At 41.2% G+C, this 57,671-nt stretch carries 59 protein-coding genes and 4 pseudogenes (1 of these 63 running past the window's edge); 57 read left to right on the forward strand and 6 right to left on the reverse strand.

Going from position 1 to position 57,671, the window contains the following annotated elements; all coding sequences use genetic code 11:
* The first annotated feature begins 158 nt into the window (after positions 1 to 158).
* From ACFORE_RS01185 to ACFORE_RS01280, 20 genes and pseudogenes are all read left to right on the forward strand, one after another.
* Entirely contained in the window at positions 159 to 350 is a 192-nt protein-coding gene (locus ACFORE_RS01185; RefSeq protein ID WP_264879475.1) for a helix-turn-helix domain-containing protein, read from the forward strand.
* 8 nt (positions 351 to 358) lie between these two features.
* Positions 359 to 1,747: a DHA2 family efflux MFS transporter permease subunit gene (locus ACFORE_RS01190; protein ID WP_264879477.1), complete on the forward strand. Its 1,389-nt coding sequence runs from the start codon at positions 359 to 361 to the stop codon at positions 1,745 to 1,747.
* A gap of 263 nt (positions 1,748 to 2,010) precedes the next feature.
* Positions 2,011 to 2,631, forward strand: a complete 621-nt coding sequence (locus ACFORE_RS01195) for a DUF4230 domain-containing protein (RefSeq protein ID WP_293789738.1) — start codon at positions 2,011 to 2,013, stop codon at positions 2,629 to 2,631.
* A 103-nt stretch (positions 2,632 to 2,734) separates the two neighbouring features.
* Entirely contained in the window at positions 2,735 to 3,262 is a 528-nt protein-coding gene (locus ACFORE_RS01200; RefSeq protein WP_380434906.1) for a YqeG family HAD IIIA-type phosphatase, read from the forward strand.
* On the forward strand, positions 3,262 to 4,380 hold the full coding sequence (gene yqeH, locus ACFORE_RS01205; protein WP_235281123.1) for a ribosome biogenesis GTPase YqeH: 1,119 nt from the start codon (positions 3,262 to 3,264) through the stop codon (positions 4,378 to 4,380). Before ACFORE_RS01200 ends, yqeH begins: the two co-directional genes overlap by 1 nt.
* A gap of 17 nt (positions 4,381 to 4,397) precedes the next feature.
* Positions 4,398 to 4,712 carry a ribosome assembly RNA-binding protein YhbY gene (gene yhbY, locus ACFORE_RS01210; protein ID WP_380434907.1) on the forward strand — a complete coding sequence of 105 codons (315 nt, stop codon included), beginning with the start codon at positions 4,398 to 4,400 and terminating at the stop codon, positions 4,710 to 4,712.
* A gap of 41 nt (positions 4,713 to 4,753) precedes the next feature.
* Complete coding sequence (locus tag ACFORE_RS01215) at positions 4,754 to 5,392, forward strand: nicotinate-nucleotide adenylyltransferase (RefSeq protein ID WP_154454788.1); 639 nt, start codon at positions 4,754 to 4,756, stop codon at positions 5,390 to 5,392.
* Entirely contained in the window at positions 5,382 to 5,978 is a 597-nt protein-coding gene (gene yqeK, locus ACFORE_RS01220) for a bis(5'-nucleosyl)-tetraphosphatase (symmetrical) YqeK (RefSeq protein ID WP_380434908.1), read from the forward strand. Before ACFORE_RS01215 ends, yqeK begins: the two co-directional genes overlap by 11 nt.
* Positions 5,975 to 6,487: a cysteine hydrolase family protein gene (locus ACFORE_RS01225; RefSeq protein WP_168260391.1), complete on the forward strand. Its 513-nt coding sequence runs from the start codon at positions 5,975 to 5,977 to the stop codon at positions 6,485 to 6,487. Before yqeK ends, ACFORE_RS01225 begins: the two co-directional genes overlap by 4 nt.
* Positions 6,488 to 6,841, forward strand: a complete 354-nt coding sequence (rsfS, locus tag ACFORE_RS01230) for a ribosome silencing factor (RefSeq protein WP_168260392.1) — start codon at positions 6,488 to 6,490, stop codon at positions 6,839 to 6,841.
* Between the two features lie 106 nt (positions 6,842 to 6,947).
* Complete coding sequence (locus ACFORE_RS01235) at positions 6,948 to 7,685, forward strand: class I SAM-dependent DNA methyltransferase (RefSeq protein ID WP_308526029.1); 738 nt, start codon at positions 6,948 to 6,950, stop codon at positions 7,683 to 7,685.
* 30 nt (positions 7,686 to 7,715) lie between these two features.
* Positions 7,716 to 8,813: a nucleotidyltransferase gene (locus ACFORE_RS01240; protein WP_154454784.1), complete on the forward strand. Its 1,098-nt coding sequence runs from the start codon at positions 7,716 to 7,718 to the stop codon at positions 8,811 to 8,813.
* 179 nt (positions 8,814 to 8,992) lie between these two features.
* Positions 8,993 to 9,778, forward strand: a pseudogene (locus ACFORE_RS01245) (SDR family oxidoreductase).
* A 173-nt stretch (positions 9,779 to 9,951) separates the two neighbouring features.
* On the forward strand, positions 9,952 to 10,668 hold the full coding sequence (locus tag ACFORE_RS01250; RefSeq protein WP_154454783.1) for a YebC/PmpR family DNA-binding transcriptional regulator: 717 nt from the start codon (positions 9,952 to 9,954) through the stop codon (positions 10,666 to 10,668).
* Between the two features lie 184 nt (positions 10,669 to 10,852).
* Positions 10,853 to 11,539 carry a gamma-glutamyl-gamma-aminobutyrate hydrolase family protein gene (locus ACFORE_RS01255; RefSeq protein WP_235280842.1) on the forward strand — a complete coding sequence of 229 codons (687 nt, stop codon included), beginning with the start codon at positions 10,853 to 10,855 and terminating at the stop codon, positions 11,537 to 11,539.
* A gap of 116 nt (positions 11,540 to 11,655) precedes the next feature.
* Positions 11,656 to 12,495 (forward strand): amino acid ABC transporter substrate-binding protein, encoded by an 840-nt coding sequence (locus tag ACFORE_RS01260; protein WP_204984316.1) that lies wholly within the window; start codon positions 11,656 to 11,658, stop codon positions 12,493 to 12,495.
* Between the two features lie 109 nt (positions 12,496 to 12,604).
* Positions 12,605 to 13,510, forward strand: coding sequence for a MetQ/NlpA family ABC transporter substrate-binding protein (locus ACFORE_RS01265; RefSeq protein ID WP_154454780.1), 906 nt, complete (start codon positions 12,605 to 12,607; stop codon positions 13,508 to 13,510).
* A 95-nt stretch (positions 13,511 to 13,605) separates the two neighbouring features.
* A complete protein-coding gene (locus tag ACFORE_RS01270; protein ID WP_154454779.1) occupies positions 13,606 to 14,988 on the forward strand; it encodes a M20/M25/M40 family metallo-hydrolase in 1,383 nt (460 codons plus the stop codon).
* Entirely contained in the window at positions 14,969 to 16,033 is a 1,065-nt protein-coding gene (locus ACFORE_RS01275) for a methionine ABC transporter ATP-binding protein (protein ID WP_204984228.1), read from the forward strand. The genes ACFORE_RS01270 and ACFORE_RS01275 overlap by 20 nt, the downstream gene beginning before the upstream one ends.
* Positions 16,034 to 16,726: a methionine ABC transporter permease gene (locus ACFORE_RS01280; protein WP_168260398.1), complete on the forward strand. Its 693-nt coding sequence runs from the start codon at positions 16,034 to 16,036 to the stop codon at positions 16,724 to 16,726.
* 75 nt (positions 16,727 to 16,801) lie between these two features.
* Here the strand turns inward: ACFORE_RS01280 and brnQ are convergent, their stop codons facing one another.
* The gene (gene brnQ / locus ACFORE_RS01285) at positions 16,802 to 18,175 is read right to left on the reverse strand and encodes a branched-chain amino acid transport system II carrier protein (RefSeq protein ID WP_294426338.1); all 1,374 of its coding nucleotides are present in this window, start codon (positions 18,173 to 18,175) and stop codon (positions 16,802 to 16,804) included.
* A 207-nt stretch (positions 18,176 to 18,382) separates the two neighbouring features.
* On the opposite strand from brnQ, the gene sstT reads away from it, so the two are divergent.
* The 7 genes and pseudogenes from sstT (at position 18,383) to ACFORE_RS01310 (ending at position 23,761) form a co-directional block, all read left to right on the forward strand.
* Positions 18,383 to 19,603, forward strand: a complete 1,221-nt coding sequence (sstT, locus tag ACFORE_RS01290; protein ID WP_154454775.1) for a serine/threonine transporter SstT — start codon at positions 18,383 to 18,385, stop codon at positions 19,601 to 19,603.
* Between the two features lie 153 nt (positions 19,604 to 19,756).
* Positions 19,757 to 20,605, forward strand: a complete 849-nt coding sequence (locus ACFORE_RS01295; protein ID WP_380434909.1) for an SAM hydrolase/SAM-dependent halogenase family protein — start codon at positions 19,757 to 19,759, stop codon at positions 20,603 to 20,605.
* 3 nt (positions 20,606 to 20,608) lie between these two features.
* A complete protein-coding gene (locus ACFORE_RS01300; protein WP_154454773.1) occupies positions 20,609 to 21,157 on the forward strand; it encodes an ECF-type riboflavin transporter substrate-binding protein in 549 nt (182 codons plus the stop codon).
* Between the two features lie 100 nt (positions 21,158 to 21,257).
* Positions 21,258 to 22,038 (forward strand): annotated as a pseudogene (locus tag ACFORE_RS08665) (ABC transporter ATP-binding protein); the annotation flags it as partial.
* Positions 22,023 to 22,103, forward strand: a pseudogene (locus ACFORE_RS08670) (hypothetical protein); the annotation flags it as partial. The pseudogenes ACFORE_RS08665 and ACFORE_RS08670, both read left to right, overlap by 16 nt.
* A 33-nt stretch (positions 22,104 to 22,136) precedes the next feature.
* Positions 22,137 to 22,934, forward strand: a pseudogene (locus tag ACFORE_RS08675) (energy-coupling factor ABC transporter ATP-binding protein); the annotation flags it as partial.
* Positions 22,931 to 23,761: an energy-coupling factor transporter transmembrane component T family protein gene (locus ACFORE_RS01310; RefSeq protein ID WP_154454771.1), complete on the forward strand. Its 831-nt coding sequence runs from the start codon at positions 22,931 to 22,933 to the stop codon at positions 23,759 to 23,761. The pseudogene ACFORE_RS08675 and the gene ACFORE_RS01310, both read left to right, overlap by 4 nt.
* A 49-nt stretch (positions 23,762 to 23,810) precedes the next feature.
* Here the strand turns inward: ACFORE_RS01310 and ktrA are convergent, their stop codons facing one another.
* From ktrA to rsmG, 3 genes are read right to left on the reverse strand one after another with little or no spacing between them, the layout of a single operon-like run.
* A complete protein-coding gene (gene ktrA, locus ACFORE_RS01315; RefSeq protein WP_380434910.1) occupies positions 23,811 to 24,482 on the reverse strand; it encodes a potassium uptake transporter gating subunit KtrA in 672 nt (223 codons plus the stop codon).
* Between the two features lie 11 nt (positions 24,483 to 24,493).
* Positions 24,494 to 25,870, reverse strand: coding sequence for a TrkH family potassium uptake protein (locus ACFORE_RS01320; protein WP_235280844.1), 1,377 nt, complete (start codon positions 25,868 to 25,870; stop codon positions 24,494 to 24,496).
* 11 nt (positions 25,871 to 25,881) lie between these two features.
* Complete coding sequence (rsmG, locus tag ACFORE_RS01325) at positions 25,882 to 26,595, reverse strand: 16S rRNA (guanine(527)-N(7))-methyltransferase RsmG (protein WP_154454768.1); 714 nt, start codon at positions 26,593 to 26,595, stop codon at positions 25,882 to 25,884.
* Positions 26,596 to 26,845: 250 nt separating this feature from the next.
* Between rsmG and ACFORE_RS01330 the strand changes: the two genes are divergently transcribed.
* The 14 genes from ACFORE_RS01330 (at position 26,846) to greA (ending at position 43,214) form a co-directional block, all read left to right on the forward strand.
* Positions 26,846 to 27,397, forward strand: a complete 552-nt coding sequence (locus tag ACFORE_RS01330; RefSeq protein ID WP_294917522.1) for a LemA family protein — start codon at positions 26,846 to 26,848, stop codon at positions 27,395 to 27,397.
* 58 nt (positions 27,398 to 27,455) lie between these two features.
* Positions 27,456 to 28,349, forward strand: a complete 894-nt coding sequence (gene htpX, locus ACFORE_RS01335) for a zinc metalloprotease HtpX (RefSeq protein WP_154454766.1) — start codon at positions 27,456 to 27,458, stop codon at positions 28,347 to 28,349.
* An 83-nt stretch (positions 28,350 to 28,432) separates the two neighbouring features.
* Positions 28,433 to 28,969 carry a YceD family protein gene (locus tag ACFORE_RS01340; RefSeq protein ID WP_380434911.1) on the forward strand — a complete coding sequence of 179 codons (537 nt, stop codon included), beginning with the start codon at positions 28,433 to 28,435 and terminating at the stop codon, positions 28,967 to 28,969.
* Between the two features lie 236 nt (positions 28,970 to 29,205).
* The gene (locus tag ACFORE_RS01345; protein ID WP_302852372.1) at positions 29,206 to 29,901 is read left to right on the forward strand and encodes a response regulator transcription factor; all 696 of its coding nucleotides are present in this window, start codon (positions 29,206 to 29,208) and stop codon (positions 29,899 to 29,901) included.
* Positions 29,902 to 29,969: 68 nt separating this feature from the next.
* Complete coding sequence (locus ACFORE_RS01350) at positions 29,970 to 31,355, forward strand: sensor histidine kinase (protein WP_268828047.1); 1,386 nt, start codon at positions 29,970 to 29,972, stop codon at positions 31,353 to 31,355.
* Between the two features lie 138 nt (positions 31,356 to 31,493).
* Positions 31,494 to 31,991 carry a transcriptional regulator NrdR gene (gene nrdR, locus ACFORE_RS01355; RefSeq protein WP_380434912.1) on the forward strand — a complete coding sequence of 166 codons (498 nt, stop codon included), beginning with the start codon at positions 31,494 to 31,496 and terminating at the stop codon, positions 31,989 to 31,991.
* Entirely contained in the window at positions 31,978 to 33,126 is a 1,149-nt protein-coding gene (locus ACFORE_RS01360) for a replication initiation and membrane attachment family protein (RefSeq protein ID WP_154454761.1), read from the forward strand. The genes nrdR and ACFORE_RS01360 overlap by 14 nt, the downstream gene beginning before the upstream one ends.
* Before the next feature lie 16 nt (positions 33,127 to 33,142).
* Positions 33,143 to 34,045: a primosomal protein DnaI gene (gene dnaI, locus ACFORE_RS01365; protein WP_380434913.1), complete on the forward strand. Its 903-nt coding sequence runs from the start codon at positions 33,143 to 33,145 to the stop codon at positions 34,043 to 34,045.
* A gap of 97 nt (positions 34,046 to 34,142) precedes the next feature.
* Entirely contained in the window at positions 34,143 to 35,453 is a 1,311-nt protein-coding gene (der, locus tag ACFORE_RS01370) for a ribosome biogenesis GTPase Der (protein ID WP_154454759.1), read from the forward strand.
* 128 nt (positions 35,454 to 35,581) lie between these two features.
* A complete protein-coding gene (locus tag ACFORE_RS01375) occupies positions 35,582 to 38,677 on the forward strand; it encodes a pilus expression-regulating Snf2 family helicase (protein ID WP_294422304.1) in 3,096 nt (1,031 codons plus the stop codon).
* A gap of 180 nt (positions 38,678 to 38,857) precedes the next feature.
* A complete protein-coding gene (gene zapJ, locus ACFORE_RS01380) occupies positions 38,858 to 39,451 on the forward strand; it encodes a divisome accessory protein ZapJ (protein WP_167829274.1) in 594 nt (197 codons plus the stop codon).
* Between the two features lie 29 nt (positions 39,452 to 39,480).
* Positions 39,481 to 40,812 carry a UDP-N-acetylmuramate--L-alanine ligase gene (gene murC, locus ACFORE_RS01385; protein ID WP_154454758.1) on the forward strand — a complete coding sequence of 444 codons (1,332 nt, stop codon included), beginning with the start codon at positions 39,481 to 39,483 and terminating at the stop codon, positions 40,810 to 40,812.
* A gap of 160 nt (positions 40,813 to 40,972) precedes the next feature.
* Entirely contained in the window at positions 40,973 to 42,652 is a 1,680-nt protein-coding gene (gene mltG / locus ACFORE_RS01390) for an endolytic transglycosylase MltG (RefSeq protein WP_154454757.1), read from the forward strand.
* Positions 42,653 to 42,731: 79 nt separating this feature from the next.
* Entirely contained in the window at positions 42,732 to 43,214 is a 483-nt protein-coding gene (gene greA / locus ACFORE_RS01395; RefSeq protein ID WP_154454756.1) for a transcription elongation factor GreA, read from the forward strand.
* Between the two features lie 81 nt (positions 43,215 to 43,295).
* Here greA and yidC read toward each other — a convergent pair whose 3' ends face one another.
* Positions 43,296 to 44,225 (reverse strand): membrane protein insertase YidC, encoded by a 930-nt coding sequence (yidC, locus tag ACFORE_RS01400; protein WP_154454755.1) that lies wholly within the window; start codon positions 44,223 to 44,225, stop codon positions 43,296 to 43,298.
* A 103-nt stretch (positions 44,226 to 44,328) separates the two neighbouring features.
* Positions 44,329 to 44,607: an acylphosphatase gene (locus ACFORE_RS01405; protein ID WP_154454754.1), complete on the reverse strand. Its 279-nt coding sequence runs from the start codon at positions 44,605 to 44,607 to the stop codon at positions 44,329 to 44,331.
* Positions 44,608 to 44,698: 91 nt separating this feature from the next.
* Here ACFORE_RS01405 and ACFORE_RS01410 point away from each other — a divergent pair, with 91 nt between their 5' ends.
* From ACFORE_RS01410 to ACFORE_RS01485, 16 genes are all read left to right on the forward strand, one after another.
* On the forward strand, positions 44,699 to 45,697 hold the full coding sequence (locus tag ACFORE_RS01410) for a LacI family DNA-binding transcriptional regulator (protein ID WP_293651145.1): 999 nt from the start codon (positions 44,699 to 44,701) through the stop codon (positions 45,695 to 45,697).
* A 215-nt stretch (positions 45,698 to 45,912) separates the two neighbouring features.
* Positions 45,913 to 47,289, forward strand: coding sequence for a glycoside hydrolase family 32 protein (locus tag ACFORE_RS01415; RefSeq protein ID WP_235280773.1), 1,377 nt, complete (start codon positions 45,913 to 45,915; stop codon positions 47,287 to 47,289).
* A 17-nt stretch (positions 47,290 to 47,306) separates the two neighbouring features.
* On the forward strand, positions 47,307 to 48,581 hold the full coding sequence (locus ACFORE_RS01420; RefSeq protein WP_293651144.1) for an oligosaccharide MFS transporter: 1,275 nt from the start codon (positions 47,307 to 47,309) through the stop codon (positions 48,579 to 48,581).
* 49 nt (positions 48,582 to 48,630) lie between these two features.
* Complete coding sequence (locus ACFORE_RS01425; protein ID WP_154454521.1) at positions 48,631 to 49,374, forward strand: TrmH family RNA methyltransferase; 744 nt, start codon at positions 48,631 to 48,633, stop codon at positions 49,372 to 49,374.
* 107 nt (positions 49,375 to 49,481) lie between these two features.
* Positions 49,482 to 49,955 (forward strand): HD domain-containing protein, encoded by a 474-nt coding sequence (locus ACFORE_RS01430; RefSeq protein ID WP_235280771.1) that lies wholly within the window; start codon positions 49,482 to 49,484, stop codon positions 49,953 to 49,955.
* Positions 49,956 to 49,997: 42 nt separating this feature from the next.
* The gene (locus ACFORE_RS01435; protein WP_154454523.1) at positions 49,998 to 50,687 is read left to right on the forward strand and encodes a Bax inhibitor-1/YccA family protein; all 690 of its coding nucleotides are present in this window, start codon (positions 49,998 to 50,000) and stop codon (positions 50,685 to 50,687) included.
* Positions 50,688 to 50,802: 115 nt separating this feature from the next.
* Complete coding sequence (locus ACFORE_RS01440) at positions 50,803 to 52,044, forward strand: diaminopimelate decarboxylase (protein WP_167510357.1); 1,242 nt, start codon at positions 50,803 to 50,805, stop codon at positions 52,042 to 52,044.
* Between the two features lie 137 nt (positions 52,045 to 52,181).
* Positions 52,182 to 52,424, forward strand: a complete 243-nt coding sequence (locus ACFORE_RS01445) for a YneF family protein (protein WP_154454525.1) — start codon at positions 52,182 to 52,184, stop codon at positions 52,422 to 52,424.
* Positions 52,425 to 52,571: 147 nt separating this feature from the next.
* Positions 52,572 to 53,405: a glutamate racemase gene (gene racE / locus ACFORE_RS01450; protein WP_235280770.1), complete on the forward strand. Its 834-nt coding sequence runs from the start codon at positions 52,572 to 52,574 to the stop codon at positions 53,403 to 53,405.
* The gene (locus tag ACFORE_RS01455) at positions 53,395 to 54,417 is read left to right on the forward strand and encodes a nucleoside-triphosphate diphosphatase (protein WP_380434914.1); all 1,023 of its coding nucleotides are present in this window, start codon (positions 53,395 to 53,397) and stop codon (positions 54,415 to 54,417) included. Before racE ends, ACFORE_RS01455 begins: the two co-directional genes overlap by 11 nt.
* On the forward strand, positions 54,396 to 54,920 hold the full coding sequence (locus ACFORE_RS01460; RefSeq protein WP_154454528.1) for a metallophosphoesterase: 525 nt from the start codon (positions 54,396 to 54,398) through the stop codon (positions 54,918 to 54,920). The genes ACFORE_RS01455 and ACFORE_RS01460 overlap by 22 nt, the downstream gene beginning before the upstream one ends.
* Positions 54,917 to 55,390: a cyclic-di-AMP-binding protein CbpB gene (gene cbpB, locus ACFORE_RS01465; protein ID WP_154454529.1), complete on the forward strand. Its 474-nt coding sequence runs from the start codon at positions 54,917 to 54,919 to the stop codon at positions 55,388 to 55,390. The genes ACFORE_RS01460 and cbpB overlap by 4 nt, the downstream gene beginning before the upstream one ends.
* A complete protein-coding gene (gene xerD / locus ACFORE_RS01470) occupies positions 55,380 to 56,120 on the forward strand; it encodes a site-specific tyrosine recombinase XerD (RefSeq protein ID WP_154454585.1) in 741 nt (246 codons plus the stop codon). Before cbpB ends, xerD begins: the two co-directional genes overlap by 11 nt.
* The gene (locus ACFORE_RS01475) at positions 56,120 to 56,854 is read left to right on the forward strand and encodes a segregation/condensation protein A (protein ID WP_168260425.1); all 735 of its coding nucleotides are present in this window, start codon (positions 56,120 to 56,122) and stop codon (positions 56,852 to 56,854) included. Before xerD ends, ACFORE_RS01475 begins: the two co-directional genes overlap by 1 nt.
* 11 nt (positions 56,855 to 56,865) lie before the next feature.
* Complete coding sequence (gene scpB / locus ACFORE_RS01480) at positions 56,866 to 57,432, forward strand: SMC-Scp complex subunit ScpB (RefSeq protein WP_154454531.1); 567 nt, start codon at positions 56,866 to 56,868, stop codon at positions 57,430 to 57,432.
* Positions 57,433 to 57,465: 33 nt separating this feature from the next.
* A protein-coding gene (locus ACFORE_RS01485) for a pseudouridine synthase (protein WP_293956775.1) crosses the window boundary here: on the forward strand, positions 57,466 to 57,671 show its 5' portion. It continues 520 nt past the right edge of the window; the window shows 206 of its 726 coding nt (coding positions 1-206); the start codon lies at positions 57,466 to 57,468; its stop codon lies beyond the right edge, outside the window.

The following is a 57,671-nucleotide window of genomic DNA, read 5'->3' on the forward strand; positions in this document are numbered from 1 at the left end:
TTGTGATAAGATTTAGTTGTTCCATATGAACCCTTTCTAATGTGAGTTTCGTCGCTTTTCATTATAGGTCATAAGGGACTTTTTTTCTACACTAAAAAAGGCTCCATAATCTCTACAGTGGATTTACCCACTACAGAAATTATAGAGCCAAAAAAGAGTTGATTTACCGCCAAGTTTCGCAAAAAGATGCCCGCCAAAAATCGGTGCATCTGACTCAAAAAGCGCAAGATTTAGTAGCAGAATGTCGTTCGTATTTTCAACTCCAAGAAAAAGAGTTGGAAGAACGCTTTTCAGAAGACGAAATTGCCATTTTTGAGAAGATTTTAGATTATTATGTTAAGAAGAAGTAGGAGGAACCATGTCAGAAGAAAAAATTTCACCTAAAGTGATTCGAGCAGTTATTGCTGCTGGAATGTTATCCTTTTGTGGGGTGGTCGTTGAAACAGCGATGAACATCACCTTTCCAACTCTTATGAAAGAGTTTGGAATCACCACCTCAACTGTTCAATGGATGACGACAATCTACCTTTTGGTAGTGGCGTCAGTAGTGCCTTTATCAGCGTATTTGAAGCGTTCATTTAAGACAAAATCAGTCTTTTTGACAGCTAACTTACTGTTTATTTTGGGCGTGTTAATTGATAGCATTGCGCCAAGTTTTGCTTTGCTTTTGGTCGGGCGTGTCATTCAAGGGATTGGAGTCGGAATTGCGCTTCCTTTGATGTTTAATATTATTTTGGACCAAGTTCCAATGAGTAAAATCGGTACGATGATGGGTGTTGGAACTTTGATTACCGCTGTTGCTCCAGCGGTTGGACCAACATTTGGTGGATTTGTTTCATCACATTTTGGATGGCGTTTTATCTTTGTCTTGCTTACCCCGCTTTTGTTAATCTCTTTAATTTTAGGGGTAATATCTATTGAACAAAAAAATAAAGTGGCGCGTGAAAGTTTGGATTTAATTAGCGTTATAGCTATTCTTTGCTTATTTGTTGGGTTGATTTTAGGAATTAATAATTTGGCTGAATATGATTTCTTTAGTGTGCCTGTTTTAGGAGGATTGGCAGTTGGAATTGCTGGTCTTCTTGTCTTGGTAAAACGTTCTTCACATCTAGAACAGCCAATTGTTAACTTATCTATTCTTAAAAATGGTAAATTTGCTGGACATGTTATTGCTTTCTTCCTGTTTCAAATTGTCAATCTAGGAATGTCTTTTATTATCCCGAATTATATTCAGTTAGTAAATCATTCAAGTTCAACTGTCGCAGGTCTTTTAGTCTTTCCAGGAGCAATTATTGGTGCCTGCTTTGCACCATTTAGCGGCAGAATTTTAGATCGTTTAGGTGCTAAAAAGCCAATTATTTTTGGAGTTAGTCTGCTTGCCTTTGCTCTTTGTCTCTTTAGCATTTTGGCTTTGCATTTACCGAATACTTGGTTAACTGTTATCTATATTCTATCAATGGCAGGTACTGGAATTGCCTTTGGTAATATCATGACAAATGGTCAAAAACTAGTAACTTCAGACAAACGAGCAGATGCCAATGCTATCTTTAATACTTTGCAACAATTTGCTGGCGCAGTTGGAACGACCGTTGCATCCTTGGTTGTTGCGCTCAGTCAATCAAACACAAGTATCAGCTATGCAGAAGCAACGGCTAGAGGGTCACGAAATGCTTTTATCATTTTGCTTGTCTTAGCTGTTATTGAATTGATTATCCTATTTAGAGTTGTTGATGGTAAAGAAAATTAATTTTTTAGAGTGCTTTGTCACTCTTTTTTTGATGGATTTTCAAAAAATGTACAGAAGCGATTGACAAGCAAAAGACTTGAATATATACTATTTTAAGATAAAATTACATTCTATATTACAATAGTAAAAGTAGGTAGGATATGAAAAAGTTAGTAACTTCTTTGGCTGTTATTGTCGCTATAGTATTATTATTGCTAAATCCTTATTTAGCAATACTTGTTGTGGCGTTGCTTATTTGGTATTTGAAGAAATAGGAGAATAAGATGAAGATTTTGAAAAAGATATTTGGTTTCAAATTCACCGTTTATGTATGGGCAATAGCAATTGCTATTCTTGTTTTTATTGGAGCTTACTTCCTTGGAGTTTCAAATAGTAATTCTAAAGGAAATCAAACCACAGAATCATATTCAATGGTAAAATACATTGAAAAGGTGAATCAGGTTGTATTTTTGAATGTAGGAATTCAAAAAATAGATACTATTTCAAACGTCAAAAAAGTGTTTGGTTGGGAAATTCCATATTCTGAGAAAAAAGCAATCATTATTTTAAACTATTCAGCAAAGTTGGGAATTAAGCAACCTGTTTCAATTCAAGAAAATGGTGAGAATAGTTTCACAATTCATATACCAAAATTCGAAGTTATAGGAGTAGAATTAGACCCTGAAAATCCATATACACCATATGATAAAAATGGTGAATTTTTAAGTGCTTCTACAGAAGATGTAGATACAGGAGAAGCTGTTGCTAAAGGATTATCAAGTGATGAGCAAGAAGAATATTTAAAACAATATAAAGAAACAATTCAAGAATCTGCTGAAAATTACTATAATAATTTATTTCAATCAGTATATCCGGATTGCACACTTGAATTTGTTTATGATTAATTACAAATGAGCTCTGCTATTTCATAGTAAGAGCTTTTTCAATTCGCTATATTTTGTCAAATATGGTAGAATGAATAGTAGAATATATTTGTTGGAGAAGAATTTGAGTATAGACGATTATAGGCCAACCTTCGTAGTTGAGGCAGTTTATGATTTAAGAGCAGATGATTTGTTGCGACATGGGATTCATGCCGTTTTAGTGGATTTAGATAATACTTTAATTGCATGGAATAACCCTGATGGTACGCCTGAGGTGCGGGCATGGTTGGATGAGATGACGATGGCTGATATTGCTGTTGTGGTCGTGTCAAACAACAAACATTCCCGTGTCAATCGTGCCGTTTCTCGTTTTGGCGTGGACTTTGTGAGCCGTGCCATGAAACCATTCACACGTGGCATTAATAAAGCCATCAAGCGTTACGGTTTTGATCGTGATGAGGTGATTATGGTAGGGGACCAATTGATGACAGATATTCGTGCGGCTCACCGTGCTGATATTCAGTCTGTTTTGGTAAGACCTTTGGTTAAATCTGATGCTTGGAATACTAGAATTAATCGCTGGCGTGAACGCCGTGTTTGGGCCAAACTTGAAGAAAAATACGGAAAAATCCAATATCAAAAAGGAATTTAATGGAAGAATTAGTATGTATTGGCTGCGGAGCCAAAATTCAAACAGAAGATAAAGACAAAGCAGGCTACACCCCAAAAGCTGCCTTGGAAAAAGGGCTTGAAACAGGTGAATTGTATTGCCAAAGGTGTTTTAGACTGCGTCATTACAATGAAATCACAGATGTGCACATGACCGATGATGAGTTCTTGCAATTGTTGCACGAAGTGGGAGATAGTGATGCCCTTGTGGTCAATGTAGTGGACATTTTTGACTTCAATGGATCAGTTATCCCAGGTTTGCCACGCTTTGTTTCTGGCAATGACGTTTTGTTGGTTGGAAATAAAAAAGACATTTTACCTAAGTCTGTTAAAGACAGCAAGGTAACACAATGGTTGACAGAGCGTGCCCATGAAGAGGGCTTGCGTCCAGTAGATGTTATCTTGACTAGTGCTCAAAATCACCAAGCAATCAAAGACTTGATTGAGAAGATTGAAAGCTTGCGTCATGGGCGTGATGTCTATGTGGTGGGTGTGACCAATGTTGGTAAATCAACCTTGATCAATGCGATTATCAAAGAAGTCACAGGTGAAAAAGATATTATCACGACTTCACGTTTCCCAGGGACAACGCTTGATAAGATTGAAATTCCTTTGGACGATGGGAGCTATATCTTTGATACGCCAGGTATTATCCACCGTCATCAGATGGCGCATTACCTCAGTGATAAGAATTTGAAGTACATCAGCCCTAAAAAAGAAATAAAGCCAAAAACCTATCAGCTCAACCCTGAACAAACCTTGTTTTTAGCAGGTTTGGGACGTTTTGACTTCATTTCTGGGGACAAACAAGGATTTACCGCTTATTTTGACAATAATTTGAAATTGCATCGCACCAAATTAGCTGGAGCAGATGCCTTATACGATAAACACGTTGGTAGTCTTTTAACACCGCCAACAGACAAGGAATTAGCTGATTTTCCGCCATTAGTTCGTCACGAATTTACCATTAAAGATAAGATGGATATCGTGTATTCAGGGCTTGGTTGGATTCGTGTGAAAGCGTCAGCACAAAAGCCTGTGACCGTTGCAGCTTGGGCACCTGAAGGGGTTGCTGTCTTGCTCCGTAAGGCATTGATTTAACAAAAGAAAGGACCGTCATGCTAACATCAAAACAACGTGCTTTTTTGAAATCAGAAGCACATAGCTTGAAACCGATTGTACAAATTGGGAAAAATGGTCTAAATGACCAAATCAAGACCAGTGTTCGACAAGCTTTAGACGCTCGTGAATTGATTAAAGTAACCTTGCTTCAAAATACGGACGAAGATATTCATGAGGTTGCAGAAATTTTAGAAGAAGAAATTGGTTGCGATACGGTTTTGAAAATTGGGCGTATCTTGATTCTTTACAAGGAATCGTCTAAAAAACAAAATCGCAAACTATCACCAAAAGTAAAAGAGCTAAACAAATAAGCTCGTCGTTTAGGAAGTCGCCTGACTTGGAGGTCGTCACTATGGCAATAGAATTGCTAACACCCTTTACCAAAGTTGAGTTAGAAAAGAAAGAAAAAGACACAAATCGAAAACAAATTGGTATTTTAGGAGGAAATTTCAACCCTGTTCACAATGCCCATTTGGTTATTGCAGACCAAGTTCGCCAGCAATTAGGCTTGGACGAGGTTTTTCTCATGCCCGAATACCTACCGCCACACGTTGACCAGAAAGACACGATCGATGAAAAGCATCGTTTGAAAATGCTGGAATTAGCAATTGAGGGTATTGACGGTTTAGGCATTGAAACCATTGAATTGGAGCGTAAAGGGGTCAGCTATACCTATGAAACCATGAAACTGTTGACGGAAAAAAATCCTGATGTGGATTATTATTTCATCATCGGTGCAGATATGGTGGATTATTTGCCAAAATGGCACAAAATTGATGAACTTATCAAAATGGTGCAATTCGTCGGTGTGCAACGTCCAAAATACAAGGCAGGGACGTCTTATCCTGTGATTTGGGTGGATGTGCCTATGATGGATATCTCATCAAGTTTGATTCGTCACCAGTTTGAAAAAGGTTTGAAACCAAACTTTTTACTCCCTAAACCTGTGATTGATTATATTGAGAAAGAAGAGCTGTATCGTGACTTATGAGCAGTACACAGGGACGAGCCGTGAGGACTTGCTTTCCAAAATCAAGGCTGTCATGAGCGACAAGCGATTTAATCACGTTCTTGGGGTTGAACAGACAGCTATTGAATTGGCAGAGCGTTATGGCTACGATAAGGAAAAAGCAGGGCTCGCAGGTTTATTGCATGATTATGCCAAAGAGATTTCAGACCAAGAATTTTTAGACTTGATTGACAAGTATAATCTTGACCCAGAACTCAAAAAATGGGGCAACAATGTCTGGCATGGTATGGTCGGTATTTACAAGATTCAGGAAGATTTGGGCGTGACAGATAAGGATATCTTGCACAGCATTGAAACGCATACAGTTGGCTCAAGTCAGATGTCTTTGCTAGATAAGATTGTTTATGTGGCAGATTATATTGAGCCTGGTCGTCGTTTTCCTTTGGTGGAAGAAGCGCGTGCGATTGCCAAAGAATCATTAGATAAGGCAGTGGCTTATGAAACGCTTCATACCGTTGAGCACCTTGCACACCAAGCCTTTCCAATCTTCCCACAAACCATTGAAACTTATAATGCGTATGTTGGGTTTATGAAAGATGACAAATGAAAACAGCTCTGTTAGTGATTGATATTCAAACAGCCTTGATAGAGGCTAAACCGTATGCAGTTGATAACTGCTTGTCTGTCTGGCAAAAAGCAATCGCCACTTGTCGTGAGAAAAACATTGAGGTGATTTACGTCCGCCACAATGACGACGAACTACTAACAGGAAGTCATGGCTGGGAAATTTACGAAGCTATTGCTCCAGAAGTTGACGAGAAAATTTTTGATAAGCATTATAATAGTGCTTTTAAAAAAACTCATTTACAGACTTATCTGGATAGCCAATCTATTGATCAGCTGATTATCATTGGCATGGCAACGAATTATTGCATTGATACGACTGTTAAGGTGGCGTTTGAGTTTGGCTATGATTTGGTAGTTATTAAAAATGGCACGACTACCTTTGCTGAAAGAGAAATTACAGCAGAACAATTAATACAGCATTATGAAAGCACTTGGAATGGACGTTTTGCCCAAGTGGCTGATTTAGAAGAAATTTTAAAAGAGGATTAAATGGATAAAAAAGAATTACTAGAATTGGTTGTGAAAGCAGCTGATGAGAAACGTGCAGAAGATATGGTCGTTTTGGACCTTTACGGGTTGACTAGTGTGACTGATTATTTTGTAGTCGTGAGCGCTATGAACACTCGTCAATTGGATGCTATTGCTGAAAATATTCGTGAAAAAGTGAAAGAAGTCGCTGGTATAGCCAGCCATGCAGAAGGTGATAGTCGTACAGGTTGGGTACTTCTTGACCTTAATGATGTTGTTGTCCATATTTTCTCAGAAGACGAACGTGAACACTACAACATTGAAAAACTTTGGCACGAAGCTCCAATGGTGGATGTGTCAGAATACTTAGCTTAAAGAGAACCTTGCCGCTTGGCAGGGTTTTTGAAAACAAGAAGAAAGGAAAGATAGGCGAGCTAGCTCACAGCTTGTACCCGCATGACGGAACTATCAAAAGAGAAAAATGAACAAAAACTATCAAAAATTTGCTGAGGTTTATGATGCCATCATGGACGATTCCCTTTATGATAAATGGACTGATTTTTCGCTCCGCCATTTTCCCAAAAACAAGAAAAAACTCTTGGAATTGGCCTGCGGGACAGGTATCCAATCGGTGCGTTTCTCACAAGCGGGCTTTGATGTGACAGGGCTTGATTTGAGTGAAGAAATGTTGGACGTGGCTCGTCAGCGTGCTAAGGAAGCAGGCGAGGCTATTAATTTCAAACAGGGCAATATGTTGGATTTGTCGCAAGCTGGTCAATATGATTTGGTGACTTGCTATTCAGACTCGATTTGTTACATGGCTGACGAGGTTGAAGTTGGTGATGTCTTTAAACAAGTTTACGACTGTTTGAATGAGGACGGAGTATTCATCTTTGACGTGCACTCAACTTACCAAACTGATACCGTTTTTCCTGGTTATTCTTACCATGAAAATGCAGAAGAATTTGCCATGGTTTGGGACACTTATGCCGATGAAGCACCGCATTCTGTTGTCCATGAACTGACTTTCTTCTTGCAAGACGAGGATGGGCGTTTCACTCGCTATGACGAAGTTCACGAAGAACGCACCTATGAAATCCTGACCTATGACATTCTCTTGGAGCAAGCAGGTTTCAAATCATTAGAACTCTACGCTGATTTCGAGGACAGCAAACCTCAAGAAACCTCACAACGCTGGTTCTTTGTGTGTCAGAAGTGAGCAAACAAGTAAAGAATAAAAGGAGTTTCCATGACGGTTACTGGTATTATTGCGGAATTTAATCCCTTTCATAATGGGCATGGTTATCTGTTGTCGCAAGCTAAGGGCTTGAAGATTGTGGCTATGTCGGGCAATTTTGTCCAACGTGGCGAGCCTGCGATTGTGGATAAGTGGACGCGAGCTGAGATGGCACTGAAAAATGGCGCGGATTTGGTGGTGGAATTGCCGTTTTTAGTGGCTGTTCAAGCGGCAGATTATTTTGCGCAAGGGGCAGTTGACATGTTAGCCAGTCTTGGTGTGGATAACTTAACTTTTGGTACGGAAGAAATGTTGGATTATCAACACTTTTCACACATTTATGCCCAACATCACCAAGAAATGCAGGATTTTCTAAAACAATTGCCTGACGAGTTGTCTTATCCACAGAAAACGCAAAAAATGTGGGAAACCTTTGCTGGGGTTGATTTTACTGGTGATACGCCCAATCATATCTTGGGCTTGGCTTATGCCAAAGCGTGTGCAGGTAAAGCGATTAGGCTCAATCCTATTCAGCGTCAAGGAGCGGGTTATCATTCCTTGGAAACCGAGGTGGCTTTTGCGTCGGCGACCAATTTGCGTGTCCACAGACAAGACAAGGCCTTTGTGGATAAATTCATGCCCGATGCTGATTTGTTGCTGGATTCGCCACAAGCTAGTTGGGAAGATTATTTTGATTTTTTGGCCTACCAAATTACGACAAATCCCGATTTGACAAGGATTTTTCAGGTTAATGAGGAATTAGCCAACCGCATTCGCTCAGCTATTCGAACAGTGACGTCTGTGGAAGAATTGGTAGATAAGGTGGCCACTAAGCGTTACACAAAGGCTCGTGTGAGCCGTATTTTGGCTTATATTTTGGTTGGAGCTGTGGAAAAACCACTTCCCAAGGCCATTCATGTGCTTGGTTTTACTCTAAAAGGGCAAGAACACCTCAAAAAAGTTAAAAAATCAGTACCTATCGTGACGCGAATTGGCGCTAAACCTTGGGACGAGGTGACGCAACAAGCTGACCAAGTCTATCAGCTAGGTAACCCACAGTTGCCAGAGCAAACCTGGGGAAGAGTCCCTGTCAGAGTGGATAGAGAGTGATTTTAATAAACAAAGAAGTCAAGTGCTAGGCCACTTGACTTTTTTAAAACCAAATGTCAGCGATTTTTACCCTACCATGTTACAATGAGGGCATTAAGATTAATGGAGGATAGAAAAAGATGACGAGGATTGCAATTACAGGTGTGACGGGGCATTTAGGCGGTTTTGTGGCATAAGCCTTGTCTGATGCAGGAATTCCCGCACGGCACTTGGCACGCTCGCCAGAACGGGCACCAAAACTAGCAAAAGCTGAGGTGAAACAATGCCGTTATGAATACTCACCTCAAGCACTTGAGGCCCTTTCTGGCATTGAGGTTTTGTTCATGGTTTCGGATAAAGAGGCACCAAACCGCTTGCAAGAGCATTTGGATTTTATAGATGCTGCCAAGGAGGCTGGGGTTAAGCACATTATTTACACGTCTTTTTACAATGCTAGCCCAAAGGCGACTTTTACCTTGGCTCGTGACCATGCGGCAACCGAGCAATATATCAAAGAAAAAGGTCTGACTTATACCTTTTTGCGGGATAATTTCTACATGGATTTCTTTGTGGCATTGGCACAAGAATACGGTGAAATCAAAGGACCTGCTGGAAATGGCAAGGTATCTGCTGTTGTGCGTTCGGATGTTGCCAAAGTAGCGGTAGCTATTCTCAAAGACTCTGATAAATGGGCAAATCAAACCCTAGATATGACAGGACCTGAGGCATTAACTTTGTCAGAAATGGCAGAGCAGTTAAGCCATTTGCTAGGCAAAACAATCAGCTATGTTGAGGAAACCGTTGAAGAAGCTTACGCTTCACGCAAGGCTTGGCCAGCAGAAGATTAGGAATACGATGCTTGGGTGTCAACCTACACCGCCATTGCTAAGGACGAACAGGCAGGCTTATCAAATGCCGTAGAAAAAGTCTTAGGCACAAAAGCCACCTCACTAGCCCAATATGTCCAATCTATGCCAAAAGGATAGCCTAATCACGTTTTTTTAGGCCATCAGTATTTTACACCAGCCCGCCAAAGTGCTATAATAATAGGGATTACGAATTTAGCTGTGCTAGTTCAGTAGTTCAAGGATTGAGCGTTTGACGTCGTTCAACTCCATTTATTAAGCTAACAAAAAAATCTTTACAAAGGAGACTACCCATGGGACGTAAGTGGGCCAATATTGTTGCCAAAAAAACTGCCAAAGATGGTGCTAACTCTAAAGTTTATGCTAAATTTGGTGTTGAAATCTATGTAGCTGCTAAAAAGGGTGAACCAGACCCAGAATCAAACTCAGCCCTTAAATTTGTACTTGAGCGTGCAAAACAAGCCCAAGTGCCAAAACACGTTATCGACCGCGCCATTGATAAAGCAAAAGGTAATACAGACGAAACCTTCGTTGAAGGACGTTACGAAGGCTTTGGACCAAATGGTTCAATGATTATCGTGGACACTTTGACAAGTAACGTTAACCGTACAGCTGCTAACCTCCGTTCAGCATTTGGTAAAAACGGTGGTAACATGGGAGCAGCAGGTTCTGTATCATACCTTTTTGACAAAAAAGGGGTTATCGTGTTTGACGGTGACGATGCCGATGCTGTTTTTGAACAATTGCTTGAAGCAGACGTTGACGTTGAGGATGTTGAAGCAGAGGATGGTGTGGTAACAGTTTACACAGCACCAACTGACCTTCACAAAGGTATCGAAGCTTTGCGTGCCAACGGTATTGACGAATTCAAAGTGACTGAGCTTGAAATGATTCCACAATCAGAAGTCACTCTTGATGGTGAAGACCTTGAAGTCTTTGAAAAACTAATTGACGTTCTTGAAGATGACGAGGACGTGCAAAAAGTTTACCACAACGTTGCTGATTTTTAATCTATACACCACAAATACCACAAAAGATAGTCAGTTCTTATTACTGACTGTCTTTTTCGTTTTGAGTGATAGCTTTCTTTTATCTGAGTGATAATAAAAATCTATTGGAAAAGCGTGGCGTTTTGGTCTAAAATAGGGTTATTGTAATGAGCGAATCTCAAATAAAGGAAGGAGAGGATGTTAAATGAAGCAAGTCATTGTTGGGATTACAGGAAATGAAAAAGAAATACCAGAGATGTCAGGCATTCGTTTTGATACGGTGTCGCGTCATTTATCTGAAGGCGTTACCGCTGCTGGTGGCGTTCCTGTTATCATTCCAGTTGGGAGCCCAGCTCTTGCTAAAGCTTACATTGATATGATTGATAAGCTGATTTTATCTGGCGGTCAAAATGTGACACCAGCATTTTACGGTGAAGAAAAGACTATCGACAGTGACGATTACTTTTTGGAACGTGATGAATTTGAATTGGCTTTGATTAAAGAAGCCTTGCGTCAAAGAAAACCTATTTTTGCGGTTTGCCGAGGCATGCAGCTGCTAAATGTAGCATTAGGCGGTACCTTGAATCAAAACATAGACAATCATTGGCAAGAAGACGTTGAAGGTACCTCACATGAAGTGTCAGTTGTTCCCAACAGTCGTGTGAGCCATTTGGTCAAATCAGGTGCTTGGATTAATTCCTTTCATCGCCAAAGCGTTAAAGAGTTGGCACCTGACTTGGTTGCGACGGCGCGTGATACACGTGATGGCACGATTGAAGCTTATGAAAGCAAGAAAGGAGCTCCCATTTTAGGCATTCAGTGGCATCCTGAGTTGTTGCTAGACAGAACGGAGAGCCGCAACTTATTTCATTATTTGGTTCAAACATTATAAGTACAAAGCTGATGAAGGCGGCTTTTTCTTATTTTTCTTGCAATCAAATCAATTGTTATCTAGCGAGAGTGGTGTTAAGATAAAAGCGTCTTAAAAAAGGAAAGGAAGTTATGGATATGACATTTTGGAAAAAAGCATTAGGTGTGACAAGTGTGGTTTTGGCCTCAAGCCTTGTTTTAGCGGCTTGCTCGTCACAATCATCCTCTAAAAAATCAAGCGGTAAAGAAGAAGTGGTCTTTGCGACTGTCGGAACAACGGCCCCATTCTCATATGAAGACAACGGAGAATTGACAGGATACGATATCGAAGTTGCCAAAGCGGTCTTTAAGGATTCTGACAAATACAAGGTCACTTTCAAGAAAACCGAGTGGGCATCTATTTTTACAGGGATTGACTCAGGCAAATACCAAATGGCTGGTAACAATATCAGCTACACTAAAGAACGTGCCAATAAGTACCTCTTCTCTTACCCTATCGGCTCAACCCCATCTGTTTTAGTTGTGCCAAATGATAGTAAAATCACCTCTTACGATGATATTGGTGGTCACTCAACCCAAGTGGTTCAAGGGACAACAACTGCTGCACAATTGGAAAAATACAACCAAGAACACAGTAACGACACCGTTGACATCAATTATACTAACGAAAACATTACTCAAATGTTGACTAACTTGAACGATGGCAAGTATGACTTCAAGATTTTTGACGCCCCAACAGTTAATACAGTTATCAAAAACCAACAATTAACAAACTTGAAGACCATTGATTTGAAATCAGATGACCAACCTTACATCTACTTCATTTTCGGTGATGACCAAAAAGACTTGCAAACTTACGTCAACAAACGTCTTAAAACCTTACAAGAAAATGGTACCTTGTCTAAATTGGCAGAACAATACCTTGGTGGCGACTACACTCCAAGTGCAGATGATTTGAAATTGCCAACCTCTCATTAAAATGTGGTTATAGTTTTAAACTATAAATAATACTTGTTAATAACAATTTGAAACCTATATCCAAATAGGATACAATAAAATCACTTAGTAAATGAAAGAGGATATAGATATGAAATTGAAAAAGATATTTGGATTAGCAGGTGTGATTGCAGCATCAACAGTTTTATTGGCAGCTTGCGGAGGCAACTCAAAATCAGCATCAGATGACTCAACACTTAAAGTTGGAATCATGACATTGGATGATAGCACAGAACCTGTTTGGGATGAAATCACAGAATTGGCTGAAAAGAAAGGTGTTAAAATCAAATTGGTTGAGTTTACAGATTACAACCAACCAAACGAAGCCCTTCAAAATGGGGAAATTGATGTCAACGCCTTCCAACACAAATATTTCTTGAGTAACTGGAACAAAGAAAATGACGGCACTATCGTTGAGGTAGCTGATACCTTTCTTAGCCCAATCCGTTTGTTCTCAGGAACAAAAAATAACGGTGATGCTAAGTACACAGATGTTGTAGATATTCCAGATAAAGCGACTATCTCAGTGCCAAACGATGCGTCAAACGAAAGCCGTGCCCTTTACTTGCTTCAATCAGCTGGTTTGATTAAATTGGATGTTTCAGGTAATGAGTTGGCAACTATCAAAAACATTTCATCAAATCCAAAGAATTTGGATATCAAAGAAGTGGATGCTGCACAAACAGCTTCAACACTTAACTCAGTAGATGCGGCAGTTATCAACAACTCTTATGCCCAATCTGCAAATGTTAACTATGATACAACTCTTTACACAGAACCAATCGATGATAATTCAGACCAATGGATTAACGTGATTGCAGCCCAAAAAGATTGGAAGAAATCAGACAAGGCTGACGCCATTGAAACTTTGGTATCTGTTTATCAAACAGATGAAGTTGGTAAGGAAATCGAAAAAGCATCAAACGGTATCGATATTCCTGCTTGGAAAGGTGCTAAAACATCATCAACTTCTGAATCGTCATCATCAAATGAATGAGCCAAAAGATAAGAATCAGGTGTGTTCTTAACACACCGATTTTCTTTGTAGGCGGTATTTCTGAGTAAAATGTGAGCGTTGTGAAAGGTAGCAAAATGGTCGTAAACGAAAATGAGCAATTAGAAAAATTTTATCAAGATGAACTCACACAGTATTATTTTGAAGCGCTGGGGCGTTTGATTGCCAAAAAATCCATCTTCGCTCAACAGATTGGTTTGGCTGAGGTTGCGGGTGAGTTGGGGCAGTTGTTTACAGAAGCTGGTGCTGAGGTGACAATTGACGATATCTGTACGGCACCGCTGGTTTTGGCTCGATTTAAGAGTAGTCATCCTGAAGCTAAAACCATCATTTTTTACAATCATTATGATACGGTGCCTGCTGATGATGACCAACCGTGGACATCCAATCCATTTGAATTGACGGTTCGTGATGGGTATATGTACGGTCGCGGTGTGGATGATGACAAAGGACACATTACCGCGCGTTTGACTGCCGTTCAAAAGTACCGTCGTCAGCACGGTGATTTACCTGTCAATGTGATTTTTCTCATGGAAGGGGCAGAAGAATCGGCTTCTGTTGGTTTAGAAACCTACCTGGAAAAATATGCTGATGAATTGCGTGGTGCGGATTTGTTGGTTTGGGAACAAGGCATTTCAAATGCTAAAGGACAAATCGAGATTTCAGGTGGAACCAAGGGCATTGTGACCTTTGATATGGTCGTGGATTCAGCGAAAATTGATATTCATTCGAAATTTGGTGCGGTGATTGATACAGCAACGTGGTACTTGCTCAAGGCGATTACATCCTTACGAGATGATGAGGGACGCTTGCTAGTGGATGGCATTTACGACCAGGTGACACCGCCAAATGAACGAGAGTGGCAATTGGCTTTGGAGCACGCTAATTTAGACCCTGAGCGTTTGCAGGACTTGTATGGATTGACCTTGCCGCTATTGACCAAAGATACAGAATCATTAGTGAAAACCGTCTTTTTTGAGCCTGCTATTACCATTGAAGGCATAACGTCAGGCTATCAAGGGCAAGGGGTTAAAACGATTTTACCATCAAAAGCAAGATCTAAGATGGAAGTTCGCTTGGTACCTGGCTTGGATCCAAAAGAAACCCTTGCTCACATTAGAAAGCATTTGGACAAACACGGTTTTGAACAAGTGGAATTGATTTACACCTTGGGTGAAAAGGCTTATCGTAGCGATATGTCAGACCCTGCTATTTTAAATGTCATCGAGATTGCCAAGGCATTTTCACCAAATGGAGTATCTGTCTTGCCAACCACTGCGGGAACAGGCCCAATGCACCAAATCTTTGAAGCCTTGGAAGTTCCAATTGCGGCATTTGGAATTGGTAATCCAAATAGTAGCGACCATGCTGGCGATGAAAATGTAAAATTAGCTGATTACTACACCCACATTGAGATGATTGAGGAGTTAATTAAGAGTTATGACAAAACCCATTATTAAACTAGAAAATATTGACATTACCTTTTATCAGAAAAGACGCACCATTGAAGCGGTGAAAGACGTTTCTATCACGATTAACAAGGGCAATATCTATGGTATCGTTGGGTATTCAGGTGCAGGAAAATCGACTTTAGTGCGTACGATTAACCTGCTACAACCACCAACGTCTGGTACAATTACCATTGGAGATGATGTGACCTTTTCAGATGGTCAGGTGCAGTTAAAAGGAGCTAAATTACGCCAAAAACGCCAAAAAATTGGAATGATTTTCCAACATTTCAATTTGATGGCTCAAAAAACGGCGCGTCAAAATGTGGCTTTTGCCCTTAGACATTCATCTTTGTCTAAAGAAGAAAAAGACAAAAAAGTGTCGGAATTGTTGGAGTTGGTCGGCTTGTCAGAGCGTGCGGAGAATTACCCGTCACAATTATCGGGTGGTCAAAAACAGCGTGTGGCGATTGCGCGTGCCTTGGCAAATGACCCTGAAATCTTGATTTCAGACGAATCAACCTCGGCCTTAGACCCTAAAACCACCAAGCAAATTTTGACCTTGTTGCAAGATTTGAACCAAAAATTGGGCTTGACGGTTGTGATGATTACGCACGAAATGCAAATTGTGAAAGACATTTGCCACCGTGTTGCCGTGATGCAAAATGGGCATTTGATTGAAGAGGGTTCTGTTTTGGACATTTTTACTAGTCCAAAAGAAGCTTTGACCCAAGAATTTATCAAAACGGCTACGGGCATTGATGAAGCTTTGGTGAAAATCGAAAAACAAGACTTCATCCAAACCTTGCCAAAAAATGATTTATTGGTGCAATTAAAATACTCAGGAAGGTCAACTGATGAGCCTATCCTTAATCAAATTTACAAAGAGTTTGAAGTAACGGCAAATATCCTTTATGGGAATATCGAAATCTTGGCGGATACTCCAGTGGGTGAGATGATTGTGGTCTTATCAGGTGAGCCTGATGCCCTTATGGGAGCCCAAAAAGCGATTGTAAAAGCTGGAATTGATTTGACTGTTTTGAAACGAGGTGCTTAAATGACAGAATGGATTGAAACCTATTTACCAAATGTTTACCGCATTGGCTGGGAGGGAACGAATTCTTGGCCAGACGCGATTTACGCGACCCTTTACATGACAAGTATTTCTTTTGTCGTGGGTGGGCTTTTAGGATTGATTGTTGGCTTGTTTTTGGTGTTAACAGGACCCAATGGGGTCATCGAAAACAAGGTGGCATTTCAAATTCTAGATAAAATCACATCTGTTTTCCGTGCCATTCCGTTCATTATTTTGCTAGCGATTATTGCCCCAGTAACTTACTGGATTGTAGGGACAAACCTTGGTATGACAGCTGCTTTAGTACCTCTATCAGCAGCGACCTTTCCTTTCTTTGCTCGTCAGGTACAGGTGGTCTTGGCTGAACTTGACCAAGGGGTGATTGAAGCTGCTCAGGCCTCAGGAGCAACTCTTTGGGATATTATTAAGGTTTACCTAAGCGAAGGGTTGCCAGACCTTATTCGCGTGTCAACAGTGACCTTGATTTCACTTGTCGGAGAAACGGCTATGGCTGGTGCTATCGGTGCTGGAGGACTTGGTTACATTGCCATTTACTATGGTTACAACCGTTCAAATACCGATGTGACCTTGGTGGCAACCTTACTCATTCTCATTTTGATTTTCTTGATTCAATTTATCGGAGATTTCCTGACCAATAAATTAAGCCACAAATAAAAAGAAGGTGCTTGGCATCTTCTTTTTTGATGCACACAAAAACACCCAAGCGCCTTTAGCTTGGGTGTTAGCAGGTTAATTTTTTTGAACTCTTTGAACGATGACGCCAAGGATAAATCCAACGACGGCAAAGCTAATCCAACCCATTGAGAATTGACCAAGTGGGACAACGCTGGTAAAGAAGTATACCACTCCGTTTGGTAGGTTAAACAAACCAGTCATGGCTGAAAGGGTAGATAAAGCATCGTAAAGAGCAGGAATCATGGTGAATGCGATTGTCAAGCGATAGACAATCGGGCTATTTTGGAAGAATTTAGAGCAAAGCACCAAGAGAACGATAGCGATTGTTAATGGGTAAAGAAGGTAAAGCACAGGGAGTGACCATTTGATGAGTTCAGATAAGCCACCGAAGTAAAAGACTAAAGCAATCAAGGTAAAGATGGTTGCCCAGCTAACGTGCGATACTTTTGGTTGCAATTTATGGAAGTACTCCGCACAAGCTGTGATAAGTCCTGTTGCTGTTGTCAAACAAGCTAGGAAAATAGCCAAGGCTAATACCACTTGTCCGATATTACCAAGGTAAAAATGCGCTGACTGACTAAGAACATTTCCACCGTCAACAGGGGCACCGTTAAGCATGAATTGACCATCAGTAAAGCTAAAAAGGTTTTGTGATGTTGCCCCGATGCGTGCCACAAAGATGTAGATAAGTGCCAAAAGAACAGTAGCAATGATACCTGATTTGAAGGTTAGTCCAGCGACTTCAGATTGAGTCTTAGCACCGTGTTGCTTGCTGGCATCAATAACGATAATGGCAAAGGCTAGTGAAGCAAGGGCGTCCATGGTACCGTAACCTTGGATAAGTCCAGCGACAAATGGCACATCTTTGAAAGCATTGCTGATGTCATTAGCTGCATTGTGAGCTACTCCAATATCACCAGCTGGTTTGATAAAGGAAGCCACCACCAAAACAGCAATGATAATCAAAAGAGCAGGCGTCAAATATTTCCCAATACGGTCTGCGATTTTGCTTGGTCTGATCGCCAAGAGGTAAGATAAACCAAAGAAGAGCAAACCATAAACGATTTTGGCAATGAGATTGTCACCAAAGATGGGTTGGATACCAACTGAGAATGATGTTGCCCCCGTTCTTGGAATAGCAAAGAAGGGACCAATTGAAAGGTAAAGGGCAATTGAAAAGAGCAGGGCATAGCGTTTTGAAACAGGTCGAACGAAGTCCTCCACGTCACTCGCCCCAGAGCGTGCAACAGCCACCACACCCAACAATGGCAAAGTAACTCCAGTCAAGCAAAAGCCGATAATGGCAAGCGCCAAATTGCTTCCAGAGTAAATCCCTAAAAAGGCTGGGTAAATCAAGTTAGCTGCCCCAAAAAACAGAGCAAATAACATAAATCCTATGATGACATAGATATTTTTAAAGGTTTTCATAATCTCCTCCTCGTTAAGAGATATATTAAAGTTGAGACAATTATAATTTAAAGAAATGTCTGACAATTATTATATCGAACGGATTCTTAACCGTCAATAGTCGTGAATTGGCAATTGCAAAATGGGGTATGAGGGGCAAGCATCGTTTGACGAAGCCCTTGTTTTATATTATGATAAGAAAGTTATTTCGTTATGAAGGGAGTTTCTATGAGACATTTTATCAGTGTTTGGAATAGGACCAGTTTAATCAAACGCATTGTCATCGGGGTGGTGCTTGGTTTGCTTTTGGGAATGCTGATTCCTAAGGTGAGTGTCATCGGTCTGTTGGGAGATTTATTTGTTGGTGGTTTGAAAGCTATTGCGCCTTTGCTTGTTTTTGCTTTGGTGGCAAATGCCTTGTCACAACACGAAAGAGGTAAGCGAACCAATATGTCCACCGTTATCGGACTTTATCTGATTGGGACCTTGGCGGCAGCCCTTGTGGCCGTTATGGTCAACTACCTTTTCCCGCTAACTTTGACTTTAGACGGCGTGAGTGATAGCAATTTATCGGCACCAGAAGGGATTGCACAGGTCTTTAAGGACTTGTTGCTCAAGATTGTGGATAACCCTGTGAATGCCGTGGCTTCTGCCAATTACATCGGGGTCTTGGCTTGGGCGGTCATTTTTGGTCTAGCCTTGCGAAATGTCAGCCCACAAACCAAAGAATTGCTTCAAACAACGGCAGAAGTGACGTCACAAGTGGTGCGTTGGATTATCAATTTAGCGCCGCTTGGTATTCTAGGTTTGGTGTTTAAAACCGTTTCTGACAATGGGGTTGGGATTTTGGCCAATTATGGGATGTTGATTGTGACCTTAGTTGGTACCATGCTTTTTGTTGCCTTGGTGGTCAATCCGCTCATCGCCTTTATCATGATTCGTGAAAATCCTTATCCGCTGGTCTTTCGTTGCCTGCGTGAATCGGGCTTGACTGCCTTTTTCACGAGAAGTTCAGCTGCCAACATTCCTGTCAATATGAAACTGTGTGAGGACTTGGGCTTGGATGAGGACACTTATTCGGTTTCTATTCCGCTGGGAGCAACGATTAACATGGCTGGTGCAGCGATTACCATCAATATTTTGACCTTGGCTGCTGTTAATACCTTGGGGATTCATGTTGATTTTCCAACTGCCTTTTTGCTCAGCGTGATATCTGCCATTTCAGCTTGTGGGGCTTCAGGTGTTGCTGGCGGTTCTTTGTTGCTCATTCCCGTTGCTTGTAGCTTATTTGGCATTTCAAATGATATTGCCATGGAAGTTGTCGGCATTGGCTTTATCGTCGGTGTGGTACAAGATTCTTGCGAAACAGCTTTGAATTCATCAACCGACGTTTTATTTACCGCTGTGGCAGAAAAATCCGTTTGGGGCAAAGGAAAAGCCAACCAATAGAAAAAACGAACAATACTGTCTGAGATAGCGCTTATCTCAGGCTTTTTTTGTCTATTTGGCAAATGGCTAGCGCTTCCAAAAGAAAATCTGCTTTAAAATAGCCCTAGTTTATGTTAAAATAAAGCAACATCAAAAAGGAGAAAAAAGACTATTTTGACAGATCATCTACTTGTTTTGCAATCAGATTTTGGTCTGGTTGACGGATCCGTTGCGGCTATGGTTGGGGTAGCTTTGCAAGAAGACCCAACTTTGAAAATCCATAATTTAACGCACGAAATCACTCCTTACAATATTTTTGAAGCCTCTTACCGTTTGTTCCAAACGGTGGAATATTGGCCTGAAGGCACTACTTTTATCTCTGTTGTTGACCCTGGAGTTGGCTCAAAACGTAAAAGTGTGGTGGCTTTGACCGAAAACAATCAATACATCGTGACTCCTGACAACGGTACCTTGACGTACATCAAAACCCATGTGGGTATCAAGGCTATTCGTGAAATTTCAGAAGTCAAAAATAGACGCCAAAACACCGAGTATTCTTACACTTTCCACGGTCGTGATGTCTATGCCTATACAGGTGCTAAATTAGCCAGCGGGCACATCACTTTTGAAGAAGTTGGACCAGAATTGCCCGTGGATGCTGTGCTCGAATTGCCTGTTGTTGAAACGGTGATTGGGGACAATTTTGTTTGTGGAGCTGTGGATATCTTGGATGTGCGTTTTGGGTCTTTGTGGACATCTATCAAACGTGAAGATTTCTACACCTTAGAACCTGAATTTGGTGACCGCTTTGAAGTGACCATTTCCAACAACGATATGTTGGTTTATCAAAATCAAGTCACCTATGGCAAATCTTTTGCGGATGTTCGCATTGGTCAGCCAATTCTCTATATCAATTCTCTTTACCGTGTTGGTTTAGCCATTAACCAAGGTTCTTTTGCCAAAGCTTATAATGTCGGTGTGGGTTCAAACTGGCATATCGAAATTAAAAAATTAGGAGGGTAGTTCATGACAAATCAATCAATCAAAACCGTTGTTGCGACAGGAATTGGGGCTGCTTTGTTTATCATCATCGGGACTTTAGTCAACATCCCAACGCCAATTCCAAACACGAATATCCAGCTGCAGTATGCTGTGATTGCCCTCTTTGCGATTATTTATGGTCCAACGGTTGGCTTTTTCTCAGCCTTTATCGGACACGCCCTAAAAGACGCCCTTCAATACGGTTCTCCGTGGTGGACTTGGGCTTTAGTTAGTGGCTTGATTGGACTAGCTATTGGCTTGTTGTCAAAACGCATCAATATTGAGAAAAATCCCTTAACTGCTAAGGATTACGTTTTGTTTAATGTGGTGCAAATTCTTGCGAATGTCGTGGGCTGGGGGATTATCGCACCTTATGGTGACATTTTGATTTACAGCGAACCAGCCAATAAAGTCTTTGCACAAGGATTTTTATCTGCTTTTATCAATAGTTTGACGATTGCTATCGGTGGTTCTTTACTGCTTGCTGTCTATTCACGTACACGGACACAATCAGGCAGTTTGACCAAAGACTAGACGGTCTGACAAGCTATTTTAGCTAACGAAGGAGTGGGGTGCACATTGATGGGTAAAATCATGACAACATCCCACTTTTATTATTTTTTAGGAGAATCATATGAAGCCCTTTATACAATTTAAGGATTTCACGTTTAAATACGATGTTCAAGCGGAGCCAACGTTAAAGGCCATTGACTTGACGATTGAAAAAGGTCAAAAGGTCTTGATTGTAGGTGCTTCAGGGTCAGGCAAATCCACTATTGGTCATTGTTTAAATGGCATTATCCCAAACATTCACCAAGGGGAAAAAATAGGTCAGCTACTTATTGATGGTCAGGATGTTTTTGACCAATCGGTTTATGATAAATCCCGCTTGGTTTCCACTGTGTTGCAGGATCCAGATGGGCAATTTATCGGTTTAACTGTGGCGGAGGACTTGGCTTTTTCACTGGAAAATGACTGTGTGCCTTTGCCAGAAATGCAGTCCAAGGTTCAATCTTGGGCGGAGCGCTTGGATTTGACGGCCTTTTTGCAGCATCGTCCACAAGATTTGTCAGGTGGGCAAAAGCAGCGCGTGAGTTTGGCTGGGGTCTTGATTGACGAAAGTCCGATTTTGCTATTTGACGAACCTTTGGCTAACCTTGACCCCAAGTCTGGTCAGGAAACCATTGATTTGATTGACCGCATTCACAAGGAAGAAGAAGCGACGACTATTATTATCGAGCATCGCTTGGAGGACGTGCTTTACCGACCTGTGGATAAGATTGTCTTGGTCAATGACGGACACATTCTTTTTGACGGCGATCCAGACAGCCTTTTAAAAACGGATTTGCTGATGGAAAATGGGATCCGCGAACCGCTTTACATCACGGCTTTGAAAGATTTGGGTGTGGATATTGAAGCCATGGACAATTTATCACGCATTGCAGATCTCAAACTTCCCCAAATCACCTTGGAGTCGCACGGATTTGCTGACAAGCAGCCAACGAAAGCACCGCTGCTCAGTGTGCAAAACCTAACCTTTGCCTACCAAAAAGACCAGCCAGTGCTAAAAGGAATGATCCTAGATGTCCACAAGGGGGAACGCATTGCCATTGTCGGCAAGAACGGTTCAGGCAAATCAACCCTTGCCAAAGCCATCTGCCAATTTATCACACCAGATGGGGATATTTTCTACCAAGGCCAATCCGTCATGTCTGATTCCATCAAGGAACGTGCTGAAAAGATTGGTTATGTCTTGCAAAATCCCAATCAAATGATTAGCCAAACCATGGTCTTTGACGAAGTAGCACTAGGCCTTCGCCTACGTGGGATTGACGAGGCTAGTGTGGAGCAGCGTGTCCTTGACACCTTGAAAATCTGTGGCTTATTTCCTTTTCGAAAATGGCCTATCTCAGCCTTGTCTTTTGGGCAAAAGAAACGCGTCACCATCGCTTCGGTCCTTGTGATGAATCCAGAAATTCTCTTGCTGGATGAACCAACAGCAGGGCAAGACAAGAAGAATTATACTGAGATTATGACCTTCTTGGACGAATTGAGCCAAGCAGGGCATACGATTATGATGATAACGCATGATATGCAACTGATGCTGGAACATTCAGACCGCAGTGTGGTGATTAGTGATGGGCAGATTATTGCAGATTGTTCCCCAGTCGCCTTATTTAGTCAACCGTCTATTTTAAAACAAGCCAATCTTAAAAAGACCAGCTTATTTAAGCTGGCTGAGGTTTTGGGTGTGGACCCCATTGATTTGACGCATTATTACATTGAACAACAAGGAGGCAATCCGCTATGACAAATCGCCTGATTGGTTTTCAAAGTGGTCGTGGTTTTCTCTACTCCCTGTCAGGTGCCAGCAAACTCATTTTCTTTATTTTGGTTTCTGTTGCCTGCATGACCACTTACGACACCCGTTTGATTTTGGCTATCGGTATTTTTTCGGTTTTACTATTTAAAATGGCGGGCATTCGTTGGCACCAAGTGTCCTTTGTCATCACCTTTGTTGCTGTTTTTGCCTTGTTAAATGTTTTGATGGTTTACCTGTTTGCCCCAGATTACGGGGAAATGATTTACGGTAGCAAGATCATTTTATGGCAAGGCATCGGGCGGTTTAACCTCACGGCTCAGGAACTTTTTTACCTGTTTAATTTGGCCTTGAAGTATTTTTGTACCGTACCGCTGGCCATCTTGTTCTTGATGACCACTCATCCCAGCCAATTTGCCTCTAGTCTTAATCAGATTGGGGTGCCTTATAAAATTGCTTACGCGATTAGCTTGACTTTGCGTTATATTCCTGATGTGCAGGAAGAATTTTACATGATTCGTATGTCACAAGAAGCGCGTGGCTTGGAATTGTCTTCGAAAGAATCACTAGTTAAGCGCATAAAAGGCAACCTGCAAATCGTCATTCCCATTATCTTTAGTTCCCTAGAACGCATTGACACGGTATCGACAGCTATGGCGCTGCGCCGTTTTGGGAAAAATAAAAAACGCACTTGGTACACTTACAAGCAATTAACCAGAGATGATTTTCTAACCATTCTCTTGGCGCTCGTGATTGTTGGAGTGAGCCTTTGGCTCTTTCATCTCAACGGTGGCCGTTTTTACAATCCATGGCACTAAAAAGAATCTTATCATCATGCCCTTTTGGGACTGGTGATAAGATTCTTTTTTATTTCAAATACCCTAAATAATCGAATTTTTCAAAGGTGTTGTCACTAGCGATGGCAACCACTTCGGTATTAGGCTCAAAGACCTCACTAGGATTGATATCGGTATCAAGCGTGGTCAGATTTTTTCTGCGAATACCAATCAAGTTCAAGTCGTATTTGTTGCGTAAATCTAGTTGAATCAGATTTTTACCCACCCAAGAATCTGGAATGGAAAATTCAATCATAGACACCGTATCTTCCAAATGCACGATGTTATCAATGCGGTGGCGGAGCATATTTGAGGAAACGGTTTTTCCCGAATCACGCTCAGGAGTGATGACCTTGGTTGCTCCGATGCCATAAAGCACTTCTTCGTAAGTGGCATTTTTGGCCTTGGCTAAGATGGTTTTGACCCCTAATTTTTTACAATGCATGATGGCTAGGACAGAAGATTCTAAACTAGTTCCTGTCGCAATCACCACCTTGTCACATTGGGCGATGCCCACCGCTTTTAAAAATTCAATATCGGTGATGTCACCAACAGCGGCCTTGCTGACAAATTCTGCCACGTCTTGGACGCTGTTTTCCTTGCAATCCACGGCGATGACGTCTTGTTCAAATTTGCTGAGTTCTTCAGCGACTGTGCGACCAAAAATCCCTAAACCAAGGACACCAATAATTTTTTTCGTCATAGTTTTTCCTTCTATCCCATATTTATCGTTGTTTGTGCGTAATGAATATCTTTTCTCTTACGTTGCAAGAGGCTCAACAGAACCGTGATGGGACCGACACGCCCCACAAACATTAGCACCATGATGACAATGCGTCCCCCAGTTGACAATTGCGGGGTTAAATCCATTGACACCCCCACTGTCGCAATAGCAGAAATAGCTTCAAACAGTAGGGCTAAAGGATTGTGATGAGGTTCAAAGAGCAAGAGTGCCATGTAACCTACCGTCAAAATGGTGAAAAAGAAAATCAAGATGGTAAAGGTCTGTTTGATGACCTTGTTGGCAATGACGCGATTGCGGAAGGTCACTTCAGTTTGCCCTGTTAATTCTGCCTTAAAGAGCAAGAACGTAATAGCAGCTGCAGTGACCTTGACCCCACCAGCCGTACCGCCAGGAGCACCACCGATAATCATTTGAAGCATATACAAGACATTGGTAACAGGATGCGTATCGACATAAGAAATGGTTGAAAAACCAGCCGTTCTCATAGTAACGGATTGGAAGAAAGATACCATCCATTGTTGGAAAATATTGTAATGCCCGATGGTCTTTGGGTTTTTGTATTCCATGAGCCAGCTCAAGACGGTACCCAGTAGCAAAACAATCCCTGTTGTTGCTAAAACCAGCCGTGTTTGATTGCTCAAAGAACGTGAAAAAGTCGTGAAACGATAAGGCTTGTCAGTCAAAAAGCGTTTGACGGCATCTCTCAAATCCAGCCAAACCGCAAACCCAATCCCACCTGAGAAAATCAAAATAGCAAGGACTATATTGATCAAAGGGTTGAGAACAAAAGGTCTTAGACTAGCATCACCGAGGTTGTCAAAACCGGCATTACAAAAGGCGGAAACTGATAAAAAGATGGCATTGAAGATCCCATGTCCCACCCCAAAACGAGGAATGAAGTCAAATAGCAAGACCACCGCCATTGCCAACTCAAACACTAAGGTTAATTTATAAGCGCTAAACAAATATTGCCGCAAGTTATTGCTGTTGTCATAGTTCAGTGCAGATTGCAGCAAATGCTGCTCAGACAAATTCATGCGACGGCGCATGAGGTAAAGACTGACAGAAATTAAGGTCACCAAGCCTAAACCACCAATTTGCATGAGCAATATCACAATCACTTGCCCTAAACCATTATAAACAGAGGCTACGGGAAAGACCGATAGCCCTGTCACGCAAACCATGGATACAACATTGAATAAATGGTCAAGATAGGTCGTTGCAGGTGCGTCTGGATAATGCGTGATAGGCATAGAGAGCAAAAGGCTCCCGATAATAATAACAATAATAAAACTAAACGTTAACCGTTGTATGCTTGTTAAGGATTTAAAAAACGTAATCACCATTCATCTCCTTTTTAGAGTGGCTTTTTATTGGGCATTCCTGGCTTACGTGGGTACTTGTTTGGGGTTTCTTTTTTCTTTTCCAAAACGGTCATCTGACGAGGGTCACCATTTGGTAGGGTGTAGTGTTTGTTTTCGATAACCTTGGCAAAGAGCAGCTTCATAGCATTTTGAGCATCTGCCAATTCTTCCTCAGCAGCTGAGGCTTTCAAGGCAACCAATCGTCCCCCTACTTTTAAGAAAGGAATGGTCAATTCAGTCAAAACTTGCAAACGGGCAACAGCGCGTGCGGTTACGATATCGTAAGTGGCACGAAAGGTCTTGTCTTGTCCAAAATCTTCAGCGCGCCCATGGTAGAAATGCACGCCATCCAACTCCAAGGCTTCTGCCAAGAGATTGAGAAATTGAATGCGTTTGTTGAGCGAATCAATAATAGTGACATCAATCTCAGGACACAAAATCTTGATTGGGATACTTGGAAAACCAGCCCCAGCCCCAATATCTAAGAGGCGGATAGCTTGATTGGTAATATTACCCTGCAAAACAGGAGCCACGGAATCATAAAAATGCTTGAGGTAAACATCCTCTTTTTCAGTAATTGCTGTCAAATTGATTTTTTGATTCCACTCCACAAGCAAGTGAAAATAAGTTTCAAATTGCTGCTTTTGCTTATCACTCAAATCAAAGCCTTGCTGGCTCAATTGCTGGTAAAATTCTTCTGGTGTCATCTTTATCTTGTCGGAAAAAAGCCCGACTTTCCTTTCCTAGTAATTCTAAACAGTTCTTATTTTACCACAAATACGACTTGATAACAGGCTGAAAATGTCATTGCCCAAAAAGCCTTCTATTTCGTCACTTATCATTTTGAAAATGGTTTTAAAATTGGTATAATATGCCTAGTTAAAAGACATTGGAAATGTCTGATTATTGTTGTTAATATGCGTCCATTTGGATGCCTGACTGTTAAGGGAGAATGATATGGCTTTGATCATAGTTGTTGTAATTGTCGTCTTAATTCTTTGGGGTATTGCCCTTTATAATGGCTTGGTTAGAAGCCGTATGCAAACCAAAGAATCTTGGAGTCAAATTGACGTGCAGTTGAAACGCCGAAATGACTTGATTCCTAATCTCATTGAAACGGTTAAGGGTTATGCTGCTTACGAGGAAAAAACCTTTGCTAAAATCACAGAATTGCGTCAACAAGTGGCAGATGCCAAAACACCAGCCGAAGCCATGCGCGCTTCAAATGCCTTGACAAATCAATTGTCAAACCTCATTGCTGTGGCAGAAAACTACCCTGATTTGAAAGCCAACAACAGCTTTATCAAGCTCCAAGACGAGTTGACCAATACTGAAAATAAAATCGCTTATTCACGCCAGTTGTTTAACACCACAACGGCAAATTATAACGTGAAATTAGAAACCTTCCCAAGCAATCTTATTGCAGGAATGTTTGGGTTTAAACCAAGCCAATTTTTGGAAACACCTGAAGAAGAGAAAGATGTTCCAAAAGTAACCTTTGATTTTTAAATCTGACGTCACAGAGAAAGGAATACAAAAAGCCTCATGTGAAGGCTTTTAACAAAATATGCTATATAATCAAATTTCCAGTAATAAAAGACGAACCGTTGTCTTGCTTATTGTGTTTTTCATGCTATTAGCGGCAATTGGTGCGGCGGTTGGTTACCTTTGGTTGGGAGATATGACTTTTGGGGTAGTCATTGCCGTGATTATCGGTGCTATTTATGCCATGAGCATGATTTTCCAATCCACCAATGTTGTCATGTCAATGAACCATGCGCGTGAGGTGACCGAGCAAGAAGCTCCGCAACTTTATCACATTGTTGAAGATATGGCGATGGTGGCGCAAATTCCTATGCCTCGTGTCTTTATCATCGAGGACCAATCGCTTAATGCCTTTGCAACAGGTTCTAGCCCTGAAAATGCAGCCGTTGCGGCTACGACAGGCCTCTTAGCCGTGATGAACCGTGAAGAATTAGAAGGAGTCATTGGGCATGAGGTGAGCCACATTCGCAATTATGATATCCGTATTTCCACCATTGCCGTGGCTTTAGCGAGTGCCATTACCTTGCTATCTAGCCTTGGTAGTCGGATGGTTTGGTTTGGCGGTGGGCGTCGTCGTTCAGATGACCGTGACAATGGCACAGGGCTTTTGGTTTTTCTCTTTTCCATTTTGTCTTTAATCCTAGCTCCTTTGGCAGCGACCTTGCTTCAATTGGCTATTTCAAGGAAGCGTGAGTATTTGGCAGATGCTAGCTCGGTAGAATTAACCCGCAACCCACAAGGCATGATTAACGCCCTTCAAAAATTGCAACAATCTGCTCCAATGCAGCAACCTGTTGATGCAGCCAGCGCAGCATTGTACATCAATGACCCTATCAAGAAGGAAGAACGCTTGACCTCATTGTTTAGCACGCACCCATCTATTTCCGACCGCATCGAGCGCTTACGTCAGATGTGAGAATAAGGCATATCTGTGGTATAATGGTGTAAGGGAGGTTTTTAGGCTATCTCCCCGATACGACAAATAGAGGTTTTAAAGATATGTTTTCAATTTTAGAAATAAAGAAAAATAGTGACGGTATTGCTTTTGACCGTTCCTTAGATATTAAAGAAAAACTTCAAGCGCGTGACGAGGACATTTTAGATGTCAAAGACGTTCGTGCGACTGGTCATCTTTCTTACGATGACGGCTTGTATTTGTTCCAATACACGTTGGGCTATACGTTGACCTTGCCGTCTAGTCGTTCGATGCAGCCTGTTGAGTTTCATCAAGAAGAACTCGTTTCAGAGATTTTCGTTGAAGCATCAGACCTTGCGGACAAGGAAGAATTAGTCAGAGAAAATTTAGCCATGGTTATCGAAGATGGTTTTATCGATTTAGAAGAAAGCGTCATTGATAACATTTTGCTAGGTATTCCGATGCAAGTTTTGAGTGAAGAAGAGCAAGCTTCAGCAGAAATGCCATCAGGCAATCATTGGTCTGTTTTGACAGAAGAGCAATACGATGCTCTCCAAGACGAAAAGAAAAAGGCCAATAATCCTTTTGCCTCTTTAGGTGGCTTATTTGATGATGAGTAAATCACTTCATAAAAACGTAAGGGACGATGAAAAAGCTTCAGGAGAGGCTTTTTTGTCTGGTCGTTTTCAAATAACTTTTTAATAATATGAGATTATTTTAGAATTGTCTTGAAGTTTAATAATAACTTTGATATACTTTTAAAGCGGTGCAACATGACTTATTTTTAGGGATTAGATATAAGTGTTGCTGGAAAAAGTGAAAAAGAAAAAATAATAATAAATGGTAGGTTGGACACATGAGTAAAAAAATTTTAATCATTGAAGATGAAAAAAATCTAGCACGGTTTGTGTCTTTGGAATTACAACACGAAGGGTATTCGGTTGTTGCAGAAGAAAATGGTCGTCAAGGGTTGCAATTGGCTTTGAACGAAGACTTTGACCTTGTTTTGTTGGATTTGATGCTTCCAGATATGGACGGTTATGAAATCACACGCCGTCTTCGCTTGGAAAAAGAATACTTATCCATCATTATGATGACGGCTCGTCATTCAACAATGGATATCGTGGCTGGTTTGGACCGCGGTGCAGATGATTACATTGTAAAACCATTTGCAATTGAAGAATTGCTTGCTCGTATTCGTGCGGTTTTCCGTCGTCAAGATGCAGAGCACAAAGCCCTAAAAGAAGGTCAAAATAAAGAAGATGCTGTGGGCTTAAAACTAAACCCGCAAAACCGTTCAGTTATTCGAGGCCAAGAAGATATTCCATTGACTAAACGCGAATACGATTTGTTGTCAATTCTTTTGTCTAATACAAACCGTGTATTGACACGTAAAGAATTGTTGTCTAATGTTTGGAAGTACGACAAAGACGTTGACACCAACGTTGTGGATGTTTACATTCGCTACCTTCGTGGAAAATTAGATATCCCAGGTAAGGATTCTTACATCCAAACTGTTCGGGGCATGGGTTATATTATTCGAGAAAATTAATGAATCGTTTGAAAGAAAAGCTTTTAAATAAGCGACTATCGCGATCGTCGATATTGCCACTGCTTTTGATGATAACGGCTTTCAATATTGTCCTTTATCAAGGATTTACGCAGCTTTTTTTGGCAAATGACCGTTATCAAATGAAAAAAGACCTCCGTTCAATGACAAAAGTCTTGTCTAAGGAATCTGAATTGACGACATCTGTCTTGGTATCCCTTTTTAATGCGGATCATTTGTCTAATGTAGATGGTGATGATCAAGACCAATCATCTGTTGTCCTTGAAAACGATGGTCTGTCTAAATATATTTCGAGTGAGCAGACGGTAGCTATTTTTGATGCGGACAAACACCTGCTGTTAACGACTGATTCGGATTCTAGTCAGTCAGAGGATCTGTTGGCCGAATCATCTAACTACCACAGAGTTGGGACGAGAGGGTATTATTTAACGACTAAGGTTGTATCCGAGAAAACCCATGGAACCATTGGTTACGTGACCGTTTTTCAAGACTTAAAACTGTATGAAAAAACGCGTCGTTATCTCTTGCTCTTCATGATAGTGCTTGAAGTAGTTGCTCTTATTGTTATCTTATTGCTCTTTAGACGGATGACTAAGCCTTATTTGAAACCCTTGGAGGATCTTAAATCGTTGGCTGAAACCATTAGCAGTTCACCAGAAGAAACAGGTAATACCAAATGGAAGAATCCTTTGGAGCAGGAATTGTTACAAAATGCCAATAATTATTTAGAAGTTGTGGCGGATTACACTAAACACCAATCGCAAGCCATCAGTGAAGTCAGCCATGAGCTTAGGACACCTGTTGCTATTATCAAGGGACACTTGGGCTTGCTTAAACGTTGGGGTAAAGAAGACTCAACGATTTTACAGGAGAGCTTGGACGTTGCCTATGATGAAACAGAAAAAATGTCCATGATGATCGATGAGATTTTGGATAGCATTCGTTTCCAAAATGAAGTTATCGAAAATAGGGATCAAAAGACTGATTTGAAAGCGTCTATTGAAAAACTATTGGAAAAAATCCGTGTCGTTTATCCAGATGTTTCCTTCAACGTTTCTCTTCCTGAGAACAAGAGCATTATGGCAAATATCTACCAGCATCATTTTGAACAGTTAATGCTCATTTTGATTGACAATGGGGTCAAGTACTCAACAAAAATCAAACGCATTCACATTACGTTGGAATTGTCAGACAAGCAACCTTTGCTTAAAATTCGAGATGAGGGAAATGGGATGGCGAAGGAAGAAATCAATTACATTTTCGAGCGCTTTTATCGTTCTGACACCTCGCAACCTGTTAGTGAAGTGGTGCAAGGGCTTGGCATTGGCTTAAATGTTCTCAAACAAATTGCCGAAGTTTACCGCTTAAAAGTGACAGTTAACAGTGTCATTGACGAGGGAACAGAGTTCAAGGTCTTGTTTCCTGAATGCCGCTAAGAGTTAGGTTTTAACCTAGCTCTTTTTGTCTGCCAAAGTTCTTGTTGATAGTAGCTCCCAAGGGTAATGCCTTTTATAATCTTCTATTTTATGGTAAAATAAAGTACTATATTACAATGGGTAGAATGGGGTGTGAGCATGCGTTGTCCAAAATGCAATTATCATAAATCGAGTGTTATTGATAGCCGTCAGGCTGAAGATGGCAATACCATAAGACGTCGTCGAGAATGTGAAAACTGTCATACGCGTTTTACAACTTTTGAACGCATCGAAGAGTTGCCTTTGTTGGTCATTAAAAAGGATGGAACGAGGGAACAATTTTCGCGTGAAAAGGTGCTAAATGGGATTTTCCAAAGTGCTCAAAAACGCCCAGTTTCTAGCGATGACCTTGAACAAGTGGTGTCGCGCATTGAAAAGAGCATTCGAAGCGATTATGATAGTGAGGTGCCAAGCACCGTCATCGGTAATTTGGTGATGGACGAGTTGGCAGAGATAGATGAAATCACTTATGTCCGTTTTGCCTCAGTTTATAAGTCTTTCAAAGATGTCGATGAGATTGAGGAGTTGCTCCAACAAATCACTAATCGTGTTCGCAGCAAGAAAAAAAGAAGTGATAATGTAGATGAGACCGATTGAAGAGTTTTCGTATATCAAGAACAATAAGGTTGTCTTGGATTCAGATAGCCTAACGCAGCTCTATCTTCCTGTTATCGGTAATCAAGCGACAGCTCTTTATCATTATCTAAATGCCTTTTTTGATAATGGTGCTAAGCGTCATAAATTTAGTGAAATCCTCAATCACCTTCAGGTTAGCATGGGGGATTTGGAAGAAGCATTAGCTATTTTAACAGCGATTGATTTGCTGGTTTTGTACCAAACGCGTAACGGTTATGTGTTTAAATTAGTCCAGCCCTTGTCTCGCGAAGCTTTTTTGGGCAATCCCATTTACCGCCGTTTGTTAGAAAAAGAAATCGGTGAGGTTGCCGTGGCAGAATTGGATATGAGCCTTCCTCAGGATGCTAGGGACATTTCCAAAAACTTTTCGGATATTTTCTCTGCGGAAGCGCCAGCTATCAAGCGGCCAGTGTCTAAAAATCATTTTGATTTGGGGAGTTTCCAACGTTTAATGGCGCGTGATGGGCTGCGTTTCAAGGACGAGCAATCAGATGTGTTGACCATTTACGGGATTGCAGATAAGCACCGTCTTAATTGGTTTGATACCTATCGTTTGGCTCAACAAACGGCTATCGGTGGTACTATTTCGCCTAAACGGATGCTGGTGCAATTGGAACAAAGCAAGGAAAATCCGGCTCCCGCTGGCGAAACCTTTAGTGCCAAAGAGCAGGTTATTCTCCGTGAAGCCAAGCAAGATAGTGCCAGCGATTTTCTGACTAAAATCAAATCGCCACGTCATGCGGTAGTCATTTCGAGTGAACGTCAACTCTTGGAAGAGTTGGCCAACATGGGCTTTTTGGATGAAGTGATTAACATCATGGTCTTGTACACTTTAAATAAAACGAAGTCAGCCAATCTCAACAAGGCTTATATCTTAAAATTGGCTAATGACTTTGCTTACCACAAGATTGCCACGGCCGAGGCGGCTATGTTGCAAATGCGGTCATTCTCACAACGACGCAAGGATCAAAAACAAACGGCCAAAGAAAGCAAGAAAAATATCCCTAAATGGGCTGAACAAGATTACAAACACGAGGCAACAGCTGAGGAAAAAGCCAAATTGGAAGCCCTCAAACGTAGCATGCTAGAAGATTAAAGGAAAGGAGCGAGCGATGGAAAAAATAGGAGATACTTTAGCAAAACAGCTTCACAACAAACGTCATGACTTGAATGCCTTGACGCAAAAGATTTTGATGGATACTGAAATTGTTGATTTTATTAGTTCTCATGGGTTCACACAAGAGCAAATCACACGCAGCTTGCCTAAATTTAATCAATTTATGGTGGAACGCGACAAGTTTCAACAAGGTGATGCTTCTTACGTTGCCAAGGGTTACAGGCCAGCCCTCAGCATGAATGAAGGCTATGCCGATGTGGTGTATTTGGAAACGCGTGAATTGGTTGAGGCCAAAAAGCAGCAAGATATCAAGAACCGTGTGACTTTGATGGGCTTGCCATCTAGCTTCAAGCAGATTTCAACGGATGACATTGATTTGGACGATCCCAATCGGATTGAGATTTACCATTATATCACCGAGTACATCAATCGTTTTGATATGACGACTCAAAAAGGTCTGTATGTTTTTGGGACGTTTGGGGTTGGTAAATCCTACTTGATGGCTTATTTGGCCAATCGTTTGTCTGCCAAGTACGGCAAATCAACAACCATGTTGCATTTTCCAACCTTTTGTGTTGGCATCAAGAGTGCGATCAATACAGGTACCGTCAAGGAAGAAATTGATCAGCTCAAAGCGGCAGAAATTTTGATTTTGGATGATATCGGGGCGGAACAATTTAGCCCGTGGATTCGTGACGATGTCTTGCAGGTGATCTTACAGTACCGCATGCAAGAAAATCTATTGACGTTTTTCACGTCTAACCTTGATTTTAAGGATTTAGAGGCTCATTTTGCTACATCACGCTCAGGTGATGAAACATGGCAAGCCAAACGAATTATGGAGCGGATTCGCTACCTTGCTAAAGAGATTCATTTACAAGGTGATAACAGACGTTGACAGCATAAATAACTCATAACGAAATGAACTAGAAAGGAAGGCTTGGCTAGGGTGTGTTTTGAAAAATGCCTCTAGCAAGAAGCAGGAAAGAAGAATTATGGCTTTACCTACCGTTGCTATTGTCGGTCGTCCAAATGTGGGCAAATCGACTTTGTTTAACCGTATTGCAGGTGAGCGTATTTCCATTGTGGAAGATGTCGAAGGCGTAACGCGTGATCGCATCTACACAACTGGAGAATGGCTGAACCGTAAGTTTTCATTGATTGATACAGGGGGAATTGACGACGTTGATGCCCCATTTATGGAGCAAATCAAGCACCAAGCTGATATCGCGATGAATGAGGCAGATGTGATTGTTTTTGTGGTTTCAGGAAAAGAAGGCGTTACAGACGCTGACGAATACGTTTCAAAAATCTTGTACCGCACTAACAAACCAGTGATTTTGGTGGTCAATAAAGTGGATAATCCTGAAATGCGTAGTGATATCTACGATTTCTATTCACTTGGTGTGGGTGATCCTTACCCAGTATCATCGGTTCACGGGATTGGAACAGGGGATGTTCTAGATGCGATTGTGGATAACCTCCCTGTTGAGGAAGAAGATGAAAATCCAGACATCATCAAGTTTAGTTTGATTGGACGCCCAAACGTTGGGAAATCAAGCCTTATCAATGCTATTCTTGGTGAAGAACGCGTGATTGCCAGCCCAATTGCAGGGACAACTCGTGACGCTATTGACACCAATTTTACAGATAGCGAAGGTCAAGAATATACCATGATTGACACCGCTGGTATGCGTAAATCTGGCAAAGTTTATGAAAACACAGAGAAATATTCTGTGATGCGTTCGATGCGTGCCATTGACCGCTCAGACATTGTGTTGATGGTTATTAATGCCGAAGAAGGTATTCGTGAGTATGACAAGCGTATTGCTGGTTTTGCTCATGAGGCTGGTAAGGGAATTATCATTGTGGTCAACAAGTGGGATACCATTGAAAAAGACAACCACACCGTGACGCGTTGGGAAGAAGATATTCGGGACCAATTCCAATTCTTATCTTATGCCCCTATTATCTTTGTTTCAGCAGCGACTAAGCAACGTTTGAATAAATTGCCTGAGATGATTAAAGCAATAAGTGCAAGTCAAAACAAACGCATTCCGTCAGCTGTGCTTAACGATGTGATTATGGATGCCATCGCGATCAACCCAACACCGACTGACAAGGGTAAACGTTTGAAAATTTTCTACGGTACCCAAGTGTCACTTAAACCACCGACATTTGTCATCTTTGTCAACGAAGAAGAGCTGATGCACTTCTCATATATGCGTTTCTTGGAAAATCAAATTCGTGCGGCCTTTGGTTTTGAAGGCACACCGATTCGTTTGATTGCTCGTAAACGCCAGTAATACCCTAATCTCTTGAGCAATTTGCTCGGGAGATTTTTTTGATTTCTGCTGCAAAAAAGGTATTTACTGGCTCAAAGGAAGTTTAATTTGATATAATTAAGAGATAAGAAAAAGGTGGGTGACTAACAGTGAGCAGAATGATTCCAGGTCGCATTCGTAATCAAGGTATTGAACTGTATGAAAAAGGTCTTGTGACCATTACCAGCACGCGTGATGGCGTAATCCAAGCCAGCATTGGGAAACATCACCTGCAATACGCCTTGGAAGATGACCAAATTCGATGTGATTGTGAACTTTTTGCCAAAAAAAGGTATTGCCAACATTTGGCTGCTTTGGAATATTTTTTAAAAAATAATCATCAAGGAAAAGAGTTGTCGATTAGCCTCAAAGACAAGCAAGAAAGTCAGGAAGAAGAGCAACGAAACACGTCTTTTGGCAGCATTTTTCTAGACCACTTGGAGATGAATAGTGATGACACGACCAAGTATCGCTTGTCGGCTTATGGTAACCAAAGTCCTTATTCTTCTAATTACTGGTGGACGCTTAAAATCAACCGCTTGCCTAGTGATAGGACCTATGTCATTCGCGATATCAAGTCCTTTTTAGCGCTTGTCAAAAAAGAAGGTCACTACCAAATCGGCAAGAATTATTTTGAGTCTTTATCTTTGATTCAATTTGATGAGGCCAGCCAAGAACTCATTCGGTTTTTGTGGCGGGTATTACCAGACAATGAAAAAGTGGACACGGACTACATTTTGCCAAATCATGGGCGGTATTTAGCCTTGACCAGCGGGCTTTTTGAAGAAGGCCTGTCCTTGCTGAACGACCTCTATCATTTTTCATTTGAGTACCATAAGCAACCCTATTCTGAGCTGGCTTTTCGTCAGTTGGATGGCAGCGAGGGGCTTATTCGCTTTCAAGTGGTGGTGCATCGTCAGTCTATCGAGTTGATTATTACGGAAGGTGATTTCCACATTTTTTTTGACAATGCTTTCTTGTTCACAAGAGGCACTGTCTATGCCTTGAATTTGAAACAGCAAAAAATGCTAACGGCTATCCGAAGCCTTCCGATTGAAGCGGATTTGGCCAAACATTTGTTCTTCAATTGGGAGGACCAAGACAAGCTGGCTTCTAGTTTGCTAGATTTCAAGGAATTAGGCAGTGTGGACGCACCAAAAAGCTTTGAAATCAAAGACTTCAGTCCTATTTTTAACCTGTCTTTAAATCATTATGATGAAGTGGAATTGCACCTGACTTTTGATTATGGCACGGTTCAAGTCAGCAGCAAGCAAGAACTGGAAAATTTGCCTTTTGCTAGTCATTTCAAACACGAGGAGCGTATTTTCAATGCCTTGAAAGCCAACGGCTTTTCAGCTGCTTTTGTGTCTTACCACGCACCTTTGACGCCTGAGGACCTGTATCCCTTCTTTACAAAGACCGTGACACAATTTCGAAAATTAGGGCAAGTCATTCTTTCAGACGACTTGAAAGCCTTGTACCATGTGGAAAATCCACGCGTTTCGGTCACAACTCAAAGTGGGTTGCTGGATATTTCGTTTGATTTTTCAACCATTGTTGAGGACCAAGTGGACGCCGCCTTGGAGGCTTTGACCAAAAATCAGCCTTATTTTATTGATTCGGCAGGGCGTTTGGTGGTTTTTGATGATGAGATTAAAAAAGTCAGCAAATCCTTGCAAGCATTGCGTGCCAAACCATTGAAAAATGGGCATTTGCAGATGGATGCCGTGTCAACCTTCCAATTGGTCGATGTGTTGCAGGACAATGACCGCATCACCTTTTCAAAAGAATTTGAACAATTGGCCTATGATTTGACCCACCCAGAACAATTTGAGATGACCTTCCCACCTGTCAAGGCAGAATTGCACGCCTACCAAAAAACAGGGGTGCGGTGGTTGTCTATGCTGGACCATTATGGCTTTGGCGGTATTTTAGCGGATGACATGGGCCTTGGGAAAACCTTGCAGACCATTACCTTTCTTGCCAGTCGCCTAAAACCTGACATGCGGGTCTTGATTTTATCGCCGTCTAGCCTCATTTACAATTGGCTGGATGAATTCAAACGCTTTGCGCCTGAGATTGACGTGGTGGTGTCCTATGGCTTGAAATCTGTTCGTGATGACATTATTGCCCAAAATCACCAAGTGACCATCACCAGCTATTCGTCTTTCCGCCAAGATTTTGAGGAATACCAAAAGCATTCCTTTGATTACTTGATTTTGGACGAAGCGCAGGTCATGAAAAATACGCAAACCAAGATTGCGCATTACCTCAGACAATTTGACGTTGGGCATTGCTTTGCCCTTTCAGGAACGCCGATTGAAAATAAATTGCTGGAAATTTGGTCTATTTTCCAAATTGTCTTGCCAGGTTTATTGCCAGATAAAAAGACCTTTCTCAAAATGGACGCCAAAGAAGTGGCCCGTTTCATCAAGCCTTTTATCATGCGTCGTCGCAAGAAAGAAGTGCTTCCAGAATTGCCAGACCTGATTGAAATCAATTACCCTAATGAATTGGATGACAAGCAAAAAGCCATTTATCTCGCTCAATTGCGGCAAATGCAAGAAACACTTGTTGGGGCTAGTGATGAGGACATTAACCGTCACAAGATTGAAATCCTATCAGGGATTACGCGTCTGCGCCAAATCTGTGACACGCCAAGCTTGTTTATGGATTATAAGGGAAATAGTGGAAAGCTCGATAGCCTGCGTATTTTATTGGCACAAATCAAGGACAACGGTCACCGCGCTCTCGTCTTTTCACAGTTTAGAGGCATGTTGGATTTAGTTGAAGATGAAATGGCTGAGCTTGGCTTGACATCTTACAAGATTACAGGGTCAACCCCTGCGGATGCCCGTCAAGAAATGACGCGAGCCTTCAATAATGGCTCTAAGGATGCCGTTCTTATTTCCTTGAAAGCTGGAGGTGTCGGGCTTAATTTGACAGGAGCCGACACAGTGATTTTAGTAGATTTGTGGTGGAATCCTGCTGTTGAAATGCAAGCCATCAGCCGTGCGCACCGCCTTGGCCAAAAGGACAATGTGGAAGTTTACCGCTTGATTACGCGTGGGACCATTGAAGAGAAAATCTTGGAAATGCAAGAAAACAAGAAAAACCTTGTCACCACAGTACTTGACGGCAATGAAGCGTGTGCCAGCATGACCATTGAGGACATCAAGGAAATTCTGGGCATCAATCAGCTTTAACCCGCTGAAAATTTTGAAAAAAAGCTTGATTTAGTTTATAATAAACATGCTATGTTTAAGATGGGTTTTTCCGTGATTCTAAGGGAAAACCTACTGATAAACTAAGAGTCCATGCCAATTCTGATGACGATTGTTCTCAAAAGGTGCATGTGATACAACCATTAGAAAGGAAGTGAAATTGTGAAGAAAACGACAAGACGTTTTCCGTTAGTGGCTGATGATGAACCTGTCAGCAGTCCATCTAAAGCGATGGCTTTGTACGAGAATTCAGATTTAATTACCAATATTCATGGCGCTTATCGTGAAAAAGACTACAATGATGTGACAAATAACTATCATTTTGTGACTGAAAACGACCATGACAGCGAGCGTGTCAAAACACTCAATGAAGGCAAATCTTATGCTGAACTGGCTCGCGATGAAGCCAGACAAGATGTGAAGAAAAAACGTCAAGCTTACGTATCAAACAATTTGGCTAAACCTTCAAAAATGGCAAATCAACAACCATTGCAAACGAAAAAACCAAACCCTCCTAAAAAAAGGGCTGGTAAATTCAGTCATTTGAGTGCTAACATGCGTCAAGATGACTACATTTTAGCTGAGATTCCCCTTAACCACCAACGCTCACAAAAGGAATCCACTCAAAAAGCCAAAAAGAATAGTTATGAATTCTTAAAACATAGTCAAATTTATAATAAGGATGCCAACCAAAAACAGAAAAAATATCAAAAAGCGCAAGAGATGAATTTGGCGCAATTGGATACAAACAAATAAGGCATCCGTTATGAAATAGAGGAGAAAACATGTCTAAAACCTATCATTTTATCGGAATTAAAGGGTCTGGTATGAGTGCGTTAGCATTGATGCTACATCAAATGGGACACACTGTTCAAGGAAGTGACGTTAGCAAATATTATTTTACCCAACGTGGATTAGAGCAAGCAGGCATTAAGATTTTGCCATTTTCTGAAGACAACATCACAGAAGATGTAGAATTGATTGCTGGTAATGCCTTTCGTGAAGACAACAATGTCGAGATTGCTTATGCCATGAAAAATGGTTTTGCCTTTAAACGCTACCATGAATTCTTGGGTGAATTTATGCGTCAATTTACCAGTTTTGGTGTGGCAGGTGCCCACGGAAAGACCTCAACCACAGGGTTATTATCACATGTTCTCAAAAATATCACAGATACCTCTTATTTGATTGGTGACGGTACAGGTCGTGGCTCAGCCAATAGCAATTATTTTGTCTTTGAAGCTGACGAATACCAACGCCACTTCATGCCATACCATCCAGAGTATTCCATCATCACGAATATTGACTTTGACCACCCAGACTATTTTGAAAGCATTGACGATGTGTTTGCAGCCTTCAACGATTATGCAAAACAAGTGCAAAAAGCTTTGTTCTTGTACGGTGATGACCTTTACTTGCGTCGTATCACGTCAGATGCTGCTATTTACTACTATGGCTTCAATGACACGGATGATTTCATCGCCTACGATATTGTTCGCACAACAAGTGGCTCATCTTTCAAAGTCAAACATGAAGGCAAAGAGATTGGTAGCTTCCATCTACCAGCTTTTGGACGTCACAATATCTTAAATGCGACAGCTGTTGTGGCTAACCTTTATGTGGCTGGCTTTGACATGGATTTGGTGGCAGAGCACATGCAATCATTTGTTGGGGTAAAACGTCGTTTCAGTGAAAAAATCATTAACGATGTGACTATTATTGATGACTTTGCACATCACCCAACTGAAATCATTGCTACACTTGATGCTGCTCGACAAAAATACCCAATCAAAGAAATTGTGGCGATTTTCCAACCACATACCTTCACTCGTACCATTGCCCTTTTGGATGAATTTGCTGACGCATTGAACCAAGCAGATGCGGTTTATTTGGCTAATATCTACGGTTCTGCGCGTGAAGTTGACCACGGCGATATCAAAGTTGAAGACCTTGCGATGAAAATCAAGAAACCGGCTAAAGTAGTGAGCGTTGAGAATATGTCACCGTTGTTGGACCATGAAGATGCGGTTTATGTCTTTATGGGAGCTGGGGATATCCAACTCTACGAACGCTCATTTGAAGAGTTGCTTTCAAGCTTGACGAATAACAGACAGTAACGAAAAGAGAGAGCACTTGTTCTCTCTTTTTTCTGAAATAAAGTGGCTATTTTCAGGAAAAATGCTAATGTTAAAAATAGATAACAAGCGCTATCTTCTGTTGATTTTAAGCGCTTTTTAGGTTATAATGGCGATTGATTAAGTTTAGGAGGAGTAAGCTTTGACCGAACGTCACGACGATAAGCCAAAAACTCACAAGAAAAAAAGTTTTAAGGAGCAGATTTTAGCGGATTTGCAGGAAGCTAGGCAGTTGCGTCAGCAGCAACATTTAGCCGAGCAAGTCAAAGAAGCTGCAGCCAAATCAGAAGTTCAGGACAATCAGGATTCGGCACTTGCCAATAAGACCGATCAGTCACAACTTTTTGACGAAGATACGCATGAAGTCAAATGCCAGCTTGAAGAAAAGGCTCAGTCGGCTTTAGCTGAAAATCGCATTCAGACGGAAGTAGAACGTTCGAGCATTGACGAGGCTCTAGAAACGATTCAACAAGCCTTTACTCCTGAAACGCTGGAAAAACAGGAACAAGAAAGCTATTTTGTACGGGCGACAGATGGGGTTGGCTCTACGGGAATGCCAGATATCCCGATTGAGATGCTCTATGAGGAGGACTCATCCGAAGATAGCCAAGAAACAGACAACTCTTTTGAGCCTGAGCCAGAATCGCCAGCAGAAACAGAAGAACATTTGGAGAACACAGTGGGTAGAAAACGTCAACGAACAGATAATCTTGCCAAACGCATTGCTTTGGTACTCATCACAGTGATTATTATTGCACTCGGAGCTACCGGTTTTTTTGTTTACCATTATGTAGATAGTGCCATTAAACCTTTGGATAAAACCTCAATCAAATACATCACGGTTGATATTCCAGAAGGCTCTGGGAACAAATACATCGGACAAATCCTTGAAAAAGCAGGGGTTATCAAGAGTGCTACGGTGTTTAATTACTACACCAAGTTTAAAAATTATAGCAATTTCCAAAGCGGTTACTACAATTTGCAACCGAGCATGGATTTGGATGAGATTTGCAGCTTGTTGAAACAAGGCGGAACGGCAGAGCCTGAAAAACCAGCCCTTGGTAAGATCTTGATTCCAGAAGGTTATACCATTAAGCAAATCTCAGAAGCGATCACCAAAAACAAGGCGGACAAGGATGCCTTGACACCATTTAGCTCAGACGACTTTTTAAACGTTGTTCAAGATGAGAACTTCATCGCCAAAATGGTTGAAAAATACCCGCGCTTGTTAGGTGACTTACCAAGTGCCGACCAAGCCACTTATCGTTTGGAGGGCTACCTTTTTCCAGCAACGTATAGCTACTATAAAGAAACCAGCATGGAAGATTTGGTGGAACAAATGATTGCGACCATGGATTCTTATATGTCTAGCTACTACGATACCATTGCTGCAAAAGGCATGACAGTCAATGAAGTCTTAACCCTTGCTTCACTGGTGGAAAAAGAAGGCTCAACCGACGAGGACCGCCGCAACATTGCCAGCGTCTTTTACAACCGTCTAAATGCTGGCATGCCTTTACAAAGTAATATCGCTATCTTGTACGCCATGGGCAAACTCGGCGAGGAAACAACTCTGGAGGCAGACGCAAGTATTGACACAGGAATTGATTCGCCGTATAATATTTATACCCATACAGGCTTGATGCCTGGACCTGTGGATAACCCAGGATTATCAGCAATTGAAGCTGTGATAAATCCAGCAACAACCAATTACTATTACTTTGTTGCGGATGTCAAGACAGGTAATGTCTACTATTCGGAAAACTACGATGACCATGAAAAGAATGTTCACAAATACGTTAATAGTCAGTTATCTGAGTAATAAATACGTACAAGCATGATGTGTTTCGCATCATGTTTGTATTTGTTGTTTATATAAAATTATAGAAAAGAGATAGAAAATGGCAGAAAAAACTTATCCCATGACCCTAGCTGAAAAAGAGCAGCTAGAACAAGAATTAGAAAATCTTAAATTGGTTCGACGCCCAGAAGTCGTTGAACGTATTAAAATTGCTCGTTCTTACGGTGACTTGTCTGAAAACTCTGAGTACGATGCAGCCAAAGATGAACAAGCTTTCGTTGAAGGGCAAATTCAAATTTTGGAAACTAAAATTCGTTATGCTGAAATTATTGATAGCGAAGCTGTTGCCAAAGACGAAGTTGCTATTGGTAAAACCGTTGTTGTTCAAGAAGTGAACACAACTGACCAAGATGTTTACCACATTGTTGGAGCTGCTGGTGCGGATATCTTCTCAGGTCGTATCTCTAACGAAAGCCCAATCGCTCAAGCTTTGATTGGTAAAAAGACAGGTGACATCGTTACAATTGAATCACCTGCTGGAAGCTATGACGTTGAAATTTTGAGCGTGGAAAAAACAGCTTAATGACAAGAAGGTTTACAAGCCTTCTTTTTATTGCAACAAAAAGGCCGCCATTCCTATCAGAATGACGGTCTTTTGAATGTTTTAGCGACGTTTTCGTTGTTTTCCAGCGTTACGTTTTGCCTTACGAGCTTGATTATTAGTGTTATTTAATTGTGCTTTGTTAGCGTTTGGTGTAACGTCTTTACGGCTGGTTGATTTGTAAGTTTTTGGAGGATTGTTTTTAAATTCCTCTTCAATGCGATGACGAAGTCTTGGTTTAATAACAAACATGGTAATTAATTGTTGGAAGATCGAGAAGATACCACCGACTAACCAGTAAAGCAAGACGCTGGCTGACATTCCCATACCCATGAAGACCATCATCAATGGCATCACGTACATGGTACCACGCATAGCTGCACGTTGTTCTTCAGCTACACCTTGCATTGACAACCATGATTGGAAGAGGTACAAGATAGCGATGACTGCTGTCAACGGAATACTACGTGTTCCAAGGTCAATTCCCATGAAGGTACTTTCAGAAACCCCTTGAGTGTATTGGGCTGCGAAGTACAAGGCTGAGAAGAATGGCATTTGGATAAGCAGTGGCAAGCATCCCATGCCTCCAAGCATGTTAATACCGTTTTCTCTTTGAGCTGCCATCAATTCCATTTGGGCAGCAGCTTTTTCTTCTTGAGTTGTCGCATTTCGCATACGCTCATTGATTGGCTCAAAGACAGGTTTTAAGAAAGCCATCTTTTCAGATTGGTAACTTGCCTTCCAAGATTGGTAAAGCCCTAAAGGTAGGATAATGAGGCGGACAATAACGGTGACTAAGATAATGGCTAAGCCAAAACCAAGCCCCATGTTATTAGCGAAATACTGGATGAGTTTTGCCATCGGCTCCCCAAGAATGTTCCAAACGGTTCCTGTTGGGTTACCACTAGAATCGACACTGACACAGCCAGATAAAGTTAACAATAACGATAAACTAAGTCCCGATAAGAGGACACGATTTAATTTTTTGTTCAATTGATTATTCCTTTAAAAATATAATACCCTACTATTTTACTTTTTTTTAGGCAAATTCTCAATACATCTATGGTCCTAATTTTTGATAGATTGGTGACAAAGATTAGTTGGCGATGCGAAAATCCTTAAAATCTTCAGAGTTATCCATTTTGACATCAACATAGGTCACTTTGGCCCATTGTGACGGCCCTTTGCGTACTTCCTGAATAAATTTTGCCATTTTAGCAGCATCTTGGGATTGAGCTAGGATTTCCACAGTGCCGTCATCATTATTCCAAACCCGCCCATAAATATCCCCAATTTGAAGGGCTATTGCATAAGTTGAGTAGCGAAAACCAACGCCTTGCACACGACCAGACACAATCAAACGCACTTTTTTCATCTCAAATTCCTCCCCTAATAATATTATAGTCTTCTTATGCGTTTATTATATCATAAAGCTGATTAGGCTGGCTTATGATATAATAGAAAGCATGAAAGATACGTCACATACTCGTCCAAAATTAGAAGATGTTGCTCGCCTAGCAGGTGTTTCTAAAACAACTGTTTCTAGGGTTTTAAATAATCGAGGTTACTTAAGCGAGAAAACCATTCAGAAGGTAAACGATGCCATGGCAGCTTTAGGCTATCAACCCAATATCATTGCTCGTCAATTGTTCCAACAAAAGACTTATCTAGTTGGTTTAATCTTTCCTACAGTCAATAATCCTTTTTTTGCACAATTAGAAGCTGAAATGGAGCGTTTATTGTATAAAAGAGGTTATAAGGTGTTGATGGGAAATTCACAAAACGATCCAGATAAGGAAGAAGACTACCTCAAACAACTCCTAACCCATCAAGTAGATGGTCTGATTGTAGGTGCTCATAATCAAGGCTTAAAGGAATATAGCCACCATAATCTTCCGATTGTTTCAATTGACCGCATTATGAACGATGACATTCCAGTCGTGTCGTCTGATAACTTTCAAGGTGGTAAACTAGCCACGGAGAGGTTACTAAAAAGAGGTTGTCGTTATGTGGTGCATACAAATGGTCCACTAAATCTGAATACGCCTGCCCAACAAAGACGGCTTGCTTATGAAAGTGTGATGGAAGCCCACGGTCTTAAACCGATTACTTATCACATTGATTTTAATATTAGTCAGGAAGAAAAAAGAGAAGTTCTACGTTGTATTTTTGAAGAACATCCACTGGTTGATGGCATATTTGCCTCTAACGATACCGATGCGGCTATTTTATTGTCTTTAGCAAGAGAGTATAATCGTGAAGTTCCTCGTGATTTAAAAATTATTGGATATGACGGTGCCGATATGACACAATTATTGTTGCCACATCTCTCAACAATCCAACAACCGATTAATCAAATGGCAAAAACAGCTGTAAACCTCTTAGAAAATCGCATGAATGGTAAAGTAAGTCAATCTAATACTCATATTTTACCTGTTAAACTCCTAGATAATGGCACTTGTTAACGGTAATAAGTCCTACAAGGCTTTCTAATATATAAAAGTATATAAAAGCAATTTATCATCAGGATAGGTTGTTTTTTCAGTTAATCACATAAAATTAAAAAATATTATATCAACCGGTTGATATATAAAAATGAAAGCGCTATAATGAATGTATTCCTTAAAGGAAAACGATTTCACAATATGTTAACCGGTTATCATATCAAGAGGAGAAAAAAATGGAAACAATGACTGTGAACAACGATCGCTATCGTCTTGGCTATCATGTTATGGCTAAAGCTGGCTGGATTAATGACCCAAATGGATTTTCGTATTTCAAAGGTTACTACCATATCTTCTATCAATATTACCCTTATGGATCAGATTGGGGTCCAATGCACTGGGGACATGCTAGAAGTAAAGATTTAGTGCATTGGGAAACGCTACCAATTGCTCTGGAACCCACTATTGAAGATGGTTGTTTTTCAGGAAGTGCTGTTGAGTATGATGGAAAACTGTGGTTGATTTATACTGGACATCATTATACAGATCCTAATGATCAAGAGCAATTCTACGAAGATCAAAATCTAGCTTACAGTACAGATGGCATTCATTTTACCAAATATGAAGGTAATCCAGTTTTAACGACACCAAGTGGTAATACAAAACATTTTAGAGATCCAAAAGTGTGGCAAGATGGTGATACTTTTTATATGGTTTTAGGAAGTCAAGGTGAAGATGGTTTAGGAAGAGCCTTGCTTTATCAATCACACAATCTGATTGACTGGAAGGAATTACCTATCCTTGATAAAGCAAGTAACTTGGAAGATGAAGGTTACATGTGGGAGTGTCCAGATTTCTTCCGTCTAAATGGTGAAGATATCTTGTTGATGTCGCCACAAGGTTTAGAGCCAAAAGGCGACAAATATCGCAACCTTAACCAAACAGGCTATCTTATGGGACAATTGAAAGAAGACTTTACCTTATCACGTAGTTCATTCATAGAAATTGATAATGGTCATGATTTCTATGCGACACAAACATTATTGACGCCAGATGGACGTCGCGTGATGATTGCATGGATGAATGCTTGGGATTCACCAATGTATGAAAAGGCAGATGGCTGGGCAGGAGCTCTCACTCTTCCGCGTGAATTGGTTATCCGTCATGGAAAAATCTATCAATTGCCAATCAAAGAGTTGAAATCGTTACGTGAAGCTTGTGAATTTAGTGGAACGTTGGAAGCTCATAGCAAATATGAATTGGCTCGTACCAGTGAATTCGAGATGGCTATAAAAGGAGTAACATCAGGAAAACTCCTAACCCTAAGTGACGGTGACAATCAGTTAGATTTAACAGTTGATTTGTCTGGACAACGCTTGATTCTAAATCGTAGCACAACCGATGGCGAACGTGTTGCTCATCTTGACTTGACCGATGAAATGACGTTACAAGTCTATATTGATAAGAGTTCAGTGGAAATTTTTGTGAATGAAGGTAGCGTTACCTTTACAGAAAGAATTTACTGGAATCATGCAATTGAACTTTCTTTAGACCAAGCATGTGATAATCAAACCCACATCTATCGATTGGAAGAAGAAGCTAATACCTACTAATTTGGAGGCTAGGGGTCATGAAGTCTTTGAAAAAACAATTTGACAATCCCTTTTATGCAAGTAATTCCTTGTCAATCTTGCTCTTCTTCACAGGTTGGGGAATTTGGTGGTCATTCTTCCAGATATGGTTGACCAGCAAGCAAGGCTTTTCAGGTTCACAAGTTGGAACCATTTATTCTTTTAACTCTGCTATTACCTTGATTTTGATGTTTGTCTATGGTTCTATTCAAGACAAATTGGGAATCAAAAAGACACTTTTGATGTTTTGTGTAGGATGTGAGATTTTCTTAGGACCTTTCTTCACATGGATTTACGTTCCTATGCTAAAAAGTCAGTTTTATGTGGGAGTTTTACTAGGATCTTTATACTTATCCGTTGCATTTTTAGCGACTTCGCCGACATTTGAAGCTTTGGCAGAACGTATGGGAAGACGTTTTAACTTTGAATACGGTCAAGCGCGTGCTTGGGGTTCATTTGGTTATGCTGTGGCGGCTTTGGTGGCAGGTTTCCTATTTACCATAAATGCTTATTTGATTTTCTGGGTAGGATCTGCTTTTGCAGTTGTGTTGCTCTTGGTCCTTATTTTCTTTAGACCAGAAGATGATGAAGAAAAACTCCAGCAATTTGAGAATTTGGCTGAAAATCAAAAAGAAGATAAATCCCCTTCTATGGCTGAAATCTTAAACGTGTTTAAGATGATTGATTTGTGGAAAATTATCATTTTTATCATGATGAGTTGGGCTTTCTATACCGTATTTGACCAACAGATGTTCCCTGACTTCTTTACTAAATTCTTTAGTACACCTGCCATTGGTCAACAGGCATATGGGGTTCTCAATTCAATGGAAGTCTTTTTAGAATCCATTATGATGGGATTGGTTCCTATCATGATGCGCAAAACAGGTGTTCGTAAAAGCCTTCTTATTGGACTGGTTATCATGGTTTTACGTATCGGTAGTTGTGGTTTAGTGACCAATCCTTTAGGCGTTTCTATTATTAAACTTCTACACGCACCAGAAACGGCCATCTTTATTCTAGCGATGTTCCGTTACTTCACACTTCACTTTGATACACGTATTTCAACAACGCTTTACATGGTTGGTTTCCAAATTGCGGCTCAGGTAGGACAAATTATTTTCTCTACGCCATTTGGAGCCTTGCATGATAAGATTGGTTATCAAAAAACCTTCTTGGTGGTATCTGGTATTGTGACGTTGTCTGCTATTTATGCCTTCTTTATTCTCAAAAAAGACGATAAAGATGTTAATGGACAACCATTAGAAATGAGCTAAAATAGTGCTGAAATCTCCTTTTTGGGAGATTTTTTGTTATAATAGCAACATGCTAACGATAACTTCTAAATCCAATAATCTCATTAAAAAAACGAAAAAATTATTGCAAAAGAAATACCGGCAGTCGTCTTATTTGATTGAGGGCTGGCATTTGTTTGAAGAGGCGGAAAAAGCAGGGGCGACTTTTGTGAATGTCTTTGTTTTGGAAGCTTTTGTTGAGCGCATCAGCCATTTGCCAAAGGTAACAGTGGTGACTCCTGAAGTATTGAGGGAGTTAACTGATTCTAAGGCACCACAGGGCATTATTGCTGAAGTTGCGATGCCGCAGTTGCCCCTTGAAGCGCTAAAAGCAGGACGCTACTTGGTCTTGGAGGATGTTCAGGACCCTGGAAATGTCGGGACCATGATTCGGACAGCAGATGCGGCTGGCTTAGATGGTGTGATTATTTCGGAAAAATCAGCCGATATTTACAATCAAAAAACGCTGCGTTCTATGCAGGGCAGCCATTTTCACCTACCTGTTTGGCGAATGGATATGGCGGTTGCTTGCGAGCAGTTCCACACATTAAACCTACCTGTGCTGGCTAGCACCTTGTCATCAGATTCGATTGACTACAAGGACTTTGCGGCTCCGCAGCAGTTTGCTTTGGTCATGGGCAATGAAGGCAATGGCATTTCGGAAAATATGGCGCAACAAGCAACCCATTTGGTTCACATTAGCATGCCTGGTCAAGCAGAGAGTTTGAATGTGGCTGTGGCAGCTGGTATTTTGCTTTTTCACTTGATAGCTTAGGTCTTAAGCCTTCTCTTATTTCACTTTAATTTAAGATATTATGCTATAATTAAGTTGAGAGAAAGGGGGCGGGTTACACGGAAGCCTATAAAAAAGATAAAGAATTTATGAACCTTGTTGGTCATATCATCCAACATCCTCGTTTTCAAAAATTAGATAAGATTACCCAACACCACTATTCAACTCGGATGGAGCATTCCATCGACGTGGCTTATACGAGTTATCGTATTGCTAAAAAATTGGGTTGGGATGAAAAAGCTACCGCACGTGGCGGACTCTTGCATGACTTTTTCTATTACGATTGGAGAGTTACAAAATTTAATAAAGGGCACGCTTGGGTTCACCCTCGAATCGCTGTTCGTAACGCACGGAAATTGGTGGACTTAACAAAACGTGAAGAGGATATTATTTTAAAACACATGTGGGGGGCTACTATTGCGCCACCACGCTACAAAGAAGGTTATATTGTTACGATGGTTGACAAATATTGTGCGGTTAAAGAAGCGATGACGCCTTTGCGAAAACGATTTACCAAACGCAGACGTTACAGCCGCAAGATTTTACCAAGCAATCATCGTTAATATAGAATAGACATCATCTCTTTATTCCAGAAAGGAAAGTATATGGATAATAATGTTATTTATGCTCAAAATGACGGGGCATTAAGTCGCTTTTTTGCTAAGATTTATGGCTTAGTCGGCATGGGAATTGGGCTATCAGCCTTTGTCTCATACCTCATGCTTTATGTCTTTTCAGACAATATGGTAAATATTATCACTTATCATCCAATGGTTTATTACGTTGCTATCTTTTTAGAACTTGCCCTAGTATTTATGTCAAGTAACGCTGCGCGTCGCAACACACCTGCGGCCTTGCCACTATTTCTATTTTATTCGGCCTTAAACGGCTTTACCTTGAGCTTTGTTTTAGCAGCTTACACGCAGGCGACTGTTTTCCAAGCCTTTATCTCATCAGCTTTAGTCTTTTTTGCTATGTCAATGGTTGGTTTCTTTACGAAACGTGATTTATCAGGCATGACCAAGGCTTTGATGGCGGCTTTGATTGGGATTATCATCGCTAGCTTTGTGAATCTCTTCATTGGTTCTGGCGGTATGAGTTACATCATCAGCATTGTATCTGTGTTGATTTTCTCAGGTTTAATTGCTTATGACAATCAAATGATTAAGCGTGTGTTTGCAAGCACTGGTGGTCAAGTCAATGACGGTTGGGCTATCTCAATGGCCTTGAGCCTTTACCTCGACTTCATTAACTTGTTCTTAAACTTGCTTCGTATTTTCGGAAACGACGATTAATACCTTAACTGACAAGCTGGCACCATTGGTGCTGGCTTTTTTTAGCTATCTTTTGGTGATTTTGTGGCTTTATGATATAATAATCATAATATTTTGACAATTTAGAGGAGTCCTGATGAAAACACCGTTTATTTCAGCTAAAGAACTTGAAACTATTACCGATACTTACCCAACTCCCTTTCATTTGTATGATGAAAAGGGCATTCGTGAAAAAGCGCGTGCTGTCAATAAGGCATTTGCTTGGAATAAGGGATTTAAAGAGTATTTTGCCGTTAAAGCTACCCCAACACCTGCGATTTTGAAGATTTTGCAAGAGGAAAATTGTGGCGTGGATTGTGCAACGGAAGTGGAATTGTTGATGAGCCATAAACTGGGATTTACGGATATCATGTTTTCATCAAACGACACCCCAGCTCGTGAATTTCAATACGCTAAAAAAATCGGTGCGACAATCAATTTAGACGCGTATGAGCACATTGCTTTCTTGAAAGAAGTGGCAGGTTTGCCTGACACGATTTCCCTTCGCTACAATCCTGGTGGCGTCTTTGCCCTTGGGACAGACATCATGGACAATCCCAACGAATCTAAATTTGGGATGACCAAGGAGCAATTGCTCAAAGGGATTCAGGAACTCAAAGCCCAAGGTGTGAAGCATTTTGGTGTGCATTCCTTCTTGGCGTCAAATACCGTCACAAACGATTACTACCCAGAATTAGCTCGCCAACTGTTTGAATTGGCTGTTGAAATCCAGGAAAAAACAGGTGTTGCCATTGATTTTGTCAATTTGTCAGGAGGAATTGGGGTCAATTATCTACCAAGTCAAGAAGCCAATGACATTGCGGTTATCGGGGAAGGTGTGCATCGTGCTTTTGATGATGTCTTGGTTCCAGCGGGACTTGGTGAGGTCAAGATTTTCACAGAATTAGGGCGTTTCATGTTGGCACCGCATGGGTTGTTGGTCACAAAAGTATTGCATCGTAAACAAACCTACCGTACCTATATCGGCGTTGATGCCTCTGCGGTGAATTTAATGCGTCCTGCTATGTATGATGCTTACCATCACATTACCAACATGAGCAATCCAAATGGCAAACTGGAAACCGTTGATGTGGTGGGGTCTTTGTGTGAAAACAACGATAAATTTGCGAAACAAAGGGAATTGCCTGAGGCGCGTGTCGGGGATATCTTGGTTATTCATGACACAGGGGCACATGGCTTTTCAATGGGTTACCAATACAACGGTCGCTTGCGTTCGGCTGAAATTCTTTACCAAGAGGACGGCACTGCTCGTTTGATTCGTCGTGCGGAAATCCCAGAGGATTACTTTGCGACCATTGAAGGATTTGATTTTGACTAGAGCGATAGCCATTTTGAGCCAAAGCTTTTAAGGGAAAAAGAAAGGGGATAAAAGCGCTTAGGCGTTTGTAAACTCTTTCTATTTTTCCCTATTTTTGCTATAATGAGTGGTGTAAAAAATTTAGGAGAAAGATAATCATGACAACATTTCTTTGGATTCTGTTAATTTTGGTTGCCCTTCTTGGTGGGCTTGTTGGTGGTGTTTTCATTGCTCGTCGACAATTTGAAAGAGAAGTGGCTGAACACCCACGTTTAACGCCAGACGCTATTCGTGAAATGATGAGCCAAATGGGTCAAAAACCGAGCGAAGCTAAAATTCAACAGACTTATCGAAATATTATTAAACAATCAAAAGCAGCAGCTGCTAAAAATAGACGATAAGCTAGCGTTTCATCCCTTATGAGAAGTGGCAAGAGACCATAACTCTTAAGGGCTGATTGACTTTTCGAGCACAGAGCTCAGAAATGAATGACTCAGTTGCCTCGCCAACTGGGTTTTTTATAAGTCCATGATTAGAAAGAAGATGTTATGGATAATAGACCAATTGGTTTTTTAGATTCTGGTGTTGGTGGCTTGACCGTGGTGCGTGAGTTGATGCGTCAACTTCCGTATGAAGAAATTGTCTATATTGGGGACTCTGCTAGAGCGCCTTATGGGCCACGACCAGCCGAGCAAATCCGAGAATACACGTGGGAATTGGTGCAGTTTTTATTGACACAAAACGTCAAGATGATTGTTTTTGCTTGCAATACTGCAACAGCAGTCGCTTGGGAAGAAGTGAAGGAAAAATTGGATATTCCTGTCTTGGGTGTGATTTTGCCAGGGTCTAGCGCAGCCATTAAATCAACGCGCAGCGGCAAAATCGGGATCATTGGCACGCCGATGACAATCAAATCGGATATTTACCGCCAAAAAATTATGTCCCTAGCCCCACAAATGACCGTTTTGAGTCTATCTTGCCCTAAATTTGCTCCCTTGGTGGAATCAAACGAAATGGCGTCAAGTGTCGCCAAAAAAGTGGTTTATGAAACGCTGGCATCGCTTGTTGGCAAAGTGGATACCTTGGTGCTTGGTTGCACACATTACCCTTTGTTGCGTCCTATCATTCAAAATGTCATGGGGCCAGAGGTTAAGTTAATTGATAGCGGAGCAGAGTGTGTGCGGGATGTTTCCGTGCTGCTTAATTATTTTCAAATCAATCACAGCCGTATCCCAAATCAATCCATACCCGTTTTTTATACCACAGCCAGCACGCAAAGTTTTAGAGAAATCGCCATGAATTGGCTAAATACAGATATTGACGTCAGACACGTTGATTTGCAAGCACAAGATGAAGGAGTTGGATTAGAAAATGACGGATAAGATTTATGAATACAAAGATGCGGACAATTGGTTTATCGGTGAATGGGGTGGCGCCAATGTGCTTCGTGGTTTTGAAGGCATTTGTGCCAACCACCTAGCTCGATTGAACTCAGAATTGTCAAAACTGACTAAGCATAAGCCTTGTCATAAAGATCATGGTAAGTGCTATTCTGACCAAGCCAAAAATGGCTATAACGTCACGGTTATCAAAAAAGCGTCTGATTTTCAGTTGATTCGTTTTGTGGTTGACATGATTAACCAAGAAAGCGATCGTCAGTTTGAAGTGGCACAACGAGCTGGTGCCGTCGTGGTGACTGAGGCTGATCATTTGCTCTTGGTGCACTTGCCTAAAGGGGGCGTGGACGCCAAAGCTTTCTTTGGGAATGCTTCTGAAACTACTTTTGGTGATACCATTTTGATTGCCACACGCAACGAAGGCAAGACCAAAGAATTCCGCAAAATGTTTGAAAAACTAGGTATCAAGGTGGAAAATCTTAATGATTACCCTGATTTGCCTGAGGTCGCAGAAACTGGCACAACTTTTGAAGAAAATGCTCGTTTGAAAGCAGAAACCATTTCCAATTTAACGGGTAAGATGGTCTTGGCGGATGATTCTGGTTTGAAAGTGGATGCCCTAGGTGGCCTTCCAGGTGTTTGGTCAGCACGTTTTTCAGGACCAGACGCAACAGATGAATCCAATAATGCCAAACTCTTGCACGAACTAGCGATGGTTTTTGACCACAAAGACCGTTCTGCCCAATTCCACACAACCTTGGTGGTTGCAGCACCAGGCAAGGAAAGCCTAGTGGTTGAAGCGGATTGGCCGGGTTACATCGCTATGGAACCTAAGGGAGACAATGGTTTTGGTTATGACCCTTTGTTTATGGTCGGTGAAACAGGGCGTCATGCAGCTGAATTGACAGCTGAAGAAAAAAATAGCATCTCACACAGAGGATTGGCTGTTAAGAAATTAATGGAGGCATTCTCAGTATGGCAAGCAAAACAATCATAGTAATGAGTGACTCTCATGGGGACCGTGAGATTGTCGAGGACATCAAAAAAACGTATCAAGGCAAAGTAGATGCCATTTTCCACAATGGGGATTCTGAATTACCAAGTTCGGACCCTGTTTGGGAAGGAGGCATCCATGTGGTTCGTGGCAATTGTGATTATGACAATGGTTATCCTGAACGTTTGGTTACCCAACTTGGGGACATTACCATTGCTCAGACGCATGGTCATTTGTATAATATCAATTTCACGTGGGATAGATTGGATTTATTTGCCCAAGAAGCAGATGCGGATATTTGCCTTTATGGGCATTTGCACCGCCCTGCCGCTTGGCGAAATGGTAAAACCATTTTTATCAACCCAGGAAGCGTGTCACAACCACGTGGCGATGTACAAGAAAAATTGTACGCCAAAGTTGAGATTACACAGGATATTATCAAGGTGACTTACTACACACGTCACCATGACCTTTACCCTGCACTTTCTAAGGAATTTGACAGATGATAGCAAAAGAATTTGAAGATTTTCTGATCAGCCATTTGGACCACTACCTCATTCCAGCAGATGAGTTAGCCATTTTTATTGATACGCATAATTCAGACCATGTTATGCTGCTGTTGGTCAATAATGGTTACTCTCGCGTGCCTGTTATTACCAAGGACAAGAAGTACGTGGGAACCATTAGCATCGCAGATATCATGTCTTATCAGGTCAAGCACCAGCTGACAGAATGGGAACTCAACCAGATGGATATTGGTCAAATGGTCAATACCAAAATCAAAACCATTCGCAAAGAGGCTGATTTGACTGGAATTATGCACTTGTTGGTGGATTATCCTTTCTTGCCAGTTTTAGATGATGACCAACAATTTTTGGGCATTATCACACGCCGCTCAATTTTAAAAGCGGTCAACAGCTTGTTGCACGATTTTACCAACCATTACACCATTACGCCAAAAGATGATGAAGAATGATATCACACGCTTTATAGCAAGTAAGCAACTGTCTGAGAGTTCTAAGAAGGCTTACTATTATGACTTGCAGCAGTTTGTTGAGGTGGTGTCTGGCAAAATCACACCTGAAAAATTGTCCTTGTATGAGCATTCCTTAGCAGACTTGAAAGTGTCGGCTAAAAAACGCAAACTATCAGCAGTTAATCAATTTCTGTATTTTCTGTATGAACAAGGCAAACTGGAGCGGTTTTATAAGCTGAACAATCAAGAAAAAATGGTAACTCAGCCAGCGGACTGTTCACTGTTAGATTACGGTTGTTTTTATCAGGAAACGAGCCAAAAAGCAGGGCAATTGATTGCCTTGTTGATAGTTGAATTGGGCTTGTTGCCTCAAGAAATTCAGCACTTAACCCCAGCCGATGTGGACAGTCAATTTGCGGTCTTGCGTCTGAAACGCTCTGGGATGGTGAGGATTTTGCAAGTGCCAGAACGGCTTTTGCCCTATTTAGTGGCACAATTGTCAGAAGGTCAGTATCTTTTTGACCATAAAGGAAAGCCTTATTCACGGCAATGGTTTTTCACTCAGCTCAAGGCTTTTTTAAGCACATACGGTTTTGAGACCTTATCCGCACAAGATTTACGGCAGCAGTACATTCTTCACCAAAAAGAGGCTGGCAAGTCTATTCTAGAAATCAGTAAGCAATTGGGGTTAAAAAGCCCGATAACATTAGAGAAATATTACACATCATAATGGATATTAAATTAAAAGATTTTGAAGGTCCTTTGGATCTGCTCTTGCATTTGGTGTCAAAATATCAGGTGGATGTTTATGACGTTCCGATTGTAGAGGTGATTGAACAATATTTGGCTTATATTTCGACCTTGCAAGCTATGAAGCTAGAAGTGGCGGGGGAGTACATGGTTATGGCGAGTCAGCTCATGCTCATCAAAAGTCGTAAGCTATTACCAAAAGTTGTGGAGCAAACGCCAGTAGAGGATGACCCCGAGCAAGAGCTTTTGTCGCAGATTGAGGAGTACCGTCGCTTTAAAGCCATCAGCGAGGAAATGTCTGCCCAGCACGACGAACGCTCTAAATTTTATTCCAAACCTAAGGAAGAGCTTATTTTTGAAGATGCAGTGCTAAATCATGACAAGACGGTTATGGATTTGTTTTTGTCCTTTTCGCAAGTCATGTCTGAAAAGCAAAAACGAATGGCAAGCACTCACACGGTCATTGAACGTGATGATTACCGTATCGAAGACATGATGATGACTCTTTCTGAGCGTTTGAATCAAACGCCGAGCCTATGTTTGGAGAGTATTTTTCAGGAATGTCAGACACGTTTGGAGATGGTGACGGTGTTTCTAGCGACTTTGGAATTGGTTAAGGTGCATGAAATCACGGTGGAACAAGACGAAACGTTTGGTAGTATTGTGGTGAAAAAGGCTGATAAACAGGTGCCATCTGATGCGTCAGCCATTTAAGAGGAGGCTATATGAATGATTTGGCACAATTAGAAGCGCTTCTTTTTGTGGCAGGAGAAGAAGGGCTGAGCTTGAGGTATTTGGCAGGAATGCTCCAGCTGACTCCTAGTCAGCTAAAAGAGCTCTTGCAGATCTTGGCTCAAAAATACGAGTCAGACGACACAACAGCCTTGTGCTTGATTGAAACGGCTGGACGTTATAAAATGGCTACCAAGGAGACATTTTCAGACTTGCTACGTGAATTTGCCAAGGCGCCTGTCAATCAGAGCTTGTCGCGTGCGAGTTTGGAAGTTCTGTCTATTATTGCCTATAAGCAGCCCATTACGCGTATTGAGATTGACGACATTCGTGGGGTCAATTCTAGCAGTGCGGTGAGTAAACTCTTGTCTTTGGGCTTGATTCAAGAAGCGGGGAAAAAAGAGGTTATCGGACGTCCCAATCTCTATGCCACAACAGATTATTTCTTGGATTTTATGGGGATTAATGACTTGACAGAATTGGTGGACGCCTCTCACATTGAGTTGGTGGATGAGGAAGTGTCGCTTTTTGGAGAAACAAAGCAGACAGATGACGCTTAGGCAGTCATTATTTTTGAGGATAGGAGTAATAGCATGAGAATTAATAAATACATTGCCCATGCAGGTGTTGCCAGTCGACGCAAAGCCGAAGAATTGATTAAGCAAGGCTTGGTGACATTAAATGGTCAGGTAGTGACAGAACTAGCGACCACCGTTAAAAATGGGGATAGAGTCGAAGTGGAAGGCACACCGATTTACAATGAAGAAAAGGTTTATTATGTGCTCAATAAACCGCGCGG

It is taken from the genome of Streptococcus alactolyticus (genome assembly GCF_042649785.1).
Classification (GTDB): Bacteria; Bacillota; Bacilli; order Lactobacillales; family Streptococcaceae; genus Streptococcus; species Streptococcus alactolyticus.

Coding starts and splice junctions, on each gene's coding strand:
- ACFORE_RS01435 (WP_154454523.1), top strand. CDS start 49,998: ATGGATAATAATGTTATTTATGCTCAAAATGACGGGGCATTAAGTCGC.
- ktrA (WP_380434910.1), bottom strand. CDS start 24,482: ATGACGAAAAAAATTATTGGTGTCCTTGGTTTAGGGATTTTTGGTCGC.
- ACFORE_RS01320 (WP_235280844.1), bottom strand. CDS start 25,870: ATGGTGATTACGTTTTTTAAATCCTTAACAAGCATACAACGGTTAACG.
- ACFORE_RS01430 (WP_235280771.1), top strand. CDS start 49,482: ATGAACCTTGTTGGTCATATCATCCAACATCCTCGTTTTCAAAAATTA.
- nrdR (WP_380434912.1), top strand. CDS start 31,494: ATGCGTTGTCCAAAATGCAATTATCATAAATCGAGTGTTATTGATAGC.
- ACFORE_RS01475 (WP_168260425.1), top strand. CDS start 56,120: ATGGATATTAAATTAAAAGATTTTGAAGGTCCTTTGGATCTGCTCTTG.
- yqeH (WP_235281123.1), top strand. CDS start 3,262: ATGGAAGAATTAGTATGTATTGGCTGCGGAGCCAAAATTCAAACAGAA.
- ACFORE_RS01360 (WP_154454761.1), top strand. CDS start 31,978: ATGAGACCGATTGAAGAGTTTTCGTATATCAAGAACAATAAGGTTGTC.
- greA (WP_154454756.1), top strand. CDS start 42,732: ATGGCAGAAAAAACTTATCCCATGACCCTAGCTGAAAAAGAGCAGCTA.
- ACFORE_RS01445 (WP_154454525.1), top strand. CDS start 52,182: ATGACAACATTTCTTTGGATTCTGTTAATTTTGGTTGCCCTTCTTGGT.
- murC (WP_154454758.1), top strand. CDS start 39,481: ATGTCTAAAACCTATCATTTTATCGGAATTAAAGGGTCTGGTATGAGT.
- ACFORE_RS01195 (WP_293789738.1), top strand. CDS start 2,011: ATGAAGATTTTGAAAAAGATATTTGGTTTCAAATTCACCGTTTATGTA.
- ACFORE_RS01330 (WP_294917522.1), top strand. CDS start 26,846: ATGGCTTTGATCATAGTTGTTGTAATTGTCGTCTTAATTCTTTGGGGT.
- ACFORE_RS01460 (WP_154454528.1), top strand. CDS start 54,396: ATGGCAAGCAAAACAATCATAGTAATGAGTGACTCTCATGGGGACCGT.
- ACFORE_RS01300 (WP_154454773.1), top strand. CDS start 20,609: ATGACAAATCAATCAATCAAAACCGTTGTTGCGACAGGAATTGGGGCT.
- ACFORE_RS01455 (WP_380434914.1), top strand. CDS start 53,395: ATGACGGATAAGATTTATGAATACAAAGATGCGGACAATTGGTTTATC.
- ACFORE_RS01260 (WP_204984316.1), top strand. CDS start 11,656: ATGACATTTTGGAAAAAAGCATTAGGTGTGACAAGTGTGGTTTTGGCC.
- ACFORE_RS01190 (WP_264879477.1), top strand. CDS start 359: ATGTCAGAAGAAAAAATTTCACCTAAAGTGATTCGAGCAGTTATTGCT.
- ACFORE_RS01420 (WP_293651144.1), top strand. CDS start 47,307: ATGAAGTCTTTGAAAAAACAATTTGACAATCCCTTTTATGCAAGTAAT.
- ACFORE_RS01235 (WP_308526029.1), top strand. CDS start 6,948: ATGAACAAAAACTATCAAAAATTTGCTGAGGTTTATGATGCCATCATG.
- ACFORE_RS01240 (WP_154454784.1), top strand. CDS start 7,716: ATGACGGTTACTGGTATTATTGCGGAATTTAATCCCTTTCATAATGGG.
- rsfS (WP_168260392.1), top strand. CDS start 6,488: ATGGATAAAAAAGAATTACTAGAATTGGTTGTGAAAGCAGCTGATGAG.
- dnaI (WP_380434913.1), top strand. CDS start 33,143: ATGGAAAAAATAGGAGATACTTTAGCAAAACAGCTTCACAACAAACGT.
- ACFORE_RS01250 (WP_154454783.1), top strand. CDS start 9,952: ATGGGACGTAAGTGGGCCAATATTGTTGCCAAAAAAACTGCCAAAGAT.
- ACFORE_RS01440 (WP_167510357.1), top strand. CDS start 50,803: ATGAAAACACCGTTTATTTCAGCTAAAGAACTTGAAACTATTACCGAT.
- ACFORE_RS01265 (WP_154454780.1), top strand. CDS start 12,605: ATGAAATTGAAAAAGATATTTGGATTAGCAGGTGTGATTGCAGCATCA.
- ACFORE_RS01415 (WP_235280773.1), top strand. CDS start 45,913: ATGGAAACAATGACTGTGAACAACGATCGCTATCGTCTTGGCTATCAT.
- ACFORE_RS01270 (WP_154454779.1), top strand. CDS start 13,606: ATGGTCGTAAACGAAAATGAGCAATTAGAAAAATTTTATCAAGATGAA.
- der (WP_154454759.1), top strand. CDS start 34,143: ATGGCTTTACCTACCGTTGCTATTGTCGGTCGTCCAAATGTGGGCAAA.
- racE (WP_235280770.1), top strand. CDS start 52,572: ATGGATAATAGACCAATTGGTTTTTTAGATTCTGGTGTTGGTGGCTTG.
- ACFORE_RS01280 (WP_168260398.1), top strand. CDS start 16,034: ATGACAGAATGGATTGAAACCTATTTACCAAATGTTTACCGCATTGGC.
- ACFORE_RS01215 (WP_154454788.1), top strand. CDS start 4,754: ATGGCAATAGAATTGCTAACACCCTTTACCAAAGTTGAGTTAGAAAAG.
- ACFORE_RS01350 (WP_268828047.1), top strand. CDS start 29,970: ATGATAACGGCTTTCAATATTGTCCTTTATCAAGGATTTACGCAGCTT.
- ACFORE_RS01345 (WP_302852372.1), top strand. CDS start 29,206: ATGAGTAAAAAAATTTTAATCATTGAAGATGAAAAAAATCTAGCACGG.
- xerD (WP_154454585.1), top strand. CDS start 55,380: ATGAAGAATGATATCACACGCTTTATAGCAAGTAAGCAACTGTCTGAG.
- ACFORE_RS01255 (WP_235280842.1), top strand. CDS start 10,853: ATGAAGCAAGTCATTGTTGGGATTACAGGAAATGAAAAAGAAATACCA.
- ACFORE_RS01410 (WP_293651145.1), top strand. CDS start 44,699: ATGAAAGATACGTCACATACTCGTCCAAAATTAGAAGATGTTGCTCGC.
- brnQ (WP_294426338.1), bottom strand. CDS start 18,175: ATGAAAACCTTTAAAAATATCTATGTCATCATAGGATTTATGTTATTT.
- ACFORE_RS01405 (WP_154454754.1), bottom strand. CDS start 44,607: ATGAAAAAAGTGCGTTTGATTGTGTCTGGTCGTGTGCAAGGCGTTGGT.
- ACFORE_RS01275 (WP_204984228.1), top strand. CDS start 14,969: ATGACAAAACCCATTATTAAACTAGAAAATATTGACATTACCTTTTAT.
- ACFORE_RS01340 (WP_380434911.1), top strand. CDS start 28,433: ATGTTTTCAATTTTAGAAATAAAGAAAAATAGTGACGGTATTGCTTTT.
- sstT (WP_154454775.1), top strand. CDS start 18,383: ATGAGACATTTTATCAGTGTTTGGAATAGGACCAGTTTAATCAAACGC.
- ACFORE_RS01225 (WP_168260391.1), top strand. CDS start 5,975: ATGAAAACAGCTCTGTTAGTGATTGATATTCAAACAGCCTTGATAGAG.
- htpX (WP_154454766.1), top strand. CDS start 27,456: ATGCTATATAATCAAATTTCCAGTAATAAAAGACGAACCGTTGTCTTG.
- yhbY (WP_380434907.1), top strand. CDS start 4,398: ATGCTAACATCAAAACAACGTGCTTTTTTGAAATCAGAAGCACATAGC.
- cbpB (WP_154454529.1), top strand. CDS start 54,917: ATGATAGCAAAAGAATTTGAAGATTTTCTGATCAGCCATTTGGACCAC.
- scpB (WP_154454531.1), top strand. CDS start 56,866: ATGAATGATTTGGCACAATTAGAAGCGCTTCTTTTTGTGGCAGGAGAA.
- ACFORE_RS01425 (WP_154454521.1), top strand. CDS start 48,631: ATGCTAACGATAACTTCTAAATCCAATAATCTCATTAAAAAAACGAAA.
- ACFORE_RS01310 (WP_154454771.1), top strand. CDS start 22,931: ATGACAAATCGCCTGATTGGTTTTCAAAGTGGTCGTGGTTTTCTCTAC.
- rsmG (WP_154454768.1), bottom strand. CDS start 26,595: ATGACACCAGAAGAATTTTACCAGCAATTGAGCCAGCAAGGCTTTGAT.